Origin of the sequence: Heyndrickxia camelliae, assembly GCF_002844575.1 — a bacterium.
GTDB classification, from domain to species: domain Bacteria; phylum Bacillota; class Bacilli; order Bacillales; family Bacillaceae_C; genus Margalitia; species Margalitia camelliae.
In genome coordinates this window covers 288,356-346,026 of sequence record NZ_PIQO01000002.1, presented here as the reverse complement: position 1 = coordinate 346,026, position 57,671 = coordinate 288,356, and the positions used below count along the sequence as shown (strand labels likewise).

The 57,671-nt window shown below is 37.6% G+C and carries 51 protein-coding genes (2 of these 51 running past the window's edge); 41 read left to right on the top strand and 10 right to left on the bottom strand.

Annotated features, from left to right (window positions below; genetic code table 11):
* On the top strand, window positions 1-888 hold the 3' portion of the coding sequence (locus CWO92_RS04940; RefSeq protein ID WP_101353081.1) for a bile acid:sodium symporter family protein. 75 nt of this gene lie to the left of the window's left edge; 888 of the gene's 963 nt are visible here — the last part of the coding sequence; its start codon lies beyond the left edge, outside the window; its stop codon occupies window positions 886-888.
* Between the two features lie 350 nt (window positions 889-1,238).
* Here CWO92_RS04940 and CWO92_RS04935 read toward each other — a convergent pair whose 3' ends face one another.
* Entirely contained in the window at window positions 1,239-2,237 is a 999-nt protein-coding gene (locus CWO92_RS04935; RefSeq protein ID WP_101353080.1) for an LCP family protein, read from the bottom strand.
* A 421-nt stretch (window positions 2,238-2,658) separates the two neighbouring features.
* On the opposite strand from CWO92_RS04935, the gene CWO92_RS04930 reads away from it, so the two are divergent.
* Together CWO92_RS04930 and CWO92_RS04925 are read left to right on the top strand one after the other, a co-directional pair.
* On the top strand, window positions 2,659-2,856 hold the full coding sequence (locus tag CWO92_RS04930; protein ID WP_133120522.1) for a hypothetical protein: 198 nt from the start codon (window positions 2,659-2,661) through the stop codon (window positions 2,854-2,856).
* Window positions 2,846-3,622 (top strand): transposase, encoded by a 777-nt coding sequence (locus CWO92_RS04925; RefSeq protein WP_101353078.1) that lies wholly within the window; start codon window positions 2,846-2,848, stop codon window positions 3,620-3,622. Before CWO92_RS04930 ends, CWO92_RS04925 begins: the two co-directional genes overlap by 11 nt.
* Window positions 3,623-3,666: 44 nt before the next feature.
* Here the strand turns inward: CWO92_RS04925 and CWO92_RS04920 are convergent, their stop codons facing one another.
* A complete protein-coding gene (locus CWO92_RS04920) occupies window positions 3,667-4,128 on the bottom strand; it encodes a CBO0543 family protein (RefSeq protein WP_101353077.1) in 462 nt (153 codons plus the stop codon).
* The gene (locus CWO92_RS04915; protein ID WP_101353076.1) at window positions 4,125-4,625 is read right to left on the bottom strand and encodes a CBO0543 family protein; all 501 of its coding nucleotides are present in this window, start codon (window positions 4,623-4,625) and stop codon (window positions 4,125-4,127) included. The genes CWO92_RS04920 and CWO92_RS04915 overlap by 4 nt, the downstream gene beginning before the upstream one ends.
* A gap of 147 nt (window positions 4,626-4,772) precedes the next feature.
* Between CWO92_RS04915 and CWO92_RS04910 the strand changes: the two genes are divergently transcribed.
* Window positions 4,773-5,126 (top strand): hypothetical protein, encoded by a 354-nt coding sequence (locus tag CWO92_RS04910; protein ID WP_101353075.1) that lies wholly within the window; start codon window positions 4,773-4,775, stop codon window positions 5,124-5,126.
* Between the two features lie 475 nt (window positions 5,127-5,601).
* Here CWO92_RS04910 and CWO92_RS04905 read toward each other — a convergent pair whose 3' ends face one another.
* Window positions 5,602-6,951 (bottom strand): helix-turn-helix transcriptional regulator, encoded by a 1,350-nt coding sequence (locus CWO92_RS04905; RefSeq protein WP_101353074.1) that lies wholly within the window; start codon window positions 6,949-6,951, stop codon window positions 5,602-5,604.
* A 308-nt stretch (window positions 6,952-7,259) separates the two neighbouring features.
* On the opposite strand from CWO92_RS04905, the gene CWO92_RS04900 reads away from it, so the two are divergent.
* The 15 genes from CWO92_RS04900 (at window position 7,260) to CWO92_RS04830 (ending at window position 23,893) form a co-directional block, all read left to right on the top strand.
* Window positions 7,260-7,979, top strand: coding sequence for an EAL domain-containing protein (locus CWO92_RS04900; RefSeq protein WP_101353073.1), 720 nt, complete (start codon window positions 7,260-7,262; stop codon window positions 7,977-7,979).
* Between the two features lie 34 nt (window positions 7,980-8,013).
* Window positions 8,014-8,580, top strand: coding sequence for a DNA-binding protein (locus CWO92_RS04895; RefSeq protein WP_101353072.1), 567 nt, complete (start codon window positions 8,014-8,016; stop codon window positions 8,578-8,580).
* Between the two features lie 2 nt (window positions 8,581-8,582).
* Window positions 8,583-9,056 (top strand): chemotaxis protein CheW, encoded by a 474-nt coding sequence (locus CWO92_RS04890; RefSeq protein ID WP_101353071.1) that lies wholly within the window; start codon window positions 8,583-8,585, stop codon window positions 9,054-9,056.
* A gap of 77 nt (window positions 9,057-9,133) precedes the next feature.
* Complete coding sequence (locus CWO92_RS04885) at window positions 9,134-10,969, top strand: nitrilase-related carbon-nitrogen hydrolase (RefSeq protein ID WP_235851559.1); 1,836 nt, start codon at window positions 9,134-9,136, stop codon at window positions 10,967-10,969.
* A 61-nt stretch (window positions 10,970-11,030) separates the two neighbouring features.
* Window positions 11,031-13,094 carry a methyl-accepting chemotaxis protein gene (locus CWO92_RS04880; protein ID WP_101353070.1) on the top strand — a complete coding sequence of 688 codons (2,064 nt, stop codon included), beginning with the start codon at window positions 11,031-11,033 and terminating at the stop codon, window positions 13,092-13,094.
* 389 nt (window positions 13,095-13,483) lie between these two features.
* Entirely contained in the window at window positions 13,484-14,440 is a 957-nt protein-coding gene (locus CWO92_RS04875) for a sugar kinase (protein WP_101353069.1), read from the top strand.
* A gap of 46 nt (window positions 14,441-14,486) precedes the next feature.
* The gene (gene allD, locus CWO92_RS04870) at window positions 14,487-15,506 is read left to right on the top strand and encodes an ureidoglycolate dehydrogenase (RefSeq protein ID WP_101353068.1); all 1,020 of its coding nucleotides are present in this window, start codon (window positions 14,487-14,489) and stop codon (window positions 15,504-15,506) included.
* A complete protein-coding gene (locus tag CWO92_RS04865; protein ID WP_101353067.1) occupies window positions 15,507-16,526 on the top strand; it encodes a zinc-binding alcohol dehydrogenase family protein in 1,020 nt (339 codons plus the stop codon).
* Between the two features lie 13 nt (window positions 16,527-16,539).
* Window positions 16,540-17,175: a bifunctional 2-keto-4-hydroxyglutarate aldolase/2-keto-3-deoxy-6-phosphogluconate aldolase gene (locus CWO92_RS04860; RefSeq protein ID WP_101353066.1), complete on the top strand. Its 636-nt coding sequence runs from the start codon at window positions 16,540-16,542 to the stop codon at window positions 17,173-17,175.
* The gene (gene uxuA / locus CWO92_RS04855) at window positions 17,175-18,251 is read left to right on the top strand and encodes a mannonate dehydratase (protein WP_101353065.1); all 1,077 of its coding nucleotides are present in this window, start codon (window positions 17,175-17,177) and stop codon (window positions 18,249-18,251) included. The genes CWO92_RS04860 and uxuA overlap by 1 nt, the downstream gene beginning before the upstream one ends.
* On the top strand, window positions 18,248-19,084 hold the full coding sequence (locus tag CWO92_RS04850; protein WP_101353064.1) for an SDR family oxidoreductase: 837 nt from the start codon (window positions 18,248-18,250) through the stop codon (window positions 19,082-19,084). The genes uxuA and CWO92_RS04850 overlap by 4 nt, the downstream gene beginning before the upstream one ends.
* 61 nt (window positions 19,085-19,145) lie before the next feature.
* Window positions 19,146-20,468 (top strand): MFS transporter, encoded by a 1,323-nt coding sequence (locus CWO92_RS04845; protein ID WP_207767782.1) that lies wholly within the window; start codon window positions 19,146-19,148, stop codon window positions 20,466-20,468.
* A 21-nt stretch (window positions 20,469-20,489) separates the two neighbouring features.
* Entirely contained in the window at window positions 20,490-21,371 is an 882-nt protein-coding gene (locus tag CWO92_RS04840; protein WP_101353063.1) for an SMP-30/gluconolactonase/LRE family protein, read from the top strand.
* Between the two features lie 131 nt (window positions 21,372-21,502).
* Window positions 21,503-22,504: a LacI family DNA-binding transcriptional regulator gene (locus CWO92_RS04835; protein ID WP_101353062.1), complete on the top strand. Its 1,002-nt coding sequence runs from the start codon at window positions 21,503-21,505 to the stop codon at window positions 22,502-22,504.
* A 144-nt stretch (window positions 22,505-22,648) separates the two neighbouring features.
* On the top strand, window positions 22,649-23,893 hold the full coding sequence (locus tag CWO92_RS04830; protein ID WP_101353061.1) for an MFS transporter: 1,245 nt from the start codon (window positions 22,649-22,651) through the stop codon (window positions 23,891-23,893).
* Between the two features lie 449 nt (window positions 23,894-24,342).
* Here the strand turns inward: CWO92_RS04830 and CWO92_RS04825 are convergent, their stop codons facing one another.
* Window positions 24,343-25,197 (bottom strand): AraC family transcriptional regulator, encoded by an 855-nt coding sequence (locus CWO92_RS04825; RefSeq protein WP_101353060.1) that lies wholly within the window; start codon window positions 25,195-25,197, stop codon window positions 24,343-24,345.
* 143 nt (window positions 25,198-25,340) lie between these two features.
* Between CWO92_RS04825 and CWO92_RS04820 the strand changes: the two genes are divergently transcribed.
* The 10 genes from CWO92_RS04820 (at window position 25,341) to CWO92_RS04775 (ending at window position 40,751) form a co-directional block, all read left to right on the top strand.
* Window positions 25,341-26,834, top strand: a complete 1,494-nt coding sequence (locus CWO92_RS04820) for a UxaA family hydrolase (RefSeq protein WP_101353059.1) — start codon at window positions 25,341-25,343, stop codon at window positions 26,832-26,834.
* 75 nt (window positions 26,835-26,909) lie between these two features.
* Window positions 26,910-27,923, top strand: coding sequence for a zinc-binding alcohol dehydrogenase family protein (locus CWO92_RS04815; RefSeq protein ID WP_101353058.1), 1,014 nt, complete (start codon window positions 26,910-26,912; stop codon window positions 27,921-27,923).
* A gap of 33 nt (window positions 27,924-27,956) precedes the next feature.
* Window positions 27,957-29,444 carry a tagaturonate reductase gene (locus CWO92_RS04810; protein WP_101353057.1) on the top strand — a complete coding sequence of 496 codons (1,488 nt, stop codon included), beginning with the start codon at window positions 27,957-27,959 and terminating at the stop codon, window positions 29,442-29,444.
* 216 nt (window positions 29,445-29,660) lie between these two features.
* Window positions 29,661-30,482, top strand: coding sequence for a TIM barrel protein (locus CWO92_RS04805; RefSeq protein ID WP_101353056.1), 822 nt, complete (start codon window positions 29,661-29,663; stop codon window positions 30,480-30,482).
* Window positions 30,483-30,503: 21 nt separating this feature from the next.
* On the top strand, window positions 30,504-31,856 hold the full coding sequence (locus CWO92_RS04800) for an amino acid permease (protein ID WP_101353055.1): 1,353 nt from the start codon (window positions 30,504-30,506) through the stop codon (window positions 31,854-31,856).
* A 217-nt stretch (window positions 31,857-32,073) separates the two neighbouring features.
* Window positions 32,074-33,087: an SIS domain-containing protein gene (locus CWO92_RS04795; RefSeq protein WP_101353054.1), complete on the top strand. Its 1,014-nt coding sequence runs from the start codon at window positions 32,074-32,076 to the stop codon at window positions 33,085-33,087.
* Between the two features lie 68 nt (window positions 33,088-33,155).
* On the top strand, window positions 33,156-33,938 hold the full coding sequence (frlD, locus tag CWO92_RS04790) for a fructoselysine 6-kinase (protein WP_101353053.1): 783 nt from the start codon (window positions 33,156-33,158) through the stop codon (window positions 33,936-33,938).
* 62 nt (window positions 33,939-34,000) lie between these two features.
* Window positions 34,001-34,729 carry a GntR family transcriptional regulator gene (locus CWO92_RS04785; protein ID WP_101353052.1) on the top strand — a complete coding sequence of 243 codons (729 nt, stop codon included), beginning with the start codon at window positions 34,001-34,003 and terminating at the stop codon, window positions 34,727-34,729.
* A 430-nt stretch (window positions 34,730-35,159) separates the two neighbouring features.
* On the top strand, window positions 35,160-39,377 hold the full coding sequence (locus CWO92_RS04780; protein ID WP_233269973.1) for a GH92 family glycosyl hydrolase: 4,218 nt from the start codon (window positions 35,160-35,162) through the stop codon (window positions 39,375-39,377).
* Between the two features lie 189 nt (window positions 39,378-39,566).
* Window positions 39,567-40,751 carry an ROK family protein gene (locus CWO92_RS04775; protein WP_101353051.1) on the top strand — a complete coding sequence of 395 codons (1,185 nt, stop codon included), beginning with the start codon at window positions 39,567-39,569 and terminating at the stop codon, window positions 40,749-40,751.
* Between the two features lie 101 nt (window positions 40,752-40,852).
* Here CWO92_RS04775 and CWO92_RS04770 read toward each other — a convergent pair whose 3' ends face one another.
* Complete coding sequence (locus tag CWO92_RS04770) at window positions 40,853-41,491, bottom strand: hypothetical protein (RefSeq protein WP_101353050.1); 639 nt, start codon at window positions 41,489-41,491, stop codon at window positions 40,853-40,855.
* A gap of 24 nt (window positions 41,492-41,515) precedes the next feature.
* Entirely contained in the window at window positions 41,516-42,394 is an 879-nt protein-coding gene (locus CWO92_RS04765; RefSeq protein ID WP_101353049.1) for a glycosyltransferase family 2 protein, read from the bottom strand.
* A gap of 560 nt (window positions 42,395-42,954) precedes the next feature.
* On the opposite strand from CWO92_RS04765, the gene CWO92_RS04760 reads away from it, so the two are divergent.
* The 6 genes from CWO92_RS04760 to CWO92_RS04735 all read left to right on the top strand — a co-directional run bounded on the left by CWO92_RS04760 (window position 42,955) and on the right by CWO92_RS04735 (window position 49,122).
* The gene (locus CWO92_RS04760) at window positions 42,955-44,007 is read left to right on the top strand and encodes a lamin tail domain-containing protein (protein ID WP_101353048.1); all 1,053 of its coding nucleotides are present in this window, start codon (window positions 42,955-42,957) and stop codon (window positions 44,005-44,007) included.
* Window positions 43,985-44,890, top strand: a complete 906-nt coding sequence (locus CWO92_RS04755; RefSeq protein WP_101353047.1) for a hypothetical protein — start codon at window positions 43,985-43,987, stop codon at window positions 44,888-44,890. Before CWO92_RS04760 ends, CWO92_RS04755 begins: the two co-directional genes overlap by 23 nt.
* Window positions 44,891-45,359: 469 nt before the next feature.
* On the top strand, window positions 45,360-46,727 hold the full coding sequence (locus CWO92_RS04750) for an MFS transporter (protein ID WP_101353046.1): 1,368 nt from the start codon (window positions 45,360-45,362) through the stop codon (window positions 46,725-46,727).
* On the top strand, window positions 46,711-47,484 hold the full coding sequence (locus tag CWO92_RS04745; RefSeq protein ID WP_101353045.1) for a sugar phosphate isomerase/epimerase family protein: 774 nt from the start codon (window positions 46,711-46,713) through the stop codon (window positions 47,482-47,484). The genes CWO92_RS04750 and CWO92_RS04745 overlap by 17 nt, the downstream gene beginning before the upstream one ends.
* A 109-nt stretch (window positions 47,485-47,593) precedes the next feature.
* Window positions 47,594-48,394 (top strand): HAD-IIA family hydrolase, encoded by an 801-nt coding sequence (locus tag CWO92_RS04740; RefSeq protein WP_101353044.1) that lies wholly within the window; start codon window positions 47,594-47,596, stop codon window positions 48,392-48,394.
* Window positions 48,395-48,420: 26 nt separating this feature from the next.
* Window positions 48,421-49,122 (top strand): MgtC/SapB family protein, encoded by a 702-nt coding sequence (locus CWO92_RS04735; RefSeq protein WP_101353043.1) that lies wholly within the window; start codon window positions 48,421-48,423, stop codon window positions 49,120-49,122.
* Window positions 49,123-49,165: 43 nt separating this feature from the next.
* Here CWO92_RS04735 and CWO92_RS04730 read toward each other — a convergent pair whose 3' ends face one another.
* Window positions 49,166-49,729: a glycerol-3-phosphate responsive antiterminator gene (locus CWO92_RS04730; protein ID WP_101353042.1), complete on the bottom strand. Its 564-nt coding sequence runs from the start codon at window positions 49,727-49,729 to the stop codon at window positions 49,166-49,168.
* Window positions 49,730-49,904: 175 nt separating this feature from the next.
* Between CWO92_RS04730 and CWO92_RS25235 the strand changes: the two genes are divergently transcribed.
* A complete protein-coding gene (locus tag CWO92_RS25235) occupies window positions 49,905-50,054 on the top strand; it encodes an OsmC family protein (RefSeq protein WP_207767781.1) in 150 nt (49 codons plus the stop codon).
* 168 nt (window positions 50,055-50,222) lie between these two features.
* Here CWO92_RS25235 and CWO92_RS04720 read toward each other — a convergent pair whose 3' ends face one another.
* Both CWO92_RS04720 and CWO92_RS04715 read right to left on the bottom strand, forming a co-directional pair.
* Entirely contained in the window at window positions 50,223-50,426 is a 204-nt protein-coding gene (locus CWO92_RS04720; protein WP_101353040.1) for a Rossmann-fold NAD(P)-binding domain-containing protein, read from the bottom strand.
* Window positions 50,427-50,577: 151 nt separating this feature from the next.
* Entirely contained in the window at window positions 50,578-51,462 is an 885-nt protein-coding gene (locus CWO92_RS04715; RefSeq protein ID WP_101353039.1) for a LysR family transcriptional regulator, read from the bottom strand.
* Window positions 51,463-51,625: 163 nt separating this feature from the next.
* On the opposite strand from CWO92_RS04715, the gene CWO92_RS04710 reads away from it, so the two are divergent.
* The 5 genes from CWO92_RS04710 to CWO92_RS04690 all read left to right on the top strand — a co-directional run.
* Entirely contained in the window at window positions 51,626-52,849 is a 1,224-nt protein-coding gene (locus CWO92_RS04710) for an MFS transporter (protein ID WP_101353038.1), read from the top strand.
* An 820-nt stretch (window positions 52,850-53,669) separates the two neighbouring features.
* Entirely contained in the window at window positions 53,670-54,659 is a 990-nt protein-coding gene (locus tag CWO92_RS04705) for an SIS domain-containing protein (RefSeq protein WP_101353037.1), read from the top strand.
* 70 nt (window positions 54,660-54,729) lie between these two features.
* A complete protein-coding gene (locus tag CWO92_RS04700; RefSeq protein WP_101353036.1) occupies window positions 54,730-56,022 on the top strand; it encodes an ABC transporter substrate-binding protein in 1,293 nt (430 codons plus the stop codon).
* Window positions 56,023-56,075: 53 nt separating this feature from the next.
* Window positions 56,076-56,960 carry a carbohydrate ABC transporter permease gene (locus CWO92_RS04695; RefSeq protein ID WP_101353035.1) on the top strand — a complete coding sequence of 295 codons (885 nt, stop codon included), beginning with the start codon at window positions 56,076-56,078 and terminating at the stop codon, window positions 56,958-56,960.
* 1 nt (window position 56,961) lies between these two features.
* Window positions 56,962-57,671, top strand: partial view of a carbohydrate ABC transporter permease gene (locus tag CWO92_RS04690; protein ID WP_101353034.1) — the 5' portion only. 178 nt of this gene lie beyond the right edge of the window; the window shows 710 of its 888 coding nt (coding positions 1-710); its start codon is at window positions 56,962-56,964; its stop codon lies beyond the right edge, outside the window.

Genomic DNA, 57,671 nt, shown 5'->3' with positions numbered 1-57,671 from the left:
GCCTATATGTTTCCAGGAGGTTTCAAATGGATTGGGGGGTATGTTGTTCCACTATTGGGGATTGTGATGTTTGGTATGGGGCTAACTCTGTCAGCCTCCGATTTTAAAGAGGTATTTCGTCGACCGAAAGAGGTGGCATTAGGAGTTGTTGGCCATTTTATTATTATGCCATTGTTAGCATTTATTTTGGCTACTGCACTACATTTGCCAAAAGAGATAGCTGTTGGGGTAATATTGGTTGGGTGCTGTCCAAGTGGAACATCCTCCAACGTGATGGTGTTTTTAGGAAAGGGAAATGTAGCTTTGGCAGTTTCTATTGCATCCGTTTCGACCATTCTGGCCCCCATTGTGACACCACTGCTTATTTTGTTATTTGCAAGCAAATGGGTACATGTTAGTGTTGTTTCATTATTTTTGTCTATTGTTCAAGTCATTATTGTTCCTTTATTGTTAGGCTTTTTAATTAAGAAATTTTTCGGCAAACAAGCTCAAGCAGGAACGAAGGCTATGCCGCTTGTTTCGGTTATCGCAATCGTAATGATTGTTTCAGGAGTAGTGGCCGGTAGCCAAGCACAAATAGCCAAGACTGGATTACTCATTTTTGCTGTAGTGGTTTTACATAATGTTCTTGGGTATTGTCTAGGATTTTTCTTTTCACGATTATGTGGCATGGATTTAGCGAAACAAAAAGCAGTTGCTATGGAGGTGGGAATGCAAAATTCTGGTTTAGGGGTCGCTATTGCTTCAGCCAGTTTTTCCCCATTGGCAGCTGTCCCAAGTGCTATATTCAGTGTTTGGCATAATATTTCGGGATCCATCCTTGCGTTTATCTTTAGTAAGCTGGAAGATAAGAAAGCGGAAGAAGAAGTAAATAAAATTGCTGGATAATCATCTATTACAATTACTAATGGGTAATTGGTGAAACTATAGTGGCGCCTTACAGGTTCAAGAATCAAAAATTAACAATATCGGTTAGAATGAAAACATAGTGAATACCTACCTTGCATGAAAACGCAGAGTTAATGCCTCTGTGTTTTCATGAATTATGTTGTGGGTGTGTCAGGGCGCCAGTTGTTTCTGCTGTCTGATTAATAATAATGTAATTCCTAGATTTATTGAAATGCATATTTGTCAATAGTAGCAAAACGGATAGTCATCATGATCTAAACTAATGAAATTGATTACCTTAACAAATAAACCCACCTATTTTTATAGGTGGGGAATTATAATAATTTTTGTTAATCTGTAAAATACTTATTCGCAATCTCCTTAACTTCCTGTGGATCTAAAATAACCTCTGAATCATTCGCTTTTAAAATATCATTATACATTTTTTTGTTTTCACCATGAAGCTGATGATATTGAATAGAATTTAAGTCGATATCCTTAACCGCTAATCCCAAGCTCGCCATATCTGATTTGGTCATGTTTGTTGCGAGAAGGAAGTCAGACATGGAATTGGCAAGTGAAGGCAAATTCGTAATATTACTTGGACTTAGAGCTGATTTTGCAATTCCTTTTAATGCAGCTTCCTGCAATTGTTGTCTTCCATATTCTCCATTATTCAAGGAATAGCGTTCGTGAACTAGTTCTGTTACCATTTTTCCATCCATTTTATGCGTTCCCGCGGTAATGGTCTTGCCCTTGTTTTCTTTATACCAAGGGTGAGTCAGTTTTACATCAAATGGTACGTCTACATTCACATTTCCAACGGCATCTACCATGCCTTGTAGTCCCCAATAATTAGTTTCCAAATAATAATTAATAGGGATACCTGTTAATTCACTTATAGCTTTTACTGCAGCCTCTACACCCTGCTGTTTTCCTTTTGTAGCTTGTGTAATATATTGAACACTTGTTAATTTCGTATATCCATATCCATCCATATGCACTCTTGTATCACGGGGAATACTGAGAGCATGGTATTCTTTCTTTTTTAAATCGATATGAACAATCATCATGGAATCTGTGTGACCAGCCTTGTCACCTTTTCGTTCATCTGATCCAATTAACAAAATATTAAAAGTTGAATTACTTAATTCACTGTCCACTTTGTTGTTGTCTTTAGTATTTCCTGTTCCTACTACAGGCACCTTTTTAAAATGGTTAGAAGGCTGTAGCTGGTAATACTCATACCCACCAACTGCTAAAAGAACGACAATTATCGCTAAAATACTATATCCAAAAATTTTAAGTTTTTTCCTCTTTTTACCTTTTTTACTATCCGATCTTCCCATTAGCCCCTCCATTGCCCACAAATGTAAGCATATAAATAGTCCTATTCTATGATAGGCATGAAGATATTTTACTATCAAAATAGTAAGTTTTCAATCTCTAACATGGGGACGGTTCCAATGTTCTCTTTTTTTCTACTTGTTCTTTATCTATTTGAGTTTTCTGTCGAAAATGAAAGGTTATGAGAATTAAGTGTCGAATATGTATTCTTAAGCTACAAAGTCCTCAACTTTAGCCTATGACAACATTCTCTTTCCTTTTTTTCATCAATAGTGTCTTGGAACATCACTCACTTTTTCCATGTTATCAATATCTTTTTTATAAGGAGGTTTTTTTAATAATGACCAGTTACCAGCATCGTATTAAAGGATCTTGTGGATGCTTTGCCCAGGTAAAGGGCAGGTATATATGGTGATGGTTTGTTTGCAATATATTTATGTAAGGGAAATGAAGGAAAGAATACTTGAAGAGATGTATATTCAAAATTGGGTTACTTCGGAACAGAAAATGATTGTGGCTCCATCTCCATCATTGCAAATGAAAATCGGATCTTTTATTGACTCTATAATGGCAATTAACCAATGGAATACGAATTCGATGGATGATCGCAATGCCTCGTAAAGCTAGAGTGAAGAGTAAGACTGGAATCTATCATATTATGTGGAGAGGTGCTAATAGGCAGGAAATATTTCATGATGATGACGACTGGGTGAAGTTTCTCGATATTCTTCAAAAATACAAAGTGAAATGTGAATTGACGGTATATGCATGGTGTTTGATGAATAATCATGTACATTTACTGATAAAAGAAGGAAATGAAGATATGTCGATTACCTTGAAACGTATAGGAGTGAGCTATGTCGGATACTACAACTGGAAATACAGAACTACCGGGCATTTATTTCAGGATCGGTTCAAAAGTGAATGTGTTGAAAATAATAAATATCTACTAACCGTTGTAAGGTATATTCACCAAAATCCGGTAAAGGCAGGAATGGTGAGTAAGGCTGATGAATGGAGATGGAGTAGCTGTTGTGGATACTATGGTAAAAGTTCATATCCAAAAAACATGTTAGATAGTGAATATATTTTAAGGATATTTTCTGCAGACACTGCAATTGCTTTAGTAGGATTTAAAGAATTTAATGAGAGAAAAAATAATGATAATTGTTTAGATGAAAGTGTGTATAAAAAAAGAATATCCGATGAAGAGGCAAGGGTAGAAATTAAAAAAATGCTTGGAGAAATTGAAATTGCTCAAGTAAAGAGTTTACCTAAAGTTAAAAGAAATGAAATACTAAGAAAAGTAAAAGAAATTGATGGACTTTCATTAAGACAGGCTGCGAGAATTTTTGGGGTTTCTCTAGGTCTTATGTTTAAAGCGTAGTGGGGGAACGTAGGAACCGTCCCCATGTTCCCATGTTTTCAAGTTCATTCTTTAGCAAAAAACCACACACAAAATAAACGCGCAATAATAAACGTACAAATCAAAGATATCCAGGAAACATACCATTCCCAGTGGATGTATTGTAGGAGAGCCGTGTATCTTTCTATCATTACTTCTAGGATAGTCATTATAGAAGTAATGATCACATAATAACTTATTTTAATAAGTTTCCTTTTTTCCTCTGGATACCATACATTAAAGACGGCACATACCACTGGAAAAACGTAGTATTCAAAGGTGAAGCTCGTCCTATTAATTGAAGCAAATAAACGAATAGGATATTCCAGCAGTCCTAACTCCACGACCACTAGACCAATTAGTAAGGTGATGACCTGTTTGAACAAAAAAGCAACTACTGCAAGTCGAATTTTATTTTTGGGAATGAAGAAAATAATTCCTGTTGTTACGATGTACACGGCTAACAAAATCCACCATTCTAATCTCATGAAGTTTCCCCTCTTTCATTCTGCTTATAATGGCTTTTATCTTTATAGAACCAATTACAGCAGATTTCACTCGTGTAAAAGAGAAAACCAATGTAAATCCACATTCCATACCATGTTAATAATTTGTATTCTAATAAACCTGTATATTTTTCAAGCATACTATCAAACAAGGTGGTAGCGGTGATCCAAATAAAATAGTAGGCGAAACTATACCATAAACTGGCCCTTACTTTTTTATTGACGTAAAATATCGAAAATAATGCAGGGTAAAAAAGATAATCAATGGTAACAGGGAGATCTGTCGCTTTTGGAAACTCTCGGACAGGCGCACTTAATAAACCAAATTGAAACGAAGGCATATCACAAAGCCAGATAATAGCTTGAAACATCAAGAATGCAAAAAGGCCCCTCCGCCAATCTTTTCGTGGAATAAACAGTATAAAGCCAACAATGCCGAATAGCCACATCGCAACAAGAATCATACGTTCTATCAGCACGTGAAATTTCCCCTCCTGAGAAGCCCGATAAGATCATACCTACTATTATTAACATGTAAGGTAATTTGAAAACATACTTGTGCATATACCTAGTCCCATTTTAGCTGGCGGCACATATACTAAATGGGAAAAGTGAGGTGGAGAAGAGTGGAAAGACAAATGAGCGGAAATTTCCCAAATCAAGGCTACTATCATCACGGACAGGGGACTTATCAACCAGGAACAAGCTATCATCATGGACAGGGGACTTATCAACCAGGAACAAGCTATCATCACGGACATGGAACGTATCATCCAGGTACGGGTTATCACCATGGACACGGAACGTATCATCCAGGTACGGGTTATCACCATGGACATGGAACGTATCATCCAGGTATGGGTTATCACCATGGACATGGAACCTATCATCAGGGTACGGGTTATCATCATGGACATGGAACATATCACCCAGGCACGGGGTATCATCACGGACATGGAACATATAAGCGAGAGGGATGAGCGGAAAGGTTCCTTATTCCTAAGTGAATTATAAAAATAGGGAAGGGACCAGATTCTCCGTTCATGATGCTAGCCCCAAAAGCGATTTAAAATCACTATGGGGCCAGCATTTTACCTTTTTTGCTAGATTGTGTTTTATGATGACTCCCAATCATCATCGTCATCTTCATATTTCTTGCTATGGTCCTTTAAATAATAGATTACGTTTCTCCCTTGACTTCCTAGAGACTACATTGCGAAGTGCTTTTTTATTTTTTTTGCGGAGAAATTTTTCCCCAAAACATTAATTAAAATGCAAAAGTCCATAATGCGTAATCCACCAATAAGAATAATATTTATTCCGAAGTAGAAGCAGAAAATAGAGAAAGCTGATTTCAAGAATCGCCACTTAACGAATAAATGAAACCAGCTGATGTAATGATATATGGAAATCAGTGGGAGATGAGGAGAGCCCTATCCCAACCATCAATCTCACTCAATATTTAAAACAAGGCAATATCAATTCATAGAATTGACTAAAAAGATAGTTGTTTTTTTGGTGCTGATGGTATAATTCCAATGCTATTGCAGCTGGAGCCTGACTATCTGGTTCGCTTTGCTTGCTTATTTCATAAAGAATATCTGCTTTAAGGAGTCCGTCATAGTTTGGCTCCAGTAAGGACAGCGCCTCCTCAAAGAGATTAATTGAATCTTGGCCCACCTGACTTTTGTATTTTCCTTCTAAATATAAATTTCTGGCTTTTAGTAAATTGTTCGTCACCTTAGGTACAAGGGATTTGGTTATGTTGAAAAGTTCTTTGATAAAATCCTCTTCGCTGTTTGTTGACAAGAGTGCTCGAATTGTGAGTTGATATATGGCTAATCCTTGTTCCTGAAGCTGAGGAAGCTCGGTAATGGTACTCATGTCCTCTACGAATATGCTCTTAAGTTCATTGAAGTGTTCTTTATTTGGTTGAGCAGTTATTAAGGAGTAAGTCGTTAATGCCCATCCACGTAGAATTCCTTTTGAATCTTTCGTTTGATGGAGTTTTTCTCGGTATACAAGCAATTCGTTTACTAAATTATCAGCGTTATCCCCATGTGAAAATTGAATTAGGAGCTTGATATAATCTGTTTCCAGAGGAGGGATAATATGATGGTTGACTTGGTTAATATAACTTAATGCTTGATTAAACGCTCCAATATATAAATAAATAATGGAAAGATTAAAATAAATATTATCTCTTTCTTCCTTCAAAATAGTCGGATTGTCCCTTGAGATTTCTAAGGCTTTCCCCAATATGGCTATGCTCTTTGGTACTCGTTTTTGTGAAAAATACATACATGCTAAAGCGTTATAGGATTTCATTTTCAGCCTTAAATTATACTTATTATCAGATTCTTGAAGGACCTTGTTAAAAAATGTACAAGAATCTATATATAGCTTCGTCTCCAAAGAAAAAATGCCCGATAAATAATAATAGTCAATCATTCTTGTGGATACTTCATATTCTTCAATTTTGTTTTTAAATTGAGGTAGTTCTCTCTTTACTGCCGCCCAATGCCGTAACCCAATTAAGTCTCCTATTTTTTGATTCATATAATCCAATTCTTTAATCTTTTCATTGATCGCAGGATCGGAGAAATGTGAAATAGGGAACCCTAGCCGTTCACTGAATTTTGTTAGTTCATCAGCAGTAACAGGTCTATGTCCATTTTCAATTTGGCTCATTTTTCCTAAGGAGCAAATCCCTTTTGCTAATTCTTCTAATGTCATTCCTTTTAATTTTCTAGCTTCTCTTATTTTTTTTCCAATTGCATTATGTCTGGGTATTAGTCGATTCATGTTCTCCCTACTCTCAGGTAAAAAAAGTGTTATAGGTATATTTTATTATACACATAAATGTCGAAAATGGGATGAAAGTAATATGAAATATGAAATTTTATGTGTTTTTTTGTCAATATATGTTGAAAATTTCATTTTTATTGTTATAATCTTCATTGTGTGTAAAAAACTACTTTATTAGTATTGCTTTATTATTAGTAAAATAGTCATATTTATCGCTTAAGATTTGATGCAAAGAAAATTTTTAAGTAGATACATATTGTTTTGGAAACTTTTGAAGAGCTAATTACTAAAGGAGTTAAATAAGAATGGATCTAGATCAGAGTACTATCAAACATTTAATACAAGACCGCTTATTTTACAATGAGTTTCAACCTCTTTGGAATACTTCAGAAAATACCACCTTTGCCTACGAGGCATTCATTAGAACAAACCCGTTCACAGATCCACTAAAACTATTTTATGAAGCGCGTAATATGGGAGTTCTTTACGAGCTTGACACCGCATCCATATCCAATGCTATTAAAGAATATCCGTATGGCTATTTAGATAAATATTTGCTTTTTGTGAATGTTTTTCCTTCCACAGTAATTCATCCACATTTTCCTGAATTCATAAATGGGCTTTTACGGAATTATGAGGAAATCAAGAATAAGGTCGTGTTTGAAATCAATGAGGATTCTCAAGAAGAACATTATTGGGACGACCAACATTTTATGAATCGGTTGTCTTTCCTTAGAGATAAAGGCTTTTTTATCGCTTATGACGACTTAACTTACAATCACTCTTCTATAAGAAAGATCCATCATTTTGAACCGGATTATACAAAATTAGATAGATCTTGTTCTCATAATTTAGCTAATTCCATAGGAAAGCAAGAAAACATTGGATATTTTGTTTCTGATTGTTTTAAAGAAATGGTAGTAGTCTTAGAGGGAATTGAAACGCATGATGATTTAGTAGTGGCCAAGCAGTTAGGTGTTCCTTTACTTCAAGGATACTTCATTGCCAAACCACACCGTTTATAAAAATGCGCAGCAAATTAGTAAATGGGGTAATGTCATGACTAGGAAAAAATGGACAGATGCAGAAATTCGCTTTTTAAAAGAAAATGTGGGAAGGATGAAAATTGAAACCATCGCCCAAAAGTTACATAGATCAGAAGGTTCCATCGTCAGCAAGATGAAAAGATTAGGGATTGCTTATACAAAGAATCAGACGGGACATTTATCAACCCATCAGTTAGCAGAACTACTCTCTGTTGACCGAAATACGATTATCGGTTGGATGAAAAGACATGGGTTGAAATATACCAAGAAGGTAACACGTACAACGAAGAGCTTTTATTTTATAGATCCAATGGAATTTTGGAAATGGGCAGATAGAAATCGTGAAAAAATAGATTTTTCGAAAATAGAATGCAATGCCATTGCCCCAGAACCAGAGTGGGTAAGGCATGAGAGAAGCAAGCAAAAAGAAGAACATTATAAAGTTTGGAGTGTGAAAGAAGAGAGAGTATTGAAAATGATGGTGCTGTCTGGATATTCCTATACCGAAGTGGCGCAAAGGCTCTCAAGAACAAAAACGAGCGTACAAAGAAAGTTTCAACGAATGACTAGGAGGGGCTAAAGATGAAAACAAGCTATGTTATTTTTCGTGTTGGAGAAAATGATTATGGAATCGATATTCAATATGTCCTTTCCATTGAAAAAGTAACGGATATTACATGTCTTCCGCAAACGCCTGACTATATCAAAGGCATTACCAATGCCAGAGGACAACTGAGATGTATCATTGATTCTGGAATTCTACTATTCAACCAATCGATTGAAATCGATGAACACACACGTTTTCTCCTTTTAGATTTGGAACCATCTAATATTGCATTAATGGTCTCTAAGACAAATGAAATTTTGAGTATAGAAGAAGAGGAGATAAAGCCAATGGAGTCTATGGGGACATCAACAGATATTTTTAAAGGTGTAGCTTTATTAGATGAGAGAATGGTTTCTATTTTAGATATCGAAACGTTACTTTCGAAAATGGGTATTTTGGAAATAGTATCCTCTTCTCCTTTACAACAGATGGAGGAACAATTTGTATAAAAACGAAGGGGGGAATGTAGATAAAGCACTATTCTTTTCTAATGGAGTACAAACAATATCATGAGAGGAAGTAGTTTATGTCAATGAAGAAAATAGTATTTGGTATTGTCGTTATTGTAGCTTTAATAACGGCTGGTGTGTATCAATATATTCAGTATGATACACCTGTTAACGCGAAGGAAAATAATATCAAAAAGGTTACAAAACCTTTTAAGGTAGCATCCATCGAATTTAATCCTATTTTGAATGAGCGAGATAAAAACGTAGAAGCGTTAGCAAAGTTAACAGAAGAAGCATTTAAAAAAGGGGCGAAGCTTGTCGTAGCTCCCGAAATGTCAACGACTGGATATTACTATGCTAACCGCAAGGCTATTGAGCCATTTGTGGATACAATCCCAGGCAAAACAACCGATGTATTTGCAAAATTAACGAAAAAATATGATGCTTACGTTGTGTTTGGGATGCCGGAAGTCGATAAGAAAACCAACTTATATTATAATTCAGCAGCAATGGTGGGCCCTAATGGATATGTAGGCAAATACCGTAAAACACAAATGTGGGAAACAGAAACACATTGGGGTGCATGGGGAGATTTAGGCGTTCCTGTGTTTGATACAGAACTAGGTAAAATCGCAATTAACATCTGTATGGACTCTGCTTATTTTGAGACTGCGAGATTAGCAGGTATTCAAGGTGCAGATATTCTTGCATTTCCTACCAATTCATCTGCACAAGCGATTTCCGCGTTACCTGCACGTGCACAGCAAAATGGAATGTATATTGTCAGTGCAAACCGTTCAAATACAGAGCACGGATTCCATATGATTGGCGGAAGTGCTGTTTGGTCTCCGGAAGGACATAAGCTTGCTGAAGCACCTGTTGTCATGACAGAGAAAGAAGACGTTGACAAACCAACGATTACCTATGCAACGATTGATCCAAAGCAATACAATAATAAAAATAAAAAAGCACTGAAGGAAAGAAGACCTGAGCTTTATAAAGAGCTTATGCAATATGTGGAGCCTTGGGATTATACAAAAAATACCACTCCTCACAAAGTTGTTGCAGCTGCCCTTCAATATGAGCCTGTAATGGGGAATAAGGCAAAAAATAAAGAAAAAGTTACCTCTCTAATAGAAGATGCGAAGAAGCAAGATGCTAATTTAAATCTAGTGGTTCTTCCTGAATTATCTTTAACAGGACCAATAGATAATAAGAAAGACGCTAAAAGCTTTGCTGAAAGCGCAGATGGAGAAACGGTTCAATTTTTTGAAGATTTGGCAAAAAAATATCAAGTATCTATCGTAGCAGGACTTGTTGAAAAAGCAAACAATCACTTATTTAACTCGGCTTTCCTCATCTCACCAGATGGCAGTGTTACAGGGAAATATGAAAAAACGCATCTAAGCAAGGCTGATGAAAAATGGGCAACAGAGGGATCCTCTTTACCAGTATTTGAAACAAAGGAACTAGGTAAAATTGGTATTTTAATAGGGGAAGATGCACAATTTCCAGAAGCTTCTGGAGTGTTAGCGGTAGAACGCGCTGATACCATTGCTATTCCTTCGGCTTGGAACGGACAATATGGTGGAGAGATGGAAATCAGTAAAAAAATGTCTGTAAATCCATATCCAGATGGTTCGATGGTCACTTGGGATGCTGTCGCAATCGGTGCACAAGCATATACAGTTGTAGCCAATTATGTTGGTGGAGATCAACACTTTTTAGGCGGAAGCAGCTTGTATACCATTGATCCATTGTATGGTTTAGATCAGCCCGTTGTGGCTCCAAGTAATAAAGAGGAAGCTTTGGTAGTAAAATATGAGACGTTACAAAATGAAAATTGGTTCAACCAAGAATTGTTACTGCTCTCTAGAAGAACGCCATATTTTGTTCCTCTTATTCAAGAATAATAGAAAGGAAGGCAAGATGTGGCATAGAAATATGCCTATCTTGCTTTAATGGGTTTTTAATATGAAGAAAAAAAAGAGAATATCTTTTAAAGCAAAACTATTAGTCTACTCCCTTTTGTTATCAATCATTCCTATCATTATCATTTCCTTTTTTCTCAACAGTGAAGTACGTAATACTACGCAGAAATCTTATACAGAATCTAGCAAAAAGGAAATTAATCAAGTTGATAATGCAATTTCACTATATTTTGATACGATACATGAAAATGCAAAACTATTAGCGACCAATCCTTTAGTCAAAGGGGCGGACAAATCTATTAAATCATATATGACCGTAAAAGGTGTGGATTCAGGTCAATCCGTTAATATGACGCCTTCAAAAAATGGCAAAAAGGAAAAAGGCATATTCGATGTATTTTCTAATTTTGGTGCTTCTCATCCGAATGCGGCTTATGTATATATGGGAACGGCTGACGGGGGTTATATCCAATACCCTGAAGGACCAACTACAGCGGGCTTTGATCCGCGCGAACGTCCATGGTATAAAACAGCGATTGAGAATCCTGGTAAAGTCAATATGACAAGTGCCTATGCCGCAAATGGCTCTGATTCTATTATTGTAAGTAATGTGGTAACCATTGAGGAGAACGGTCAGCAAAAAGGCGTACTTGGACTAGACGTGGATTTGAATGGATTAACAGGTATTATCAAGGATATTAAAATCGGGAAAAATGGTTATGTTATTTTAGCGCAAGACGATGGAACCATACTTGCCGATCCGAAAAATGCAAAACTAAATTTCCAACCAATTTCTAAGTTAAATGTTCCTGAGTTAAAGAATTTGAAAAAAGATTCTAGTATTGAGGCAAAGCTTAATGGGAAGGAATATGTCTTCACGACCATTTCCTCTAAAATAAAGGGTTGGAATTATATCTCTGTTGTAGAAAAAAGTGAGTTCCTTGCATCTGCTCAACATATTACGAATATTCTTCTGATTGTAGGTGCCATTATTGCTGTCTTAGCAGTGCTTGTGTCATTTTTTATGAGTACAAAAATTACTCGTGATATTAAGAAGTTAAGTGCTTTATCGGTATCGATGTCCGAAGGAGATTTAACTCAACAAGTAACGATAAAATCTAATGATGAAATCGGAGAAACAGGGGAAAACTTTAATAAAATGGCCCAAAACTTAAAAGAGATGATTACAAGAGTGGCAGATGGCTCTCAGCAATTATCTGCAACATCAGAAGAGCTGGCTGCAAGTTCCGAGGAAAACCTTAAAGCCTCCAGTCAAATTGCGGAATCCATTCAAAGTGTTGCATCCGGTACAGATGAACAAAATGCAGAAATGAATAATGCCGTTGATATAATGAAGGAAGTGTTAGTAAATGTGGAAGGCGTTACAAGCAGTATGGAAAATGTCCGCCATTCTATTCATCAATCAGCGGAAACTGCTAGTCACGGAAGTCAAGTAGTTAACCAAACGGTTCAACAAATGGCTGAGATTGATCAAAATGTTGCATCATCTGCGGAAAAAATAAATGAACTAAAAGAGAAGTCAAATGAAATTAGTCAGATAAGTCTAATGATCCAATCCATTTCAGAACAAACAAACTTACTGGCACTGAATGCAGCTATTGAAGCCGCAAGAGCTGGAGAACAAGGGAAAGGCTTTGCCGTTGTAGCGGATGAGGTTCGGAAATTGGCAGAACAATCTAGCCAATCCGCATCCCAAATTAGTGATATTATCACAGACATTCAAAAAGGGATCAATGAATCGATGGAAATGGTAGACAAAGGTTCTGATTCCACAAAAGAAGGTCTTGTTTTAGTAAATAAAAGCGGTGCAGCCTTCCAGGATATCAATGATTCTGTTAGAAAAGTAACAGAAAACATTGCACAAGCCAGTGGATCTATGGAGAAAATGAAGGCTAGTATCGAAGAAGTCTTTACCCATTTTGAAAAAGTCTTTAAAACGTCTATTGGAGTGAATGAACATTCCCAAAATGTCGCAGCATCCTCCGAAGAAATGAGTGCATCCATGAATGAAGTATCATCGGCAGCACAAGAACTTGCCAAAATGGCATTAGAGCTTGAAGAGGTTATATCCCAATTTAAATTATAAGAGTGAACAGGGACCGGTTCCCTGGGATGAGGGGGTCCAATCCTTCATCCCATTTTTTTTGAGGGAAGAAGGGTCAGACCCTTCTTCCCTCCTCCGTTTCGAAAATCAGAAAAGGACCAGACCATCCAACTAAAAAATTTTCAAATTATTATTGAAAGTGAAAGGGGTTTCAGTTATAATTTCACTAAACCGATTTACTAATTATTTATTATTTTCTATGTAGTCTATTAGTTTTGAAGAGTAGTAGGTTAATTACATAGCTTTACTAAATTGTTTTTTTGTATTTTACTAAACCGATTTATGAAAAGGTATATTTTTTTATTATTTACTAAACCGGTTTAGTAAAAAGTTTTTCAACTTAGAAGGAAACGAAAGAAGGAGGTATTAAGATGCCACCAAGTTTTAGTGTTTTTACGATAGGGGATGCTTTGATTACCTTTAATCCGACTCAAACAGGACCGATGCGGTATGTTCCCCAATTTGATCGTAAAGTGGGAGGGGCTGAACTTAATTTCGCCATTGGTTGTGCTCGTCTCGGTTTGCATTCAAAGTGGATGAGCCGTTTAGGGAAGGATGAGTTTGGACGATACATTTATAATTTCGTACGTGGTGAAGGTGTGGATACGAAAGATGTTGATTTCGTTGAGGGATATCCAACATCTTTGAATTTTAAAGAAATTCGGGAGGATGGTTCTGGAAAGACGTTCTATTACCGCTATCAATCTCCAATTTTAACATTAACACCGAATGATATCACAGAGGAGATGTTAGAAGGGATCAATCTGGTACATATTACAGGGGTTTTTTTAGCGATTGATCCTAAAAATTTAGCGATTGCCAAACGCGTTTTAGAGATAGCAAAACAAAAAAACATAACGGTTTCCATGGATCCAAATATTCGCTTAAAGTTATGGGCTATTGAGGATGCAAGAAAAGCATATTTTGAACTCTTTCCATATGTTGATATTTTGTTGACTGGTCTAGATGAGCTCCAACTGATTCTAGATGCGTCATTAGAAGAAGATTTTATGGAATTGGCTAAACGCTATAACATTGATCAGCTTGTGATAAAAGATGGTGCTAACGGATCAAGGGTTTATTATCGTGGAATTTGGTTTGAAAAGGAAGCGTTTTCTGTTAAGCCCATAGATACGGTTGGAGCTGGTGATGGTTTTGATGCGGGATATATATATGGATTTTTACATGGTTTGGAGATGGAAGAACGATTAGAATTTGCAAATGGAGTTGGAGCCTTAGTAACAACGGTTTCTGGTGATAATGAGGGACTGCCATATTTAGATGAAGTTTGGGCATTTGTTCGTCAGGAAGCCGTTATTGAGAGATAAGTTCACAATTAACTTTAGCAATGACTAAAGTAAGGAGATGGAAAACATGACGACTATAACGGTAAAAGCAGAGGAGACCAAACGGCAAGTTATTCAGAAATTATTGATAGCAGGGGTAAATCACCAACATGCTGAGAAAATTGCCGACGTATTAGTTCATGCTGATTTAAGAAATGTGAATTCCCACGGTGTCTTGCGGACAGAACATTATATCAATCGTTTGAAAGCGGGTGGGATTAACCCTGCAGCAAACATTACTTTTCAAGCGACTGGACCTGTAACAGGGGTGGTAGATGGCGATGACGGCTTTGGGCATGTGGTTGCAGATATTGCGATGGATCATGCGATTGAAATGGCGAAGTCCAATGGTGTTGGAATGGTAACGGCAATGAACAGCAGTCATTGCGGGGCTTTAAGCTATTTTGTTCAAAAGGCAGCTGAGGAAAAATTAATTGGAATTGCAATGACACATACGGATAAAATTGTGGTTCCTTTCGGAGGAAAAGAGCAATTTCTCGGGACCAACCCGATTGCTTACGGGGTTCCAGCCAAGAGGAAGAAACCATTTATCCTCGATATGGCAACATCGAACGTAGCTTTAGGAAAAATCCTTCAAGCACGCGAAGAAGGAAAAGAAATTCCGGCAGGCTGGGCTGTAGATGAAAATGGAGCTACTGTAACCGATCCAAACAAAGTGGTTTCCCTTACCCCATTCGGAGGACCGAAAGGGTATGGCTTGGCTGTGATAGTAGATATTTTCTCCGGACTATTAGCAGGTGCAGCATTCGGTCCACATATTGGGAAAATGTATGATGATCTTGATAAGAAAAGAAAACTTGGACATTACTTCTGTGTGATAAATCCGGCTTTCTTTACGGATCCAGATGTCTTTTTAGAACAAATGGATCAGATGATGGAAGAACTGCAGCAAGTACCGCCTGCACCGGGATTTGAACGAGTTTATGTTCCTGGAGAAATTGAACAATTGCATGAGAAACGAAATCTGGAGCAAGGGATTACGATTGCTTCAAGCGTATATGAATTTTTAACAGAGAAGGTGCAGTAAATGAAAGCGGTTCAAGTTAGAAAAGCGCATGAACTTATTATTAATGAAATCGAAAAACCTCAGATTGAGAATGGAACAGATGTTTTAGTGAAAGTAAAAAGAGTAGGGATTTGCGGTTCGGATATGCATATCTATCATGGAACAAATCCCCTTGCTACTTTGCCGCGAGTGATTGGACATGAGGTTGCCGGAGAAGTCGAAGCGGTTGGACCACAAGTAAAAGGAATAAAAATTGGTGATCATGTGGTAGTGGAACCAATCCGGTATTGTGGCGAATGTTATGCATGTAGAAAAGGCCGTCCAAATGTTTGCGAAAATTTATCCGTATTTGGTGTTCACGAGGATGGCGGCATGAGAGAATGGTTCGTTTTACCAGAAAAACAGCTTCATGTGGTAGACCCATCTTTACCTTGGGAGGAGATTGTTCTTGCTGAACCTTATACAATCGGTGCTCAAGCTACATGGAGAGGTCAAGTAGAAGAAGGAGATACAGTCCTTATTCAAGGTGCGGGTCCAATTGGAATTTGCGTTCTAAAGATAGCTAAGTTGATGGGGGCTACTGTCATGATTACCGATTTGAGTGAGGAAAGACTGGCTTTTGCAAAGGAAAACGGAGCAGATGTAACTGTAAATGCTGGACGTGAAGATGTTCGTCAGCGCGTACAGGAATGGACAAATGGCAAAGGAACAAATGTGGTTATTGATGCTGTTTGTTTGCCAATGACATTCGAATTGGGGATTGATGTTGTTTCTCCTGCCGGACGGGTGGTAGTTCTTGGCTTTGATGAAAGAAAAGCAGCTATTTCACAGCTTCCAATTACGAAAGGAGAAGTAACGATTGTAGGTTCAAGATTACAAACTTACCAGTTTCCTAAAGTGGTGACGTTTTTAAATGAAGGAAAGCTTCGTCATAACGGGCTCGTCACTCATACTTACAAACTAGAGGATGTTCAAGAAGCGTTTGATTTTATCGAAGAGCATCCAGAACAAGTTCGCAAAGCCCTTATTGAATTCGAGTAAGGAGGTATATCCAATGAATAAACAATCTATCACACAACAACTAGTAGAGAAGAAAGTAGTAGCGGTTATTCGCGGTAAATCTGGCGAAGAAGCGGGCCTATTGTCAAAAGCGGCAATTGAAGGCGGTATTCAAGTAATTGAATTAACTTATACTACTCCGCAAATTGAGGAGGCTTTTAAGGCACTTCAACATACTGATGCATTGATTGGAGCAGGATCTGTATTAGATGCCGAAACAGCAAGACATGCAATTTTAAATGGCGCTAAATTTATTGTCAGCCCTTATTTTAATGATGGAGTTGCGACCCTTTGCAACCGTTATGGTATCCCATACATGCCGGGCTGTATGACGATTCGGGAAATGGGAATGGCATTAGAGGCTGGTTGTAATGTCCTTAAGTTATTCCCTGCTAATCATTTCGAGCCTTCCTTTATAAAGTCGGTTAATGGGCCATTACCAAATGTACGAATTATGCCAACAGGCGGAATTAACTTAGACAATATAAAAAATTGGCTTGATGCAGGAGCTGTTGCAGTTGGAATTGGCAGTGATTTAAATAAAGCCTATCAAAACGGCGGGTATGAAGCGGTTGTGGAATTAAGCAGAAATTATATTCAAAAAAGTGAAGAAAAAGTGGGGGTGTCATGATGAATATTACATTCAGATGGTATGGCAGGGAAAATGATACCGTTACATTAGAACAAATAAAACAAATACCTGGTGTTAAAGGAATTGTTTGGGCATTACATCAAAAACCAGCCGGAGATGTATGGGAAAAAGCAGAGATTAAAGAAGAAATCGAGTATATCCAGTCATATGGATTTCATACCGATGTCGTAGAAAGTGTCAATGTCCATGAATCTATAAAACTAGGCAATGAAAACCGCATGAAATATATTGAAAATTACAAGGAAACAATTCGTAATCTAGCGGAATTTGGCGTTAAAGTTATTTGCTATAATTTCATGCCAGTATTTGATTGGACACGCACAGAAATGTTTCATCCTTTAAAAGATGGGTCAACTGCATTGTTCTATGAAAAGGCAAAGGTAGATCAAATTGATCCGCAAGAACTTATTCAAACAGTGGCGAAATCATCTGACTTAACATTACCAGGATGGGAACCTGAAAGACTTGAACGTATTTCAGAGCTCTTTGAAGCGTATAAAAACGTGAATGAAGAACAGTTATGGGAGAACTTAGCCTTTTTCCTTCATGAGATTTTACCGGTAGCAGAGGCTTGCGGAATTAAAATGGCGATTCACCCGGATGATCCACCGTGGTCTATTTTTGGATTACCACGGATTATCACAGGGAAGGCAAGCTTTGAAAAATTAATCCAAATTTCTGATTCGCCTTCGAACGGTTTTACTTTATGTACCGGTTCTATGGGTGCCAACCCTGAAAACAACATGGTGGAAGTTGCAAAAGAATATGCTAATCGCTCGCCATTTGCTCATATACGCAATGTAAAAATCTATGAAAATGGGGATTTCGAAGAGACTTCCCATTATACACAAGATGGTTCTATTGATGTAAAAGGGGTAGTCGAGGCACTGCATAATCAAGATTATAAGGGCTATGTCAGACCTGACCATGGCCGCCATATCTGGGGAGAGGTATGCCGCCCAGGTTATGGACTATATGACCGTGCTTTAGGAATTATGTATTTACTAGGTTTATGGGATGCATATGAGGAAAAAAAGGTGGGGAATGAATCATGATTCCACTTCATCCAAATTTAAAAGATAGAATAGCAGTTATCACTGGGGGCAGCGGAGTTCTATGCTCTAAAATGGCGATTGAATTAGCTCGCCAAGGGGTGAAAATCGCTATTTTAAATAGAACTGCCGAAAGTGGAAAACAAGTGGTCAATCAGATTAGAGAGTCTGGCGGAACGGCTATTTCCCTTGTAGCAGATGTATTGGATCGGGCTTCCTTAGAAACAGCAAGAAATAGAATTGTAATGGAGTTTGGTGGAGTAGACATCTTGATTAATGGTGCAGGTGGCAACCACCCTGATGCTATAACAGGACCTGAAACGTATGGTGAAGTAATGGAAGGAAAGTCCTTCTTTGACTTAGATGAACAGGGATTTTCCACAGTATTCTCCAGCAACTTTACTGGAACATTTTTAGTAAGCCAAGTGTTTGGAAAATTACTATTACAAGCAAAAGCACCTGTTATCTTAAATTTTTCATCGATGAGCTCTTACGCACCGATGACGAAGGTTCCCGCTTATAGTGCTGCAAAAGCTTCTATTAATAATTTTACGATGTGGATGGCAGTTCACTTTGCAGAGGCTGGCTTACGGGTCAACGCGGTTGCACCAGGGTTCTTTTTAACCAAGCAGAACCGTGATCTACTGCTAAACGAGGACGGAAGCTACACCTCACGTTCTCAAAAAATTATTACGGGAACGCCAATGAAACGATTTGGACAACCGGACGACCTGCTTGGCACCATGCTTTGGTTACTTGACGAATCCTATTCAGGATTTGTGACAGGTGTAACGGTACCTGTTGATGGGGGATTTATGGCTTATTCAGGGGTATAGAAGCCTCTGAATACATCCACTTCAGTGGAGAAATTTTTAGGTTAGATTAAGGGGGGATTATATGGCGAAGATTCAACATGTCGATGAAAGGGTCTACAGTGGTGATATCAGCAAAAAAAGTTGGGTTCCCAAAGCACACCCTATATCCTGGTTAATGCTTCTTGTAACAACATTAGCAATGTTACTTTGTTCTATTGACCGGCAAATACTTCCGACTGTTCTACCGGATATAATGAAAGATTACAAGTTAAATTCAGTAGAAGCAGGGTTTTTGAATTCCTTAAACTTTGTTGGTTCTTTTATTGGAGCTATTCTTGTCGGAGTCCTAGCCGATAGTTTAGGAGGAGGCTATAGGCGTGCATGGTCTTGGATGGGAACATGTATAATCACAGCAGTAGCTGGAATCGCAACCTTCTTCTCAAGAGGAATCGGTGGGTTACAATTTTGGAGATTTATTATGGGATTTGGAACAGGCGCAATGGAGCCTGTTAACGTAGCTCTTGTAAGCGATTTCTGGCATAAGGAAAACAGAGGATTTGCAATTGGTACACATCATACTGGTCTTCCAATTGGCCAATTTGTTGGCCCTGTACTAATTGGAGCGATTTTAGCAGTAGGTACTTGGAGAACAACATTTCTTTGGATTCCAATTATCGGCATCATTATTATGTTATTGCAGGTTTTCGTTGGCACAAAAAAGAATGAACAACGTGTTTATAATTGGATTAATCAAAGGAATCTTACCTTACCTCGTGATACCAATATAACAGTTACAAAAAATCCGTTTAAAAATGCATTTGAAGCTATTAAAAACAGAAATGTCATGTTAGGTATGTCTATTAACTTTTTGTTCTTATGGACAGAGATGGGAGCAGCGACCTTCTTGACATTGCAGCTTACTTCCAATGTTGGTCTTTCTTTAGCGCACGCAGCAGTAATATCTGGTTCTTCAGGTATTACAGGATGGATTGGCCAGATTGTATGGGGGACAGTAAGTGATCATTTAGGAAGGAAATTTTCTTTAAGCATTTTAGCCGTTGGTTCAGCGGTGAGTGTTCTAGGCTGTATTTTTATTCATAGTGCAACATTTGCATGGGTTATTCTTATTATATGGGGAATTTTCCGTAATTCACCTTATCCAGTTGTATTTTCACTTGCTGTTGATTCTTCTAAGAAATCAGCTGGAGCAGGATTAGGTATCCTAATAGGTGTTAGTTTAGGTCTTTCAGGGGCTTTAGTAACCCCAGTTGCAGGATACTTTATCGAACATTTTGGGTGGACATGGAACTATATTATGCTTTCAGCTTTTAGTTTTTTAGCGTTAATTCCTATTTATTTAATTCGAGAAACAGCTGGGGAAAAAGCTTCAATGAAAGCGGAATAAGTAGAAAAGGAGAGACCGGGAATGTCTGAAGAATTGGAACTAATTGCTGATGTACAATCACTAATAGGTGAAGGACCAAGCTGGGATGCAAAAAATAATTGTCTATATTGGGTTGATATAGTAGGAAGAAAGATTTATACCTTTTATCCTGATACAAATAACATTACACAAATGGATACGGAAAAATATGTTGGCTGTGTGGTTCCAAAAGAAGATGGTGGAATTGTTGTAGCAATGCAGGATGGTTTTTACTCCAAAGAGAATGGTAATGATGAATTTACCTTACTTGCTGGACCACCTAACTATGATCCGTTCACATTTCGTTTTAATGATGGAAAATGTGATAAAAACGGTAGATTTTGGGCGGGGACTACATCCTTCTTTGAAGAAAGTACACAAGCCAAATTATATTGCCTTGATAATAATCTTTCCGTAAGAGAAGCACTGGGGAATATCATTGTTTCTAATGGACTAGGATGGAGCCCCGATAATAAAGTAATGTATTATATCGATTCTCCTAAAAGAGAAATTTATGCCTTTGATTATGATTTGAAATCCGGGAGTATTAGCAACCAGCGAGTAGTTATAGATTTTCATAGTCAAAATGCAAATCCCGATGGTATGACAGTCGATGAAGAAGGTATGCTGTGGATTGCTCATTGGGGTGGACATGAAGTGTCTAGATGGGATCCAGCAAAAGGGGTGAAAATTGATAGTATTCCAGTCCCAGTATCCAAGGTAACTTCATGTGTATTTGGGGGAAAAGAGTTGAATGAATTATATATTACAACTGCAAGAATTGGAATGGATGAGCTTCAGTTAAAAGAAGAACCTTTGGCAGGGGCATTATTTAAAATAAAGTTGAATGTAAAGGGAGTTCCTACCTATCGTTTCCGTGGATAATGTTTCACATTGCACTCTTTTAAATAAATTGTAAAGCGGTTCCAATTATAATAAAATAATCTTTAACCAAAAGAGGGGCCGGTTTATAGAAACATTATCTAACGGTTTACGAAAAAGGAATGAACGAATTGATGAAGAAAATAACCATTGCAGATGTGGCCAAACATGCCAATGTATCCAAAAGTACTGTTTCGCAATACTTGAATGAACGATTTGAATATATGAGTGAGAAAACACGAAAAAAAATTAAAGATACTATTGAAGAGTTAAACTATCAACCTAACATATTAGCAAGGAGCTTAAAGCAAAAATCTACTTTTACTATTGGAGTGGTCGTGGCAAACAACGTTCACACGTTTACCACAAATGTCATCCGTGCTATAGAAGGATATTTTTACCAAGAAGGGTTTCATATTATTGTGTGTAATGCGGACGATGAGCCACAAAAGGAAAAGAATTATATTGAAATGCTAAGAGCAAAACAAGTGGACGGGATTATTATTTTTCCGACAGGGGATAATCTCGATTTATATCAGCAAATGATCCAAGACCGTTTTCCAATCGTTTTTATGGATAGGACTATTACTGATCTTGATATTACAACCGTTTTACTTGATAACCATCTGGCTGCGAAGCTGGCTGTTGATCACTTTGTGGAAAAGGGGTATCGGAATATCGCGATTGTTACGACTTCTATTATTCGAAATATCAGTCCGCGTATCGAACGTATTCAAGGATACAGGGAAGCTCTACAGTCACATGGAATTGCTGTTAAAAATGAATATATTAAAACAGCACCTGCAGAAGAAATTTCTACCGCATTATCGGAGTTATTCTCATTAGAAACACCTCCTGAAGCGGTATTAGCTGGGAATGATAGAGTTCTTAACGAAGTATTGAGATTTATAAAAAGCCGTGATTTCAAAATTCCGGATGATGTTGCCGTAATTGGGATTGATGAAGTGCCGTATGCAGATTTTTATACCCCAACCATTACTACTGTGAAACAGCCAACAGATGAAATGGCTCACTTGGCTGCCGAGCAGCTGCTTGCCCAGATTAAACAGGAAGAGGATCGTAAGCCGGGAGTTCATCGGTTGAAACCGACATTAATCCCAAGGTTTTCCTGTTAAAGGATTTGATCTTTTATTCTCATCAACTAAATCGGTTTACTTTCGTTTCTGAAAGATTTTAAATATTAACTATATTTATGTAATAAAATGGAAACGCTTTCTGTGTTCGAGGATAATAAAATATTCATTTCAGGAGGAGTATAGATGTTTTCAAAAGGAAGAGGAGTTGTCATTCTATTCTTGTTTTTAGCAGGTGTGGTGAATTATTTAGACCGTTCTGCCTTATCGATAGGTGCTCCATTTATTAGGCATGATTTAACATTAACGGATACACAAATGGGAATCATTTTTAGTAGTTTCTCAGTTGGATATGCGATATTTAATTTTGTAGGTGGAATGGCATCTGATAAATTTGGTGCAAAGTTAACGCTATTTGTGGCAATGATTGTATGGTCCCTTTTTAGTGGTGCTATCGTTCTTGCCGTGGGATTTATCAGTATGATTGTCATTCGTGTATTGTTCGGAATGGGCGAAGGTCCTCTTTCTGCAACAATTAATAAAATGGTCAATAACTGGTTCCCGCCAAGCAACCGTGCTTCTGTTGTTGGTTTAACAAACAGTGGAACGCCTCTCGGTGGTGCAATCTCAGGACCAATCGTTGGTTTTATTGCGATTTCATTCGGATGGAGATATTCTTTTCTAGCGATTATGCTCATCGGCTTTATTTGGGCAATTTGCTGGTGGAAGTTTGTAAAAGAAAAACCAGCTGATTCGGTTTCTCCTGAAGCGGAAATTGCTGCTGCAAAAGAAATCAATCCTTCTGGTGAAAAATTCAACTTAACTTTTTACTTGAAACAAAAAACCGTTTTATTTACAGCCTTTGCTTTCTTTGCTTACAACTATATATTATTCTTTTTCTTAACTTGGTTTCCAAGTTATTTAGTGGATGCCCGCGGATTAAGTGTTAAGGACATGAGTGTAGTAACCGTAATTCCATGGATTCTTGGATTTTTAGGTCTTGCATTAGGTGGAATTGTATCCGATTTCTTCTATAAAAAGTTTATAAAAAAAGGACCTTTATTCTCCAGAAAGCTTGTTCTTGTTACATGCCTTTTCCTATCAGCGGTTTGTATAGGCTTTGCCGGTGTTGTAACCACAACAGTTGGTGCCGTAACGTTGGTAGCACTCTCAGTGTTTTTCCTATATTTAACAGGAGCCATTTACTGGGCAATCATTAACGATGTTGTTGATCAAAGCAATGTAGGATCTGTAGGCGGGTTCATGCACTTTTTAGCGAATATCGCTGGAATAATTGGACCAACCCTAACAGGATACATTGTCGACAAATCAGGTACTTATACGGCCGCATTCATTCTTGCTGGTGCCTTAGCAGTAGTTGCTTGTATAGCGGTTATTCGATTCGTACGTCCAATTATGAAAGTGGCATAATTTAGTCAATAAAAGACCAGACACACAAAATTTCAACATGTGTTCTGGTCTTTATTATTGTTGATATGTTTACAGTTTACATCGGGTGTTCTAAGTTGGGTAACCGTCGTCGTCACCTCTGAACTATACCTTACGTTTGAAGAAATATACGTTAGTGATGACGTCTGCTAGTGACAATACATGTTTTAGCAGACTCAGAATGCATTAGTTAAATGAAATGCCCTGATTTTAGGGGTTAGCAGCCATATAGTCCATCATTTAGATATATTACATGAAATAACTATTGAAAAAAGGCGAATAGGGTACCAGGTCCCTTTTTCCTCTGAAAGGCAAACGTTTTTTCACAGATAAAAATACTGGTGACCCCAAAAAAGTTTTTAATCGGCTATATAACCATGAAAAAGCAAATACCTTAACCAGGGTCTGATAATCCAGTAACCACAAGCATTTTATTTTTGTATTTTTCGGTAGCTTGCCGGGGTCATGTTCAGATACTTTTTAAAAATGCGATGAAAATGAGACACACTTTCAAAACCACATATTTCGGCAATTTGTGAAACCGTGTAAGAAGTGGATATTAAAAGTTCCTTTGCTTTAATTACTCTTTTTGTATTCAAATACTCAATTAAACCGATTCCGACCTTTTGCTTGAATACTCTGCTAAAGTGGGAAGTGCTTACTAAAGATTTATTGGCCAATTCAGTCAAGGATAGAGATTCATCTAAATGACTATTTATATAAGCTAAGATGTCGATAATCCAGTCGGAATGATATACTTTATTGTTTTCTTTCGTTTTTATACGAATGCGGTATAAATCAAGAATAATCTGGTGCATCATCATTAAGCATGCATGTTTAAACCCTGGTTCCGCGTGCATCCTTTCTTGATGAATGGCAAATAGTTGTTTTTCCATTTTTAGCTGTGCGTCTGATGGTAAGGAAATTTGATAATGATTAAACTTCTTTGTTTCCTCGAATAAATGGACATATGAAAAAAACTCATCTACTAGATTGTTATAAAGCAGGGTGGGGCTAAAGAAGATAATCGTGGATGTTACGGGATTATCCTTATCCGGCATTGCCCTGTGAATCGTATTGTTTGGAATGAGAAATACTTCTCCTTGCTGCATATGGTAAAATTCATCCCCGATAAAAAAAGTCCCCTTGCCGCTGTAAACATATACAATTTCATAATAATCGTGAACATGATTGGATAATTCCCGTTGTGGGCTTTTTTTGTCTTTATAAATAAAGGAAAATGGAAAAAGCGCATCTTGATTGGATACCTTTTGAATGTTTTTCATCTGTTGATCACCTAGTAATTATTATATCAAAAATGAGCACAATCACCACAAAATATGCGATTTGTATTTCATTTCTTGATGATAAAATAAATCATGAATGAAAGGGCTTTCTTATTAATGTTATAGAAACGGAGGGGTCGAATATGAACAAAATCGTCCAATTACATGTTAATGATGATGTAGTTATTTGCTTACAGGATATATATAAAGGGGAGAATCTCGAGATTCCTGGAGTGAAAAATATAGAGGTCAAAGATGATATTCCGAAAGGGCATAAGATTTTAGTGAAGCCTATAAAATCCGGAGAAGATGTTTTAAAGTTTGGGTATTCCATTGGAAAAGCCAAAAGAGATTTAACCGTTGGGGAATGGGTTCATACTCATAATTTAGAATCAGGATTAAAGGGAATTTTAGAGTATTCCTATCAGCCTGTTAATCATGAGGTTTCCACTGAAAATGTCCAACATACTTTTCAAGGATATATCAGGGAGAATGGAGAAGCAGGAATCCGAAATGAGATATGGATTATTAATACAGTTGGATGTATTAATAAGACTTGCGAGATCCTAGCTAAAATGGGAAATGAACAATTTAATGGCCGCAATATTGACGGGATTTATCATTTTCCGCACCCATACGGATGTTCTCAATTAGGGGATGACCTTTCCAATACGCAAAAACTTTTGGCAGCCTTAGCCCAGCATCCAAATGCTGCGGGTGTACTAATAGTAGGATTAGGATGTGAAAATAACCAAATTGAGGCATTTAAAGAGGTAATCGGTGATTTTTCTCCTAATCGAATAAAGTTTTTAAAGGCGCAGGACGTGGAAGATGAATTAGAAAGTGGGCTATGTTTACTAGAAGAATTAGTAGAGTATGCGGAACAATTTGAGCGTCAGCCTGTCCCAGTATCGAAATTGAAAGTTGGACTTAAATGCGGCGGATCGGACGGATTTTCTGGTGTTACGGCAAATCCATTGGTAGGTGCTGTGTCTGATCTAATTGTATCAGAAGGCGGAACAACAATTTTAACAGAGGTTCCAGAAATGTTTGGAGCTGAAACAATCTTGATGAATCGAGCGCAGGATGAAGAAACTTTTCTTAAAATTGTTCAATTAATCAATAATTTTAAGGAATATTTTATGCGTCACAATCAAGAAATCTATGAAAATCCATCCCCGGGAAATAAAGCGGGGGGCATCAGCACGCTAGAGGAAAAATCACTTGGTTGCACACAAAAAGGTGGGCATGCACCTGTGGTAGATGTTAGTCCTTATGGAGAAAGAGTAAAAAGAAACGGGCTAAATTTGGTGAATGCTCCTGGAAACGACTTAGTCTCCGTAACAGCCCTTGCCGCAGCTGGTGCCCATATTGTGTTATTTACCACTGGAAGAGGAACTCCATTTGGAGGACCAGTTCCTACGGTCAAAATAGCAACGAACTCAGACTTGGTAAAACGCAAAAAACATTGGATTGACTATAATGCCGGTCAGCTATTAGAAGGTCAAACAATGGATGACTTGAAGGATGATTTATACCAATACATCCTTGCCCTTGCTTCCGGAGAAAAACAAACCAATAACGAACGCTTCGGATTCAAAGAAATTAGCATTTTCAAAGAAGGTGTAATCTTGTAACGGAGGGACAGGTCCCTTTTTCCAGATCATTAAATACCCGGAACTTTACGGTTCAGCATAAGGAGTGTAATTATTATGAAAGCAATTGTGTGTGAAAATCCTAAACAATTTAAAATGATAGAGGTTGAACAGCCTGTACTTCAAGAAGGAGAAGCGCTTATTCGGGTTCAGCGTATTGGTATTTGCGGAACCGATATTCACGCATATAGCGGCAATCAGCCTTTTTTCACCTATCCACGTATACTAGGACATGAATTATCGGGATATATTGACTCGATTCCAAAAAATGACTCGGGATTAAAGGCAGGTGACCAAGTAGCGATCATTCCATACATCGAGTGCGGGGAATGTATTGCCTGTAAGAGCGGAAAACCTAATTGCTGTACGAATATAAAAGTAAAAGGCGTACATATTGATGGTGGAATGAGTGAGTGGATGACGGTTCCAGTCGATCATTTAGTAAAAACGGAGGGATTGACATTGGACCAATCGGCGATGATTGAACCTTTGAGCATCGGTGCTCACGCAGTTAGAAGAGCTGCTATTCGAAAAGGAGAATTTGCGCTGGTAATTGGTGCTGGTCCGATCGGGTTAGGAGTTATGGCATTTGCAAAGAAACAAGGAGCAAAAGTAATTGCTATGGATGTAAATGACGAACGGCTCGCATTTGCACGAGAGTGGGCACATATTGATGGAACAGTTAATGCATTAGAGGAACCTTTAAAAAAACTTGCCGAGCTGACGAATGGAGACATGCCAACGGTAGTATTTGATGCAACTGGTAACGCAAAGTCTATGACCGATGCTTTTAACTATTCTGCTCACGGTGGAAAATTAATTTTTGTCGGATTAGTAAAAACTGATATTTCTTTCCATGATCCTGATTTCCATGCAAAAGAGCTGACTTTAATGGGAAGCCGCAATGCTACACGAGAGGACTTCAGGTATGTGGTAAATGCAATAAACGAAGGATTAGTAGATCTAAGTAAGTATATTACTCATCGCGCCAAGTTTGATGAGATGATGGAGCTATTCGAAGGATGGTTGGATCCCGAAGCAAAAGTGATAAAGGCAATTGTGGAACTTTAAGATTAAAAGTTTATAAGGAAAGGTTATTATACGATGAACAATATTCACTCGCCATCAAACCTTCTTCAGTATAAGAGGGAGAATGTAATAACAGAATATAGTGGACAGGATTATCCAGTAAAAGTATTGCAGATTGGAGAAGGAAATTTTCTGCGCGGTTTCTTCGATTGGATGATACATGAATGTAATAAACAAGGGAATTTCCAGGGTAGTATTGTTGTAACTCAGCCAAGGTCGTCCGGGAAAGCTATGATAGAGAAATTAGCGCAGCAAGATGGGCTATATACCTTACTCATACGCGGATTGCAAAATGGGGAAAAAATAGAACATAAAGAGATTATTTCTGTTTTTTCAAGAGTTTTAAATCCATATGAAGAATGGCAGGCATTTTTGGAAATTGCATGCAGCCCAACGTTGGAATTTATTGTATCTAATACGACAGAAGCTGGTCTTTCTTATCAGGCATACACTTGGAAAGAGGGGGAACCAATAGCATCCTTTCCGGGAAAACTTACCGCCTTTTTATATAAGCGTTATACGCATTTTAATGGGGATCAGACAAAAGGACTCGTGATTCTCCCATGTGAGCTATTGGATAGAAACGGTGATCTTTTAAAGCAGTATGTTTTGCAACATAGTAAAGATTGGCGGTTGCCATCTGACTTTATGGACTGGGTAGAACGCGATAATCTGTTTTTAAATTCCCTTGTGGACAGGATTGTTACAGGTTATCCTAAAAAGGAATCGGAAAGCTTGTTTGTTGAGTGGGGATATAAAGATTTATTGTTGAATACTGCTGAACCGTATCACTTCTGGGCAATTGAAGGTGATCCGGAGTTGGACCAGAAGCTTCCGTTGAAAAAATCTGGTTTAAATATAGAGTGGGTGCAAGACTTAACTCCATACCAAGTAAGGAAGGTCCGAATATTAAATGGATCCCATACTTTCATCGCTCCGCTTGGAATTTTATACGGGATTGATACAGTGGGGGAATGGATGTGTCAAGTTGAAACACATCGATTCCTTCGTGAAACGGTGGAGCAGGAGATTATTCCTTCACTGGAATTTGATCGTAAAGAAATGATGAATTATGCGGAAAATGTGTTTGAGAGATTTATGAACCCATTTGTTCAACACCGTCTTGAGGATATCTCATTAAATAGTATCTCAAAATTTAAGGTTCGTTTGCTTCCTACCATTGAAGCTTTTTATGAAAAGAATCATGGACTTCCTGATAATGTAGTACGTGCATTTGCAGCACTGATTCGCTTTTATCAAATAGAAAAAGTGAAACAAAATTATGTAGGGAAACGATTTAATGGGGAGCCTTATTTTGTACAAGAGCATGAACAAACACTGTCTTTTATTTGTGAACAATGGTCTTTATATAAGAAGAAAGAGTTATCTCTTCAAAATCTCATAGAGCAATTTTTGGGAAATCAGCTATTTTGGGGTAAGGATTTAAATCAAATCGAAGGACTTTCAAGTAGTATATATAATCATTTGAAAGAAATGATTTAAAAGTAGGACAGTTCTGCTGCTTTATAAGTAGTAGAACCGTCCTTTTTTTATAAAGATGGGAATCAGGGTCGGGTCCCTCATCCCACTGGGATGAGGGACCTGACCCTGATTCCCTAAAACATGATTTTAAAAAATTGTTGCATGATATGTATTGGTTAATTATAATACAAGATATAACAAATAAAAACGCTTTCAAAAGGGATGGAGGTGAAATTTGTGAAAGTGGCAGGGATGAATATTACGTTTAAGCATTATCCGTTTTCGTATTTTTTAGATAGTATGGAACAGCTTGGTATCAGTAGTTTTGAATTGTGGGCAGGGGAACCGCATTTATATGTTTATCGAAATGCCTTGGAAAGCATAAGGAGAATTAAAAAGGAAGTGAAATCGAGAAACATGGAAATTGTATGTTTCACTCCTGAACAATGTATTTATCCTTATAACATTGCTGCTTCAGATTCTCATTGGAGAAAAAGGAGCGTTGATTATTTTTTGGATAATATGTACGCTGCCCTGGAGTTAGAAACAAGTATGATGCTGATCACTTCCGGAATAGGAGACTTTTATCTTCCACACGAGGAATCTTGGAAATATGCATGTGATTCTATTTATCAATTATCAAAGATTGCTGAAAAAGAAGGAATGACTCTTGCATTGGAACCATTAACACGATTTGAGTCTAATCTAGTAATCGATAAACTAGGGGTAAAAAGAATGATAGAAGAAATTCAGTCATCTTCTTTAAAGGGAATGATCGACACGGTAGCAATGCAATTGGCAGGTGAAACTCCGGAGGATTATTTTTATATTCTACCAGAATTATGTCATTTTCATTTAATAGACGGTGATGGTGAGTCAGATGCCCATTTGGGTCTAGATGATGGAATTTTACCGTGGAGGGATTATTTAAAGAATCTTCAAGATCATCAATATAAAGGATACTGTACCTTAGAAATTATGGGGTCAAGTTATTATCAAGATCCACAACAAGTAATCCGGAAATCTTACGAGAAAATAAAAGAATTCGGAGTCATATAATCTAAACGTGGAGGAACTCTTATGGGGAATAGTACACTTACACGAAAACTCGGTTTTTGGTCAGCTTTAGCAATCGCAGTTGGTACTACAATAGGCTCAGGTATATTCGTTTCATCTGGTGATGTTGCAAAGGCAGCGGGAACGCCATCCGTCTCTATTTTAGCTTGGATAATAGGAGGACTTATTGCTATTCCGCAAGTAATGGTACTAGCGGAATTATCCACTGCTTACCCTGAAAATGGAAGCGGTTACGTTTATCTGAATAAAGCGGGATGGAGACCACTAGCTTTTTTATATGGGTGGGCTACGTTTTGGGCATTAGATCCACCATCTATTTCTATTATGGCACTTGCTATCGTCTCTTATTTGTCTAGCTTTTTTCCTTTCTTTTCAGGGATAGCTGGAAAGTTATTGGGTGTCGCTATTATTCTAGTTATTACTTCTATTCATTATCGAAGTGTAAAGGAAGGGGGACTTTTCCAGATTATTATTACTGCCGTTAAAATCATTCCCTTTCTTATAGTCATTGTTTTGGGATTTATGTATATGAAAGCAGGAAACTTTTCCTATACTCCAGCACATGGTGGTGCTGTCAAAACGAGTTTAATTGGAGGTGTTTCCGCCACTACTTGGGCCTATACGGGCATGGCAGCCATTTGTTTTATGGCAGGGGAGTTTAAAAATCCTGGGAAAAATCTCCCGCGTGCACTGATTAGTTCTGTCTTTATAGTCATGGGATTATATACTCTATTAGCAGTTTGTGTAATCGGTCTTATGCCTTTTGATAAGTTGATTCATTCACAAGCTGCAGTATCAGATGCCGTTAAATTTATCCCTGGTCTATCCCATATTGCATCCTCTTTCGTAGGAATAACAGCCATAATTGTAATATTGGGATCATTGAGCTCTTGTATTATGTTTCAGCCAAGGTTGGAATATGCCATGGCAAAGGATGGTCTATTTTTCCAACGTTTTGGAAAGGTGCATCCTAAATACGAAACACCAAGCTTTTCGATTATTGTACAAGTTACCTATGCATGTATCCTTGTCTTTTCTAGTAGCTTAACAGCATTGCTTGGATACTTTACGCTTATTCAATTGGTAATTAATATCTTGGACTTTGTCGCTGTATATAAGTGCCGCAAAAGGGATGATTATCAACCAATTTATCGTATGCCAGTTTGGAGAATTACCACTATATTGGCCATCCTTGGAGCTTCATGGCTAGCATGGGGAACGTTCACTTGGGCACCTTGGCAAGGAATGCTAGCAGCATTTATAGTAATTGCCACTGGCCTCCCAGTCTACTTTTACTGGCAGAAGAAATATGGGAAAAAGGGTCAGGTCCCTCGTCCCACTGACTTTTCGGTATAAAAAACATTTGTAAAATATGTAACACCTTGTTATAATACAAGACATAACAAATAAATAGGGTTTGAGGGTCAGGTCCCTCATCCCAAGCTTTGAAGAGAAGTAGATCTGCGTAAAACTAAAACTAAAAATGAAAATAAACTGGAACGAGGGACCTGACCCTCTTTCCCAGTTCCGGGATGAGGAGAGAGTCCTTACGTCCTACAAGGAGGAGACACTTATGCTAAAATTTGATGAGGAATTATTTCTTAGGTTAGTAGAAAAAGAGGGACTTCAGTTTAGAGGTCAAATTGAAGAAATAGTGGATACTATTTCTAATAAGGGATACAGCAATATCTTTCTTATCGGTGCAGGTGGAACGATTGCAATGATGTATCCTTATGAATACATATTAAAATCTAATTCTACCATTGATGTTCATGCAGAAATTGCAGCTGAATTTTTGGTCATGAATCATAAACACTTTACTAAAGACTCTGTTTGTATTTTTGCTTCTGTTTCGGGGACAACGAAAGAAACACTAGAGGCGGCAGCCTATTGTAAGGAAAAGGGAGCTACGACCATTGCACTTGTTGCAGAACCAGATACTCCATTAACAAAGATGGTTGACTATTGCATCACTACTGGTTCTGAAAAGCATTCCTTTGATACATTCTTTATGCTACTTTATATGTTTGTATTTCGTTTCATGTACAACCGTAATGAATTTCCTCAATATGACCAATTTACGAAGGAAGTTTCGTTATTGCCAAGAGCGATCTTAAACGCAGTGAAAGCATTTGATAAAAAAGCTGAAGAATTTGCTATTAAACATAAAAATACGGATTATCATATGTTAGTAGGATCTGGTAATCTATGGGGCAACACGTATTCCTATGCAATGTGCATATTAGAAGAAATGCAATGGATCCATGCAAAATCCATTCATGCTGCCGAATTCTTCCATGGCACGCTTGAAATGGTTGTAGAGGACACAAGTGTGGTTTTATTAAAAGGGGAAGATGAAACAAGGCCTCTTATGGATCGTGTTGAAAGATTTGCGGAAAAAATCACGAAACAGCTGACGATTATTGATACGAAAGACTTTGCGATGGAAGGAATCAGCGAGGAATTTAGAAAACACTTTTCAGTCAGCATTAACTGGGCGGTTCTTAGCAGAATCAGTGTATACCTTGAAAGAGAAAGAAATCATTCATTAGACCTTCGCAGATATTATAGAAAAATGGAATATTGATTGATTGGATGAGCACTACTTTGGTAGTGCTTGTTTCCGTAAAATTATCATAAAAGGAGGGGCATGGAATGAAAGTTGTTACAGTCGGAGACAACTGCATGGATGTTTACCTATCTAGCGGACAAGCATATCCCGGGGGAAACCCTGTAAATGTTAGTGTTTATTTACGAAATTTAGGTGCAGAAACCGCATACGTCGGTTGGGTTGGATCAGATCAATATGGAGACATAATGATCAATTCGATTCAAAGTAAAGGAGTAGATATTTCTCATATATCAAAAAAGGAAGGAAAAACAGCCACTACCCTTGTAGAGCTGGTGAATAATGACCGTCAATTTGGTGACTACGATGAAGGTGTAATGGCAACATTTAAATTATCGATGGAAGACATAGAGTTTATCCAATGTTATGATTGCGTACATGCCGCTATCTGGGGACATGCAGAAGAGTATTATCCTATTTTTAAAGAAAAAGGATTGGTAACCTTTTTTGATTTCTCTGATAAACTGGATCATCATCTTGTCAAAAGATTACCTGCTTTTGTTGACTATCCTTTTTTTTCCTATACAGAAGATGATGCATTTATTAGAAATTTTTTAAAGGAAGTGCAGGCATTAGGATCCAAAGTTGCAGTGGCAACATTAGGAGAAAAAGGTTCACTAGCGTATGACGGGGAACAATTTTATACCGGTGGAGTGGTTAAAACAGAGGTTGTCGATACAATGGGTGCAGGAGATTCCTTTATAGCAGGTTTTATTTATGGAACACTGGAGGGAAGTTCTATTCAAGAGTGCCTGAAATTGGGTGCTGAGGCTGCTTCTAAAACGATAAGATATTTTGGTGCATGGTGACGGAAATTGGGAATCAATGTATAATAGGGTATATAACCATTGATGGAAAAGGACGTATTTAGATGAAATTAAATCCTTCAACCCCGCAGCCATTATACATGCAGATTCGGCAAATGTTAAAGAATGATATTCAAAGCGGGAAGTATCAACCAGAAGAACAAATTCCAACAGAGGCAGAGCTTTGTGAAATTTATAACGTAAGCCGGATTACTATTCGTAAAGCTATTGAAGAACTGGTGAAAGACGGTACATTGACTCGTATCCCACGTCGGGGGACCTTTGTTGCCACGAATAAGTTTCATAATGAATTGTTATCTGTAAGCGGTTTCTCTGAGTTTAGTCATCAGCTAGGTATGATACATAACTCACGGATTTTACGCAGTGAGGTAATAGCTGCTACAAAGGAAGTAGCAGAACGGCTGAAAGTAGAAGAAGGCAGTCCCATTCTCGAATTGGAACGGCTAATGTATGTAAACGATCGTCCACTTTTCTACGATATAGCCCATTATTCATTAATTCACTTTCCGAATTTGGAAAAGAAAATTGTGGGGGATGAATCAACCTATAAGATTCTTCACGAAGAATACGATACGGAAATTGTCAGCAACGATAAGATTATTGATGTAATCGGAGCAACTGCTGAATATGCTAAATTATTAGAATGCGATATTGGCGTAAATCTGTTTCGAATTTTAAAAATAGCTTTTGATTCAAACGATGAACCTGTTCACCTCTCCACTTTTATGTGCGAGACGAACAAGGTCACGCTAACTGTCCATCGTGCAAAATAGATGGGATGAGGGATCTGTCTGGTCCCTCGTCCCATTTAACTTTAATCCTTTCTAGGAAAACAAAATCTAATAGCTAAAGATTTATTGACTCTAGCAAGTGAAAGGTTGAAACAATAAACCTTCCCCCTCAACCCAAGAATAAAAAATGGGAAAAGGGACCTGACCCTGTATTCCAGGTTCTAAATACCCAGCTTTCACTAGGGATTTTGTATGAATTTTCTAAGCTTGTGTTTGTTGTTGTAGACAGATATTTCTGAATATAATATGCTTTTAATATCACTTATTAAAGTAATTTTAAAAAGTGGTGATTGTTTTAATGGATCTTTATTTATCTAGATACTATCTATTTATGACCTGATGGAGGTGAGTGTGTTTTTTTATTCCAAGCACTTTTTCAAGTTACTTTAAAAAGTTGAAAGGAGCAGGTGGTATGGATAAAAAGCCAGTGAAAACGATTCTATTAAGTGCATTATCGCTTGTACTGATGACCAGTGTTCCCATCATGCCAAAACCTGCAGTACATGCTGCAAGCAATGATCCGACTGCAACACCGAAAACAGATTTCTTCACCTCATTCGAGAAATCTGACCCGCAGCTTAATTGGGTGAATACTGTAGAAACAGATAAAAATGGAGAGAAAATGACCGAGGGAATTGATGGAAATGTAAAGCGTGATTCCATTCTTGGGGATATCACCGATAAGGTTGTGGAAGTAAATGCAAACGCTAACAATCCGCCGAATGAAGTGGATACGAAATTAATTGATGGGGATTCCGCAACAAAATGGCTCGCTTTTGAAAAAACAGCAAATATAGTGTTTAAATTTTCTGAGCCTGTGACGATTGTGAAGTATGCCCTTACCTCTGCAAATGATTATGATGGCAGGGATCCTCAAGATTGGACTCTTTATGGTTCTAAAGATGGTTCCACTTGGACAGCTTTAGACTCAAGAAAAGGCGAAGATTTTAAAGAGCGTTTCCAACGTAAAATATACGATTTTGCGAATACAACTGCTTACCAATATTATAAAGTCGATATTACCAAGAATTCCGGTGACAGTATTACCCAGCTTGCCGAGATTGCTTTTTCAAATGGAATTGAGGTTCCAGATCCGCCGCCGGGAGACATGAAGTCACAAATAGGGAAAGGACCAACATCCTCCTACACGGCAAAAACTAATGTAGGTTGGACAGGACTAGGTGCCCTAATGTATTCCGGAACCCATCTTTCCAAAGGTAGAGCTTATTCCTATAACAAAATATATGATGTTGACATTCCAGTAACGAAAAATTCAGAGCTCTCCTATTACATCGCCCCAGAATTTACAGACAAAAATCATAATGACTACTCCAGCACATACGCATCCATAGATTTAGCCTTTTCAGATGGAACCTATCTTCATGATTTAAAAGCAACAGATCAGCATGGGGTCGGATTGAACCCGCAGGACCAAGGAAAGTCAAAATACTTATATGTGAACCAATGGAATTTTATCAAATCCAGGATTGGGGACGTAGCTGCAGGCAGAACGATTAAAAGAATTCTTGTTGCTTACGATAATCCGAATGGACCAGGTGCTTTTAGAGGAAGTATTGACGATGTAAAAATTGAAGGAAATCCGGTTGCGGAAAAATATGACGCGCTTTCTGATTATGTCAATATCCTAAGAGGTACACAGTCGAACGGTACCTTTTCACGCGGAAATAACTTCCCTGCGGTAGCACTTCCGCATGGTTTTAACTTCTGGACACCAACTACCAATGCGGGTTCAGACTGGATTTATCAATACAATGAGAGTAATAACGCGGATAATCTGCCGCAACTTCAGGCATTCTCTGTCAGCCATGAACCAAGCCCATGGATGGGAGACAGGCAAACCTTTCAGGTGATGCCATCTGATTCTAGTGCGGATAAACCGAATGCAAATCGTTCGGCACGCGCCTTAGCTTTTAAACATTCAAATGAAATTGCGAAACCTTATTATTACAGTGTAAAGTTTGAGAATGGAATCCACACGGAAATGACACCGACAGATCATGCTGCGATGTTTAAATTTACTTTCAGTGGGGATACCTCTAATCTGATTTTTGACAATGTAAACAATAACGGCGGACTCACACTTAATCAGGAAACGGGCGAGGTTACAGGCTACTCCGATGTAAAAAGCGGCCTATCAACTGGAGCGACTAGGCTTTTTGTATATGCAAGATTTGATAAACCTGTTGTAAAAAGCGGAAAGCTAACAGGTGGCGGTGGAAACAATGTAACCGGATTTGTTCGCTTTGATACCTCTAAAGAAAAGGTAGTAACAATGAAGATTGCTACTTCCTTAATCAGTGTTGATCAAGCTAAGAAAAATTTAGAACAGGAAATTGGCTCGAATGATACATTTAATAGTTTAAAAGACAAAGCGCAAAAACAATGGGATCAGCAGTTAAGCATTATTGAAGTGGAAGGGGCAACGGAGGATCAGTTAGTAACCCTTTACTCCAATATGTACCGCTTATTCTTGTATCCAAACTCAGCCTATGAAAATGTTGGAACAAAGGAAAATCCTGAGTACAAATATGCAAGTCCATATTCGACAGCAACTGGGCAAAACTCAGAAACGAAGACTGGTGCAAAAATTGTGGATGGAAAGACCTATGTCAATAATGGTTTTTGGGATACGTACCGAACCGCTTGGCCAGCATACTCTTTATTAACCCCGACGATTGCTGGGGAATTAATTGACGGATTTGTTCAGCAGTATCGGGATGGAGGCTGGATTGCACGATGGTCTTCACCAGGTTATGCAAATCTAATGCCGGGAACAAGTGCGGATATCGCGTTTGCGGATGCCTATTTAAAAGGTGTTACGAATTTTGATGTGCAGAGTTTTTATCAATCAGCCATTAAGGACGCTGAAGTGGTAAGTCCGAACGCAGGAACCGGACGCAAAGGATTAACAACATCTATATTTGATGGATATACCAATACATCAACTGGTGAAGGCTTGGCATGGGCATTGGATGGGTATATCAATGATTTCGGTATTGCCAATCTTGCCAAGGCACTAAGTAAAAAAGCAGATAAGAACGATCCATACAAGGAAAACTATGCAGCAGATTATCAATATTTTATCAATCGTGCCCAAAACTATGTGAATATGTTCAATCCGGCTATTGGATTTTTTAACGGACGAACAGCAAATGGAGCATGGCGTTCTACTGCAGACAATTTCAATCCGGCAGTCTGGGGTTACGATTATACAGAAACCAATGCTTGGAATATGGCGTTCCATGTTCCGCAAGATGGGCAGGGGCTAGCCAATTTATATGGTGGGAAGGAAGCACTTGCTGCAAAACTCGATGAATTTTTTAACACACCGGAAACTGGTCTAAATCCTGGATCCTATGGCGGAACCATCCATGAAATGAGAGAAGCGCGGGACGTACGTATGGGCATGTTTGGTTTCAGCAACCAGCCAGCACATCATATTATTTATATGTATGATTATGCCGGTCAGCCTTGGAAGACCCAGGAATTAGTTCGCGAGGTTCTTAATCGCTTATATATCGGAAGTGAGATTGGTCAAGGATATGCTGGGGATGAAGACAACGGAGAAATGTCCGCTTGGTATATCTTCAGTTCACTAGGATTCTATCCTTTGAAGATGGGAACTCCAGAATATGCCATCGGTGCACCTTTATTTAAAAAGGCAACCGTTCATCTTGAAAATGGAAAATCCATCGTAATCAATGCACCGAACAATAGCAAGGAGAACAAATACGTGCAAGGTGTGAAGGTGAATGGAAAAGAATACAGTAAAACTTCTATCCAACATGCCGATCTTATGAAGGGGGCAGTCATTGATTTTGATATGGGATCTAAACCTTCGAAATGGGGCAGTGGAAATGAGGATGCACCAAAATCCATTACTTCCAGCGCAACAGATGGTACAACATTAAAAGCACTGCCTTTACGAGATATGACGGATCATTTGTTGGCTGATGGCAAAGGGACAGTTTCAAGTAAGGGTGAGTTATTGTTTGATAATAATTCCAATACACAGGTAACATTGGATAGCAAGTCGCCTACGGTAGATTATCAATTTAAAGAAGGCAAACGATTGGTGAAAATGTATACTGTAACATCCTCTAGTTCAGGGGCAGAAAAGGATCCAAAATCCTGGGTACTAAAGGGCTCTAATGATGGAGAGAACTGGACTGTGCTGGATGAGCGGAAGAACGCAACCTTCCAGTGGCGCATATATACAAGAGCATTTGAAATAAAGAATCCTGGCAAATATTCTTATTATAAACTTGAAGTCACAGAAAATGGTGGAGCAGATAACACCTCTGTAGCAGAACTAGAGTTGCTTGGTTATGATGATTTAACATCCGACTATGAATCTGTTCAAAAATTAATCGATGATATGAAATCAGAAAAAGAAATCAAAGGGCCAATAGTTGTCCAATTAACCAACAGTCTAAAAAGCTCGCTAGATCATTATAAAAAAGAGCATAAAGATCAGGCTATCAAACGCCTTGAAGATTTCATAAAACATTTGAACAATAAAGGTTTGGAGGACAAGATCTCTGCAAAAGCTAAAAAGGTTTTATCAGCGGATGCTAATCAATTGATGGTACTACTAAATCGGGAGTAGTGGGAAAGAGGGTCGGTTCTCCTTTCCCATTTAAGTGGATACAGGGTTGACTCTTCCATCCACATTTTAAAGTAAACATTAAGAACGATGGGGACGGTTTTTTAGCTTCATTTGTATGGAAGCAAAGAACCGTCCCTCATTTCTTATGGTATGATCATCATTAACCAAAACACATAAGAGGTAGGAACAATGAAAGAATATGTGGAGCAAATCCTGAGAAATGTAAACACAACAAAGGTTCTTGATTTTATTAGAAAGAGAGTAAGAGTGACAAAGGCTGAATTGGCGGAAGAAACTACCTTAACCTTTGCAGCAATTTCCAATATTATTAATGGTTTATTGTCTGCGGGAATGATAAAAGAATGCGGTGAGGGAGTTTCGAGTGGTGGGAGAAAGCCACTACTATATGAATTAAATTCCGAGGCATTATACGTTGTAGGAATTGATGTTTCCATTGATGAACAAATCAGATTCGGTTTATTTACATTCAATACGATTTTAGTGCATGAATTATGCATGGAACCACCTGATGTAAAAGGCCCGAAAGAATATATTCAAATTATAAAAAAAGGTTTTAACTCCCTTTTAGAAAAAGGAAAAATTGATGATGAAAAGATTCTAGGCATTGGTGTTTCCATTCCAGGACCTATTAATTCATCCACTGGAGAGGTTGTTTCCCCTCCCAATTTGCCTCTTTGGAGAAATGTCCCATTAAAAAGAATGCTAGAAGAAGAACTTCATATTCCTATTAAAATAGAAAAGGATGCTAATTTATCCGCTTTAGGAGAGAAATGGTTTGGTGCGGGAAAAGAAGTAAATAATTTAATTTATCTATTCGTCGGAGAAGGGATTGGAAGCGGTGTAATTTTAAATGGAACATTGATTGGAAATAGTGAAATTGGACATTGTACCATTGACAGTGCCGGTCCGCGCTGTAATTGTGGAAACTATGGATGCTTAGAACTAAAAGCTTCAGGATTAGCAATTGTGAAGAAGGTTAAGGAAGGCCTGCAACTAGGTTATCCATCTAATTATCCTTATCCAAGTAGCGAGCAGATTACATTCTCAAATGTTTTAAAAGCCATTGATAGTCAAGATTCCTTCACGTTAAGGATAGTAGATGAAGCGGCCAATTTTCTAGGCATCGGATTAACTAATGTCATCAATAATTTTAACCCTGACCTCATCATCATTGGAGGCAAACTTGCCGAAAAATACGAAAGAATGCTGGAACTATCAGCAGAAATTGCTAGAAATCGAGCATTTGAAGTTTTTCAAAAAAATCTATCCATTATCCCAGGAAAACTAAAGGAAAAGTCCATTATTATGGGAGCAGCTGCACTAGTTCTGGAGGATGTTTTTGGAGAGGGATGAGGGGTCAGGTTCCTCATTCGCTATATACAAATATGAGTATGTGGAAGGTAAAAATGCCAATTAAAAGAGGACAGTAGAATGGCCCTGTCCCCTTATACAAATTATTTAGGTGATTTAATTAATAGTCCTAAATTATTTGATTGTGTTGTATAAAAATCAAATTGACGTTGATTATATATTACATGATTTTTTAGGATTCTTTTTATGTTCATAAGTTGGTAATCATTATATCTTATATAAACAGTAAATAAGGAGTTCTTTAATTTTTCTAAGTCCTGATACTTTATTTGAAACTTACCCAAATTTCCTGTTATCTGAAAATCGCATATTATTTCATTATCAAATCGTTGCCTATCCCTTATTAAAATGGAGTTAATATTCTTTATATAATCCCCGTATATTTCAAATGTTTGATAATACTCATCATTGAGTACGTAGGAATCACGTGCTATGGCTAACATTGGAATTCTGATTAAGTGGTAATCGTCTTGTAAAAATGGAATTTCAAAATACGGTAACCCATCCTGAATTACATATTTTTTATTTTTGTCTTTCTTGAACCATTCGAATAGTTTAATAAAATCCTCTTTTCTTCCTTGAAGGAATAAATCAAGAGCTGATCGGTAAAATGGTATTTTAAATTCCTCTCTAAAGTCATAGCGTAAATCCTTTGTCGTTTGAATGGCTTTTTCCAGTATATCTATAAATTCCTGTTTGTTATTTGAATTTACAAACAGCATACTGTCAAATGTTTTGACAATATCTTACTCATAAATTCTATTAAGAACCACTTTTTCCTTTTCAAGCGGTAAATTTTTTGATTTTATATAATCTACCACTTTTAAATCCATTCTTCTTTTATCCAATACATTTGTAACTCTAGTTAAAGAGTTTGGGTTATCGTCCATTCTATTTACATAATAAATAGGTTTTGTAGTTGTAGATACCGAAGTAGCATGAAGAAATACATCGGTGAAAAATAGCTTATCCTCCGCAAATTTCATTTCAGGAAAACCTATATCAAATTTCTTAAGTAAAGATAATCTTACCATTCTAGCGGTTGGTCCCATATGGTAAAAAAAGTGTGGAATATCAAAGGGAGAGATGTTTCTTCTCTCTTTAATAGAAGCAAACTCTCCAATTACACTTTGCTTTTCCGTTTCCACTTTAATTGTCTTGCCAACAACATAATCATCATTACTTTCTTCTAATATATTGTAGAGGGATTCTATACCGCTAATATCAAACCAATCATCTGAATCTAGAAAAGTTATATATTTTGAGGAAGCCAGCTCAATCCCGATATTTCTTGGTAATCCAGGCGATCCTGTATTTTCTTTAAGGGAAACAACGCAAATATTATTATACCGAGATGCGTATTCCTTTATTATTTCCAGCGTACTGTCGGATGAAGAATCATCTACTATAATATATTCAATATTATTAAAACCAATAGATTGTTCAATAACTGAATCCATTGTCTTTTTTATAAATTTCTCTGCATTATATGTTGCTGTTACTACAGTTACCAGTTTATGACGTCTTAAAAGTTTATTTTTAAGACTTTTTGGGTTGTTTGTAATTTCTACTTTATCACTATTTAAAAAATCTACTGCTTTTTGTCGGAATGATGTTGACATCATTAACTACATCTCCATTTCACTTATTAAAAATTAAATATGGACATTATTATTGTTACAAATAACCATAAAACAAAGGCATATTATTGTAACATAATTATATTTTTTTAGAAATATATGGATGGAGTCAGCAGCCAAACTGAAAAATAAAGAGAAATACTCCATACCAACTAAAATATTAAGAGTGAGTTAGGTGAAAAATTTATTGTATTGTGAATTATTTTGGATGAATACCTGATTATAATTAATATATACACTAAATTAAATGGAAATAATAGGATTGTGGAGAGGGTGAGTTTATATTTCAATAAAATAGTTCTATTGACCTATGAAAATGGACCCTTGTTTTCTGGTTTAATTATATTTACATTATGAATAGTTAGATAACTTATGTAACAACTGTCTGCTATTGGGTAGAGATGCTAAGAGAACCCTATGAAGATTAATTTGTATTGCATTTTGGTAATACATTTTATGATTCATAGGGTTTTTTGATTTCTATTTACTAGTAGGGGCTGTTCGCTATTATCTGAGATAAAAGCACAAACAGAGGAGGAAAAAGAATGGGGAATTTAAGGTCTTACAAGTGTATCATTTATTCTATTGCTCTTGTTTTGGTTATGGGAAATGCATGGATGTTTCATAGTTCTAAATCAAACGCAACGGAGATTACCTCCATACCAAATTTACTAATCACAGAAGTAGTTCCAGATACAGATAATTATGCTGGATATGATGCATTTGAGTATGTAGAAATCTACAATAATAGCAGTCAAGAGATAAATTTAAAAGGATATCATTTACAATCAGGAGGATGGGACGCAAAAATTGAAACATCTATTAAAATTGCACCGTGGGATACGGTTCTTTTTTGGACAAGAAGGCAAGAAATTCAGCCTATTACATTAGAAGCTTTCAATCATAATTACTTTGCCTCTTACGAAAGTAAATATGTAGATGAAAGCAAATTAAAGACATTAGACAATATTGGCGGGTTGGTTAATAGTAAGACACAGACAGTCTCGGTATTCGATTCAAACGGAAATGAGGTAGTTCGAGCATCCTACACGGGTGATGTTGTTTACACGAATAAATCGATTACATTTACCTATCCACAGGATGACAGTATTGTAATGCAAACTTTATCCGGAAACGTAAAGCCAACACCAGGCTGGATTGATCCTAATCAGGCACCGCTGAGACCAAAACAAGATGAGGTTGCACCGCAAATACCAGCAAATATTAAAGCGGATGCAGGAAACGGTGAAGTATCAATCGCATGGGACCCCAATCCGGAAACTGATCTCTACCGTTATAATGTTTATAAAAATGGGACATTGGAGTATTCGGTATCTCCCGAAAAATATAATTTTACCATTTACGCCCTGACTGGAAATCGAGATGTTACACTTCAGGTGACAGCTGTGGATACATCTGGGAATGAATCAGAAAAATCGTCACCAATAACGGTTACACCAGCGCATCAAATCATTACTCAAGAAGAGAGGTCTTCGAACGATCGAGATCCTAAATATCAAGGATTGTGGAATATAAGTAAGGATGGTCCGGTCATTCCTGGATTAGTTCAAGATCTTGTTCCGCAAGGACTGGGATAAGAACTGGCTGCTTACCATTAATTATTTGGATGATGGCAGACCAGGGACTTTATGTGTGATTGATGCCACTACGGAAAAATTAATAAAATCTGTTGAATTATATAATGAAGATGGTACACCATACACAGGTCATGCAGGTGGAGTAGCAGTTAGTAAGAACCATGTTTGGATTTCGTCTGAAAATTACTTATTTACTTTAAAGATAAGTAATTTAGTGTCAGCGCAAAATAATGATGAGCTTCAGTTTACCAATCAAATTCCGCTTCCTGTAGAAGCGGCCTATGATGTATATGATGATGATAATGGTATTCTTTGGGTTGGAGAATTTTATGAACCTAACAGTTATCCGACAGATTCATCCCATCATTTAGTCAATCGTGCTGGAGAAATGCAATATGCATGGATGGTAGGTTATAAGCTTAAGAGTAATTTAGATATGCTTTCAAGTGAGCAATGGAATAAAGAATCTGGCCAGCCTGCAACCCCTGACTATGTTTTGTCCACAATTGGGAAGGTACAAGGAGCAATTGTCGAGAAGAAAGGAATATCTTTAGTTACTTCTTATGGCAGAGCGAATGATAGCGTACTGTATCGTTATGAAGCCCCATTAAAAGAGGAACCTCATAAACATGTAAAAATAGGTGGTAAGGAAGTGCCGCTTTGGTTCCTTGACGGGCAGACAACAAAGCCGAGGGAAAGTATCGTTTCTATTCCAATGAATGAAGGTGCGGTTCTGGTTAAAAGCGATCTCTATGTCTCCTTCGAATCCGGAGCAAACAAATATCGGTATACAGGCACGTACCCTAGAGACCGCATGCTGAAGATTGATATGAAAACATTAATGAAAGATGATAGAGACATCGAAAAAGAAGAAAGAAAATAAATAGATAGGTGGGAAAAGGGGACAGGTACCACTTCCCATTTCTTGACCGAGGGCTATGTGGCAGTTCCAGTGTCTCATGCTTGGTTGGAGGTGGGGAAAGGGAGCGGACCCTACATTCCACTGGGACAAGGGGAATCTATCTCTCTGTACTATAAAGTAGTTGACAGACTAATTTAAATATTATATAAATGAATTATCAAACTATATTTGGGTAATTTTATGGCCGGAGATGAAGAGATGCCATAGTCAGGAAAAACATGATGATCCATGTTTTTTTGACTATGGCTTTTGTTGTTTCTTAGAGCCAGTAAAATTACACATCTTAGGGGGAAGGGGAAAATTCATATTATGTGATTTCACTTTATGAAACAAATATTAATAAATCTTTAACTATCTATTAATACCACATTAACACCTTAGTATTATCTTATTCTTGTACAATAAATGAAAATTCGAAGGGGGCATTTTGATGAGTTTCGAGCATTTAGATTCACCGCAATTAAAGCGCTTTCAAAGAAAGGTTACGCTTTTATCAGCGGCGGGTACTTTTCTGGATGGATTTGATCTAACGGTTATTGCTGTTGCGATGCCCTTAATTTTAAATCAGTGGGAAATCGGGCCGGGTTTACAGGGGCTAATTACTTCATCTGCAGTAATTGGATCATTAATCGGGGCATTATGGCTTGGTAATTTAACGGATAAATTTGGGCGAAAAGCAATGTATGTCGTTGATTTATTAGCGTTTGTTGTGTTCGCAGCCCTTACCGCTTTTGCACAGGCACCTTGGCAGCTTATTTTGTTCCGTTTCTTACTCGGAATCGGGATTGGCGCAGATTATCCGATTTCAGCAACCCTTGTTTCTGAATTCAGTTCAACGAAAAGTCGTGGGAAGCATAGCACCTCATTAGGGGCGATGTGGTTTGTGGGAGCCGTTGTTGCTTATATTTTCGGAATTATATTGGAACCAATAGGACCTAGATCATGGAGATATATGTTATTAGTCGGGGCTGTTTTTGCACTTATTGTTTTCTTTTTCAGGGTAACACTTCCGGAATCACCAAGATGGTTAGCATCAAGAGGGCGAGAGAAAGAAGCAGAAGAAATTATGTTGAAAATCACTGGTCAAAAGGTCGCCATCAAACCGAATACCGATAAAAAGCAAAGATTAGGGGATGTCTTTTCTAAAACTTTATTCCGCCGTACAGTCTTTGTTTGCGGATTTTGGTTCTGTTATGCAGTTGCTTATTACGGTATTTCAATGTATACACCAACCATTTTAAAACCATTCACACATGGATCACAAATGATGGCATACATCGGATCCGGTACCGTTAGTGTACTGGGACTATTGGGAGCCATTATTGGGATGAATATTGTAGAGAAAATTGGAAGAAGGCCACTTATTATTACATCTTTTACAGGATTATCAATCGCTTTAATTATTTTAGCGCTTAATCCGAGCCCAACAATGGCATTTTTAGTAATTTTATTCAGTCTTGCAGTATTGTTCGCAAACATGGGTGGTGGAATTCTGAACTTTGTATACCCAACAGAGTTATTCCCGACAGGTATTCGTGCAAGTGCAGCCGGTTTGGCAACTGCGGTGAGCCGTATTGGTTCTATTTTAGGAATATTAGTATTTCCGCAGTTAGTGGCTGCATGGGGAAATAGCAAAGCGTTATGGCTATTCGCCATTGCAGGATTAGCAGGATTGATTATTTCAGCTATTATGGCACCAGAAACAAAAGGTAAAAATCTAGAGGAACTTAATCGTGATGTCACATCCGCACTTAACAACAAGACAAATATGGGAGGCAATCATGGAAAAATGGCTTAGTCTTTGGTCAATCGGTCAAGATGGTACATTGAATGACTTTCAATCTATTAAAAATGCCGGTTTTGCTGGTATTGAAATATGGGCAGAGCAGTACCGGTCAAGGGAATATTTAGATTATGCAAAACAAGTGGGATTAAAGATAGGAATTCATCTCCCGTTTCATGATTTGAATTTGGCTACCCCTGATTCTGTTGTCTATGAAAGAACGTTTAATGTTTTAACAGAATGGATAGAGATCTTATCACAATATGGTGGACAGCATGCAACTTTTCATGGCGGATATGCCTGGTCCTCCGAGGAACGGGATGAAACGCTGGTTCGTGTAAAAAAACGTTTGTTGCAGCTAGATGAGAAGGCAAAGCAGCATGGAATTGATTTATTGTTGGAGAACCTCATTCCAGATAAACTAAACTACTGCCACCATATTGCGTCGAATGTGGAGGAATGGTTGGAATTAGTCCATTTCGCGAACATAAAAGCCTGTTTAGATATTGGGCACTTGGCAGTTATGGGGAATGATTTGGAGGAAACAATTGGGAAGTTAGGAAACTCTTTAGGTGCCGTTCACTTGTCGGACAATGATGGAAAAGCTGACCTCCATTTACTTCCAGGTGAAGGAAATGATTTAGCAAATGCTCTTTACGGGTATTTAACAAAATACCAATTTGCAGGACCAGTTGTCTATGAAATCAATCCTTATAAATATTCCTTAAAGGATATAACAGATCACCTATCAAAGGTGGAAGAAAATGTTTAAATTTCAATAACATAAAGATGGGAAGAGAAGAAGAGAAACCCCTGTGCTAAAAATCCTCAACGATGAGGCTTTTTAGCCGGGGGTTTTATTTTATATGGAGGTATATTTTATGGTAAAAGGTTTTATATTCGATTTAGATGGGACCGTTTATTTAGGAAATAAATTAATCGAGGGTGCTTTAGAAACAATCCAATATTTAAAAACTAACGGTCATAAGGTGGTGTTTTTTACCAATAAATCCATCTCTACTCGTCAGGATTACGTGCAAAAATTAAATCACCTTGGGATTGAGGTAACGCTTGAAAACGTGGTAAATTCAAACTATATCACCGCAAAATATTTAAAGAGGCATATGATATCTTCTGATGCTGTATATGTAATTGGAGAAGAAGCATTATTGGAGGAGTTAAGGGAAGAGGGTATCCGGGTAACAAAGGATTCGAGTGAAGCGAATTATATTGTACTTGGCTGGGATCGTGCATTTAATTATGAAAAATTGAATAATGCTTACCAGGCATGGGTAAAGAATAATGCCGTGATAATCGCGACAAACCCGGATCGCACATGCCCTGTTATTGGTGGCCAGCTGCCAGATTGCGCCTCCATGATAGGCGCAATGGAAGGGGCTACTGGCAAATCCGTAGATCTCATAATGGGGAAGCCATCCAAACTAGCAGCGGAATTTGTTGTAAAGGAGATTTTAGAATTAAGCCCACAGCATTGCTATATGGTTGGGGACCGTTTAGAAACGGATATCAAAATGGGAATAGAAAATGGATTGAATACTATATTAGTTTTAACAGGTATTGCCACCATTGATATGGTAAAAGCTTCGGCTGAAAAACCTACTTATATCCTGGAGAGCATTAAGGATATTCCATATTTACAAGAAATCGTGTCGACCCATTAACAAGTTCTTATATAAGGGGGATGAAGATGCAGATAGTTCTCGGAAATGTCGATTTTGAAATGCTTATCAAACTTCTGATATCCGCAATTCTGGGCTTGGCGATTGGTCTTGAACGGGAATTGAAAAGGAAGCCATTAGGGTTAAAGACAAGTTTGGTCATATCCATCGTTAGTTGCTTGTTAACGATTGTTTCAATTCAAGCTGCTTACTCTTTTCCTTCATCAGACGTGGTTAGAATTCAAATGGATCCCCTTCGCTTGGCAGCGCAAATTGTATCTGGAATTGGATTTTTAGGAGCAGGAGTAATTCTTAGGAAGGAGGACGATACCATTTCCGGACTTACGACGGCAGCAATGGTTTGGGGAGCTGCTGGTATCGGCATTGCGACAGGTGCAGGATTTTACATTGAAGCGATTGCCGGTGTAGTTCTATTAATGATTAGTGTAGAACTAATTCCCAGTATCGTTAAGCTAGTCGGATTTAAAAAGCTCCATTCTAAGGAAATAACGCTGAAGCTGATTTTAAAGGATCGCTCAGATATAAAACAAGTAATTCAGGCCCTGCAGGAAAAAGAGATGACAATGGATCACGTCCATATTAAAGAACAAGAAGATCAAACTTATTTACTAGAATTAAAGGTTAGAGTAAGCCATCGAAAAAGCACCTCCGATATTTATGATGGAGTGACGCAAATTAGTAAAATATATCGGACGGAAATCAGTGGATAAAAAAGCGAACCATCTCCCTTTATAGGATGGTTCGCTTTTACATTTATATATCTAAATTCCAAAGAGCAGGGTCCCCTGAAGAAATAGCAAGAGCCCCGGCTTCTAATCCTTGTAAAATTTCCTCTTTTGAACTAATTAAACCGCCAGCAATGATTGGCAAGTTGATCTGAGTGGTAAGCTGGTCAATGATGCTTGGCATAAGTCCCGGCAACACTTCAATCGCATCAGGATTACATGCTTGACACATATCAATGCCTTTTTTTATTGCTGTTTTATCAATTAAGAAGATGCGCTGAATCGTCATCAGCTTTTCCTCTTTTGCGAATTTAATTAATGAATTTTTCGTTGTAATAATCCCCGTTGGTTTCCAGGACTGAGCAATATATTTGATGGCACTTTTTGTATTGGAGAGCCCCTCTATAAAATCAATATGAATAAATATTTGCTTCTTTGCCTTCTTTAACCTACTTAGGTGGTCTGTCATATTTAATAAATTCCCCGTTAACAAAAATACTATATTAGAATTGCTAGTTATCGCCTTATCGATATCCTCTTCATTTTTGATGGAAGCAATGACTTGCGACTGCACAAGATCAACTATATTCATTAGAAGCATCTCCTTGTAAGTTCTCGTTTCCTATTTATTTCTATAATCTAAAAGAAATTTCCTTCTTAAAATAGAGAGGAAGGGGCAGTCTTGAGTATCCATTTTCTACTGTAGGAGAATTGTGGTTACAGGAGGAATTAAAAGCAAAGATTACTTTTCAAGGAAATATTATACGGTGGAATATTTTAATAAATTGGCAGTGGAACTAGAGGGTATAGAGAAAGAAATGGCGAGGAAACTTGTGGAAATAGCTCATCAAGTATGTTCCTATTCTAATACGACAAGAGGAAGTTTTGAGGTAAGTATCAAGATTGTACAATTATAATGAAATATTATCTTTCATTATTTGTATAGATGAAATCTAATTGGTAGGGGCAGTCACCTGAAAAACAGCCTAGCATCTTTTTATAGGCTTTAGGCTGTTTATCATGGCTTAATTATATTTAGGTTATTCCTCTTACTCCAAGGTTTATATGCAATTGATCTAGTTAAACTAAATCGTACTTGAGTATGGAAATATTATATTACGAGCTTGTTCCCTTAGCGGATGCAATGCTTGTTGGATTAAGTAGAACGGTTCTTTGATATTGAAAGCAATAATATCAAAAGCTTTTTCTATCGTATCTTTAATAGTTTCTATACCAGAAGAGTTTACTAGAATATCAATTACGGATGTTCCTACTTGTTCCCAATTCATTATCTAATTGTTATATTAGTTTGTTGACATCACAATCGAATTGAGTTCAGCTTCAATGTGGTTTGTTAAAATGATATTAACAGTTTCTTCGTTTTCCTATCTTCCTCAAGTTTTTATTACGGGTCTACTGTAAGATGTTCCAGAATCTAAATTAAATTTCTTCGCCTTCTTTGTTCAATTGACTCATAATGTGAATGAATTCTTTTGCTGCAGGTGTGACTTCATCAAAAGAGTGTGCAACGATACCGATATCTCGACTTATCCTTGGATGAATATCTTTAATGATGAGATTATTAGGAACAGAAGACAGTGTGAATTTCGAAATTATGCCTATGCCCAAGTTCCTTTTAACCATATTAACTAACGTTTCGGCAGTTTGCACAGTAAGGTTCTCTTTAAACGGAATGTTGTGTTCTTGAAGAATAGTAAATAGAGCGGTCTCATGTCCACCTTTACAAAATATAATTTCATTCTGATATTCCTCAAAATCAATCTCCTCTTTACTCCTTGATGAATGATGCTCCGAAATGATTGCGACCATATAATCATGTACTAGAATTTCATATTCATAATCATCGAAAGGGGAAGTAACAATCCCTATATCAACCGTTCGATCCTTTACCCATTCTTTGATTTGATTTGAGGTTCCTTCAAATAGCTCTATACTAACGAGCGGATATTTTGACCTATATAAGGCAATGGTTTCCGGCAGGAGATTCGTTGATGCTGCAGGAAATGAACCCACTTTTACCTTACCACTTAAAAGTTTATTCTCCTGGCTAGCAATTTGGTAAATTTTGTTCTCAATCACCTTCAGCTGCCTGGCTAATACCAGGATTTCTTTCCCCACATCGGTGAGCAGTAAACCATTATGTTTATCTCGAATAAACAATTTGATATTTAGCGAAGTTTCTAGATTTTTAACCGCCTTGCTTACTGCCGGCTGTGATATATACAGTGCTTTAGCAGCTTCCGTAATATTCAATTTCTCTGCGACTTCCAAAAAAATTTTGAGATTGTTTATATTTATGTTCATAACTATTTGGTTATCCCTCCTATTTAAAAAATGTATTTTAGTTATATCAAAATATACTATATGATATTAACCATCAGTCAATACCTCAGAAAAAAGTTCATTGGCAATGAAACATTCCTAATTCCGAGGATGGACAGTTTTAACTATAAGGAGGAAATGTTTTATGAGTATTCACCCTCAAGAAAGAAGCCTATCAAAATCATCATTAGTCCAATCATCTCGTTCCTGGAGGATATGGACAACCGCCTGGATGGTAACGGCTGTGTTCATTCTTTCGAACTCTGCGACCCCGCTCTATGTGCACTGGCAGCAGGATATAGGCTTTTCCAACGGGACACTCACTCTGGTCTTTGCGGCTTACATCGCGGGCCTTCTTGTTACGCTTCTTATTGCTGGTCAGCTTTCTGACCGATACGGACGCAAATTAGTGCTGTTCCCCGGTCTGTTTGCAGCCGTTCTTGCCTGCCTCTTGTTCGCTGCTGCTTCATCTGTAATTACTCTTCTCACTGCCCGTTTTCTATCGGGTATTGCTGTCGGCGTTATCGTCTCAGCAGGGATGGCGTCGGTCCTGGATGTTGGAGGGCCCAATCGGAGGAAGTTGGCTTCGCTTGCGGCATCGGTAGCCATGGTCCTTGGTGCGGGACTCGGTCCACTGCTAGCAGGTGCCTTTGCCGTGATATTTACACGGCCGGTAGTACCAATCTTTATAGTCGAACTTGCTATATTGGCAACTGCTTTTCTCGTTACAAGTACATTACCAAAAAGACAAATCCATTTTGAACAGCAGAACAACAGGCGTTTGTTCTTGCCAAGTGTACCTAAAGTAAACCGACTAGACCTGGCCTTCGGCATTGCCATTTTTGCACCTGGCATTACAGCGACATCCTTCGTGTTATCGCTTGGCCCCTCGCTTCTGGCAAAGCTTCTACACGTAACGAGTCCTTTCATCGCGGGCAGTACGGCCTGTATTATGTTCCTGACGGCAACAGGCGTACAGTTCGCGGTCAAGAAACTTCACGTTCGAATCATTTTCTTGACCGGTGCTTCTGCCACCATCCTTTCTATGGTTAGTATTGCGGTGGCTGTTAATGCCTCTGTCGCAGCGATGCTCGTGGTCTCCGCCGTTCTTGCTGGTGCCGGTCAGGGCCTTGGGCAACTTGGAGGCCTGACATTAATTGGCCTTAATGTTCCGGAACATCGCAGAGCCGAAGCAAACGCAGTACTCAACATCGGCGGTTATATTCCCGCTGCTATCTTCCCCATTTGCACGGGTTACCTTATCGATATAACGGGGCTGGCATTCGGGGCCACAGTCTTTGCCGTTATCCTGTCTATGGTATCCGTGGCTGCGGCGCTTTTTGTTCGTACGCGACTTCGGAGGGAATGAGAATGGTGCCGTTACTGTTAAATAAAGTTTGAGCAAAGATTCATTACTAACTAGCATTTTACGATAAATAAAAAGAATCCATTTTGAAAAGGTGATCAAATGGATTCTTTTTCAGCAATTTTAAATTTCGGTTTTATAAAAAATTTGAATGAAGCCTGCGGAGGCTCATTTGAATATGTTTATAAAAATTTCGATTGCAGGAAGTTTAGGCGAAAAAACTCCATTTTACTACATTGTTTTTTAGATTGATGGGCATCTATGTACTAATTTGTCGAACTTCTAGAAGTTGCACTCGCAAAAGCCAGCATTTAGACAAGGGTAACCTTTAAACTGTGAGTAACAGCATTAAATACAATACCCAAATGAACTCTCCACCTCTAATTAATATGTCATATTGTTATTGTGACATGCCTCTAAATCCATCTATGGGAGAAAAATAATAATAAAAAAAGAACAATACTACTATTTCAGAGCAAAGTCCAAAGTATTGTATGCTTTCTCTTAGTCTCTAATCATAGAAAGCAGTAGGTGACAAGCGAAAGTAAGCATTTTTATTTTTCTCTGCCAACCTAATGACATTCACAATATTTCTCAGTTTAAATCTGACAAGAATTGTCGAAAAACAAAACTATCAACCGATTATTTTGTCAATTCTTTTTAATTTAAATTATCAAAAAAATATATTGACAACCTCAAATCGAGGTCGTAAGATAGGATTTAAATATAACGATATATAATGTTATATTAAATTGCATAACGTTATCTAGAGAGGGTTGCTTTAAAACTAACCTTTCTACATAAAAAATAAGGAGGTTGTACTATGACAACAGAAATTAACGTAGGGGTAAAATCGCAAATTAAAACGGCATTGGCAGAGGTTAATAAAAGAGATATTAAGAATGTGTTCTTTGTGGCATGTGGGGGATCTTCCGCACTTATGTATCCAAGTAAATATGTGATGGATCGTGAGGCAAAAGGAATAGATTCCTATCTTTATAGTTCTAATGAATTTATCTATCGAAATCCAGTCAAACTTGGTGTGAATTCACTTGTTATCCTATGCTCTCATTCAGGTACAACTCCTGAAACGGTTGAATCTGCAAAATTTGCACGATCCAAAGGTGCACTGGCAATATCATTAACCAATGAACCTGAATCTCCTTTAGCGAAAGAATCCGACGTCTTTTTGAAATATGAATGGGGTAAAGAGGCAGATGCTTTCGCAACTAATTATTCTGTTATGTATCAGCTAGTTTTTGGAGTGTTGAATTTAGTAGAGAACAACGACAAATATGAAAGAATCGAGAAAAATCTAGAAAAATTACAATCTACCTATAATAGAGTTTTAAAGCACACAGCAGCTGCTGCGCACGAGTTTGCTGAAAAACATCAAGATGAAAAAATTATTTATACAATGGCAAGCGGTGCCAATTATGGTGTAGCATATTCCTTTGCAATCTGTATTTTAATGGAAATGCAATGGATTCATTCTCATGCCATCCATGCAGGGGAGTATTTCCACGGACCTTTTGAAATTCTCGATAAGGAGACTCCATTTATTATCTTGCTTGGTCTCGATGAGACAAGACATCTTGAGGAACGCGCTTTATCATTCTCCAAGAAATATGGAGAAAAATTAACGGTTCTCGATGCGAAAGAATATGATCTATCCGATATTGATGAGGAGGTAAAAGGATATATCGCACCGTTAGTACTTAATTATGTATTACGCCAGTATGCAGATAAGTTAGCTGAGAAGCGGAACCATCCTTTATCTTTGCGTCGATATATGTGGAAAGTAGAATATTGAGCATTCATTTGGGAAAAGTGGGCATCCGCTTTTCCCGGATCTTTATTAGCTGAAATAGGGGGGAGAAGGAATGAAAAAATTATTCACGGTGTTTACCATATTCGTTTTATGTATGTCCGTATTAGTCGGATGTTCCTCTTCAACATCATCCTCAGGGGATGGGAAGGTAATCCAACTTAATTTCTTTCATCGCTGGCCAACGCAACCTAAAAAAGCCTTCTTTGAAAAAGCTGTCAAGGAATTCGAAAAACAGCATCCCAATATTAAAATCAAGACAGAAGCTGTATTGAATGACTCTTATAAGGAAAAAATTCGTGTCGTATTAGGATCAAGTAATCCGCCTGATATTTTTTTCTCCTGGAGCGGTGAATTTGCATATAACTTTGCCCGGGCAGGAAAAGCTTTAGATTTGACTGATATGATTAAAGAGGATAAGGAATGGTCGGACCAAATTATCCAATCCCAATTTATCCCCTTCACCTTAGACGGGAAGACCTATGGAGTTCCATGGTCCATGGATGGAAAATCCTTCTTCTATAATAAGAAAATATTTAAGCAATTAAACTTGGAAGAACCAAAGACATGGACTGAATTTATGGATGACCTCCAAATAATTAAAGATGCCAATATTACCCCAATAGCTTTTGGAAGTAAGGCACCATGGACCATTTCTCATTATATTGGTACGTTAAATCAACGCTTAGTACCTGAAGATGTTATTAAAATTGATTACGATCCGAAGAATCCCGAGGGAGATTTCTCGAATCCTGGTTATGTAGAAGCACTTAAGAAATTTAAGGAATTAGAACCATACTTTAATAAAGGCGTAAATGCGGTAGACCATGAGTATGCAAGACAACTATTTAAAAGTGGAAAAGCCGCTATATGTTACATGCAATATGCAGAAATTGGAATGGTGGAACCAACCCTTAAGGACGATCTAGGAGTATTTAAATTGCCGGCAATCGAAGGTGCGAAAGGAGACCCTAATGTTATTACAGGAGCACCGGAGGGAATTATGATTTCCTCTAAAACTAAACATCCTAAAGAAGCAATGGAATTTATAAAATTTTTAACCTCTAAAGAAAAGGGAATCCAACAAGTGAAAGAAGTAAATGAATATAGTGCAACGAAAGGCACACTTACAGATCAAAATTCATCCCCACTTCAGCAGAAGGCAGTTGATCAAATTGTGAATGCTAACCGAACTGCGCTTTGGTTAGATACGGATTTGGATATTAACATCGTGGATGCTTACTTAAAAGGAGCACAACTTATGTTAGATGGTAAAAGGACACCTGAAGAAGTCATGAAAGAAGTTCAAAAAGCAGCAAAAGAGGTAAAACAATCATCTGCAAAATAAAATAAAAAAGGTGGATGTTTGTCCACCTTTTTTCCAAATCGAGGTGAAAAGAAATGCTTCATGGAAAGAGAAAAATAACTCCATATCTTTATTTAGCACCATGCTTACTTTTCCTGCTGTTTTTCGTTTATTATCCTATTGTGGAAAACATACGCTATAGCTTCTTTGATTTTTCAGCATTTTCACCGAGTAAAACATTTGTAGGGCTTCAAAACTTTATTGATTTATTGCATGATAAAGTGTTTTACATAGCATTAAAGAACAATATTCTTTATGCTGTCATTTCAGTGGTATGCCAAGTGTTTGGCGGTCTTATACTAGCTGCAATACTGGAAGCACCGATTACCAGACTGTTATCTGGCTTTTTTCGCACCGTCTTTTTTCTGCCCGTTGTTATTTCTATAACAGTGATTGCCTTGCTTTTCACCTTTATATACGACCCACAAATAGGTATTTTAAACAACTTTTTAAGTTTAATAGGGTTAGAGGATTGGACGCGAGCATGGCTAGGGGAATCGGAAACGGCTATATTTGCCGTTATTGCAGTTTCTCAATGGCAAAGTATTGGTTATATTATGATGCTTTTTATTGTTGCCATACAAGGGATCCCAAAAGAGCTATATGAAGCGGCCGATATTGATGGTGCTGGGGGAATCAGAAAATTTTTAAATATTACAGTCCCACAAGTGAAGGAAATGATCTTTGTTACTACCTTAATTACCTTAACCGGTGCCTTTACAGTTTTTAATGAACCATATATTCTAACCGGAGGAGGACCGGGAAACTCCAGTGATGTCTTAGGAACCTTGCTATATCATTCTGCGTTTTTTGAGGACAAGATGGGGTATGCATCTACGATTGCCACCGTTATTTTAATCTTGACATTAATGATATCTGTTATTCAAATGAAATTATTTAGAACTGGAAAGGATGGTTAAGATGGAGGCTAATGAACAAGTTATAAAATATGAAACTATCCCATTAAACCGAAAACATAAAAAGAATCGAAAGACCATTCTGATGGCCTCACCAGTCTATATTTTATTATTTGTATATTTTATTATTATTGCCTATCCTCTTTTTTGGATGGTGATTAATTCTTTTAAATCGACAGATGAAATCTTTGGAAGTAGTTGGGCGTTACCGGAAAAATGGTTGTTTTCCAATTATATAGAAGCGTGGGATACTGGGATATCTAGTTATTTTGTTAATAGCTTGATTGTAACTGCTGCTACTTGCCTATTAACGGTGTCCATCAGTGCATTAGGTGCTTATGGATTATCCAGATTTGAATTTAAAGGGAAAAATCTACTTTTGATTTTTTGCATTGGCGGTATGATGCTCTCACCACAGGTTAGTCTTATTCCATTATATAAATTAATCCAAGCACTCGGAATTCATGATACCTATTTGGCAATGATTTTGCCGTATGTTGCATATCGTATTCCAATTACCGTGTTGTTAATAAGATCTGCTTTTCTTGAGGTCCCAAAAGATTTAGAGGAATCTGCTTTTTTAGATGGGTGTGGTACATGGAAAATTTTTATAAAAATCTTTGTTCCTCTTAATCTGCCTATTATGGTGACGGCAACCGTCTTAACAGCTTATTTTACTTGGAATGAGTTTTTGTTTGCCTTAATCTTTGTTGA

Excerpts from the sequence above, each read along its gene's own strand:
- CWO92_RS04935 (WP_101353080.1), bottom strand. The coding sequence starts at position 2,237 with ATGGGAAGATCGGATAGTAAAAAAGGTAAAAAGAGGAAAAAACTTAAA.
- CWO92_RS04925 (WP_101353078.1), top strand. The coding sequence starts at position 2,846 with ATGCCTCGTAAAGCTAGAGTGAAGAGTAAGACTGGAATCTATCATATT.
- CWO92_RS04920 (WP_101353077.1), bottom strand. The coding sequence starts at position 4,128 with ATGAGATTAGAATGGTGGATTTTGTTAGCCGTGTACATCGTAACAACA.
- CWO92_RS04905 (WP_101353074.1), bottom strand. The coding sequence starts at position 6,951 with ATGAATCGACTAATACCCAGACATAATGCAATTGGAAAAAAAATAAGA.
- CWO92_RS04900 (WP_101353073.1), top strand. The coding sequence starts at position 7,260 with ATGGATCTAGATCAGAGTACTATCAAACATTTAATACAAGACCGCTTA.
- CWO92_RS04895 (WP_101353072.1), top strand. The coding sequence starts at position 8,014 with ATGACTAGGAAAAAATGGACAGATGCAGAAATTCGCTTTTTAAAAGAA.
- CWO92_RS04890 (WP_101353071.1), top strand. The coding sequence starts at position 8,583 with ATGAAAACAAGCTATGTTATTTTTCGTGTTGGAGAAAATGATTATGGA.
- CWO92_RS04885 (WP_235851559.1), top strand. The coding sequence starts at position 9,134 with ATGTCAATGAAGAAAATAGTATTTGGTATTGTCGTTATTGTAGCTTTA.
- CWO92_RS04880 (WP_101353070.1), top strand. The coding sequence starts at position 11,031 with ATGAAGAAAAAAAAGAGAATATCTTTTAAAGCAAAACTATTAGTCTAC.
- CWO92_RS04875 (WP_101353069.1), top strand. The coding sequence starts at position 13,484 with ATGCCACCAAGTTTTAGTGTTTTTACGATAGGGGATGCTTTGATTACC.
- allD (WP_101353068.1), top strand. The coding sequence starts at position 14,487 with ATGACGACTATAACGGTAAAAGCAGAGGAGACCAAACGGCAAGTTATT.
- CWO92_RS04865 (WP_101353067.1), top strand. The coding sequence starts at position 15,507 with ATGAAAGCGGTTCAAGTTAGAAAAGCGCATGAACTTATTATTAATGAA.
- CWO92_RS04860 (WP_101353066.1), top strand. The coding sequence starts at position 16,540 with ATGAATAAACAATCTATCACACAACAACTAGTAGAGAAGAAAGTAGTA.
- uxuA (WP_101353065.1), top strand. The coding sequence starts at position 17,175 with ATGAATATTACATTCAGATGGTATGGCAGGGAAAATGATACCGTTACA.
- CWO92_RS04850 (WP_101353064.1), top strand. The coding sequence starts at position 18,248 with ATGATTCCACTTCATCCAAATTTAAAAGATAGAATAGCAGTTATCACT.
- CWO92_RS04845 (WP_207767782.1), top strand. The coding sequence starts at position 19,146 with ATGGCGAAGATTCAACATGTCGATGAAAGGGTCTACAGTGGTGATATC.
- CWO92_RS04840 (WP_101353063.1), top strand. The coding sequence starts at position 20,490 with ATGTCTGAAGAATTGGAACTAATTGCTGATGTACAATCACTAATAGGT.
- CWO92_RS04835 (WP_101353062.1), top strand. The coding sequence starts at position 21,503 with ATGAAGAAAATAACCATTGCAGATGTGGCCAAACATGCCAATGTATCC.
- CWO92_RS04830 (WP_101353061.1), top strand. The coding sequence starts at position 22,649 with ATGTTTTCAAAAGGAAGAGGAGTTGTCATTCTATTCTTGTTTTTAGCA.
- CWO92_RS04825 (WP_101353060.1), bottom strand. The coding sequence starts at position 25,197 with ATGAAAAACATTCAAAAGGTATCCAATCAAGATGCGCTTTTTCCATTT.
- CWO92_RS04820 (WP_101353059.1), top strand. The coding sequence starts at position 25,341 with ATGAACAAAATCGTCCAATTACATGTTAATGATGATGTAGTTATTTGC.
- CWO92_RS04815 (WP_101353058.1), top strand. The coding sequence starts at position 26,910 with ATGAAAGCAATTGTGTGTGAAAATCCTAAACAATTTAAAATGATAGAG.
- CWO92_RS04810 (WP_101353057.1), top strand. The coding sequence starts at position 27,957 with ATGAACAATATTCACTCGCCATCAAACCTTCTTCAGTATAAGAGGGAG.
- CWO92_RS04800 (WP_101353055.1), top strand. The coding sequence starts at position 30,504 with ATGGGGAATAGTACACTTACACGAAAACTCGGTTTTTGGTCAGCTTTA.
- CWO92_RS04795 (WP_101353054.1), top strand. The coding sequence starts at position 32,074 with ATGCTAAAATTTGATGAGGAATTATTTCTTAGGTTAGTAGAAAAAGAG.
- frlD (WP_101353053.1), top strand. The coding sequence starts at position 33,156 with ATGAAAGTTGTTACAGTCGGAGACAACTGCATGGATGTTTACCTATCT.
- CWO92_RS04785 (WP_101353052.1), top strand. The coding sequence starts at position 34,001 with ATGAAATTAAATCCTTCAACCCCGCAGCCATTATACATGCAGATTCGG.
- CWO92_RS04780 (WP_233269973.1), top strand. The coding sequence starts at position 35,160 with ATGGATAAAAAGCCAGTGAAAACGATTCTATTAAGTGCATTATCGCTT.
- CWO92_RS04775 (WP_101353051.1), top strand. The coding sequence starts at position 39,567 with ATGAAAGAATATGTGGAGCAAATCCTGAGAAATGTAAACACAACAAAG.
- CWO92_RS04770 (WP_101353050.1), bottom strand. The coding sequence starts at position 41,491 with ATGCTGTTTGTAAATTCAAATAACAAACAGGAATTTATAGATATACTG.
- CWO92_RS04765 (WP_101353049.1), bottom strand. The coding sequence starts at position 42,394 with ATGATGTCAACATCATTCCGACAAAAAGCAGTAGATTTTTTAAATAGT.
- CWO92_RS04760 (WP_101353048.1), top strand. The coding sequence starts at position 42,955 with ATGGGGAATTTAAGGTCTTACAAGTGTATCATTTATTCTATTGCTCTT.
- CWO92_RS04750 (WP_101353046.1), top strand. The coding sequence starts at position 45,360 with ATGAGTTTCGAGCATTTAGATTCACCGCAATTAAAGCGCTTTCAAAGA.
- CWO92_RS04745 (WP_101353045.1), top strand. The coding sequence starts at position 46,711 with ATGGAAAAATGGCTTAGTCTTTGGTCAATCGGTCAAGATGGTACATTG.
- CWO92_RS04740 (WP_101353044.1), top strand. The coding sequence starts at position 47,594 with ATGGTAAAAGGTTTTATATTCGATTTAGATGGGACCGTTTATTTAGGA.
- CWO92_RS04735 (WP_101353043.1), top strand. The coding sequence starts at position 48,421 with ATGCAGATAGTTCTCGGAAATGTCGATTTTGAAATGCTTATCAAACTT.
- CWO92_RS04730 (WP_101353042.1), bottom strand. The coding sequence starts at position 49,729 with ATGAATATAGTTGATCTTGTGCAGTCGCAAGTCATTGCTTCCATCAAA.
- CWO92_RS04720 (WP_101353040.1), bottom strand. The coding sequence starts at position 50,426 with ATGAATTGGGAACAAGTAGGAACATCCGTAATTGATATTCTAGTAAAC.
- CWO92_RS04715 (WP_101353039.1), bottom strand. The coding sequence starts at position 51,462 with ATGAACATAAATATAAACAATCTCAAAATTTTTTTGGAAGTCGCAGAG.
- CWO92_RS04710 (WP_101353038.1), top strand. The coding sequence starts at position 51,626 with ATGAGTATTCACCCTCAAGAAAGAAGCCTATCAAAATCATCATTAGTC.
- CWO92_RS04705 (WP_101353037.1), top strand. The coding sequence starts at position 53,670 with ATGACAACAGAAATTAACGTAGGGGTAAAATCGCAAATTAAAACGGCA.
- CWO92_RS04700 (WP_101353036.1), top strand. The coding sequence starts at position 54,730 with ATGAAAAAATTATTCACGGTGTTTACCATATTCGTTTTATGTATGTCC.
- CWO92_RS04695 (WP_101353035.1), top strand. The coding sequence starts at position 56,076 with ATGCTTCATGGAAAGAGAAAAATAACTCCATATCTTTATTTAGCACCA.